This is a genomic window from Pseudoalteromonas sp. L1, from assembly GCF_021728095.1.
Taxonomy (GTDB): domain Bacteria; phylum Pseudomonadota; class Gammaproteobacteria; order Enterobacterales; family Alteromonadaceae; genus Pseudoalteromonas.
The window spans coordinates 173,014-230,684 of the sequence record NZ_JAKKCT010000003.1; the positions used below are offsets into that span (position 1 = coordinate 173,014).

Sequence of the window (57,671 nt, forward strand, 5' to 3'; positions counted from 1 at the left end):
TAAGCTACGTTGTAATCACATCGGTTGATCGCGATGATTTACGCGACGGTGGTGCACAACACTTTGCTGATTGTATCCGCGAGATTCGTAAGCATAACCCTAAGATCACGATTGAAATTCTTGTGCCTGATTTCCGTGGCCGTATGGACCGTGCTCTTGATATCTTAATTGAAACACCACCTGATGTATTCAACCATAACCTCGAGACTGCACCACGTTTATACAAGCTTGCTCGTCCAGGGGCTGACTATAAATGGTCACTTGAGCTATTACGCCGTTTTAAAGAAGCACACCCTAATGTGAAAACAAAGTCTGGCTTGATGGTAGGTTTAGGTGAAGAAATTAGCGAGATTGAAGAAGTGCTACGCGACCTTCGCGAAAATAACGTTGATATGCTAACTGTAGGTCAATACCTACAACCCTCTAAACACCATCTAGCAGTAAAGCGTTACGTCCCACCAGCAGAGTTTGATGCTTTAAAAGACTATGCAGATGAGATTGGCTTTACGCATGCTGCCTGCGGCCCGTTTGTTCGCTCAAGCTATCATGCTGACCAACAAGCAGCTGGTAAAGAAGTAAAATAATACGCCAGTATATAAAACTAAAAAAAGGCCGCGATATTTTATAATTCGCGGCTTTTTAGTTGATTAATATTCTCTTCTTCTCTGAGCATTGCAGACTGCTCATGAGCGTATAGTTTCACAAGTTCAGCTTCAGAGATGGGCGTTATAGCCGACACACTCTGCAAAATCATAGAAGGAAACACGTGCTTAAAAACATACCCAACACGCTCAATGTGAAACTCTGAACTGACTAAAATTAACCTTTGAATGCCCGCTGCTTCTAAAATAGGTTTTGCAAGTGTCGCATCTTCTAACGTAAACCGGCTGGGTGCATTATCTAAAAAAACTTTTTCAGCAACACCTAAGCTCATTAAATATCGTTGCGTTAAATAACCATGTGGGTGAGCACTGAGATTAAAACTACCGTAACCCCCAGTACATAAAATATAGCTACTTGGGTTATTTAAATACACCTCGAATGCTTTATCACAACGACTTTTTGCAATTACCGATAAGCTGCCATCCGCCTCATTAGGTGCACCGAGTACGACAATCCCTGTTTTCATTTGCAGTCCTTAAACTTGGTATCGGGCTAAAAACATTTTAACCGTTTGCCTAATAATCTCTGCGTTGGCTTTACTGTCTTGTTGCTCAAAACCATAAAGTAACGGATAAAAAATTAATGACTTTAATTGGTAGACAAACTGTTTAGCTGCAAACTCTGCATCTTCAACTTGTAATTTCTGAGCGAGCGTAGCTTGTTCTAAAAACGCCACTAAATCTTGCATACACCCCATACTATTATTAGCAAGTGATTTGGCCAAGTCAGGCTGCTGTAACATCTGCATAAAAGCAACTTTTGCTACTTTTAAAAACTCCTTAGACGTTAATAAAGCAACTTCTTGTTCAGCTATTTGTGTAAGCTGCTCATTGACGGGTTTATCGCTATTAAAAAGCACAGCATTATCTTTACGTACCTTTTCAAACATAAAGACTAAAATAGCCTGAAACAACACATCCTTATTCTCAAAGTGGTTGTAAACCGTTCGCTTCGAAACCTCTGCTAAACTCGCTACCTGATCCATACTGGTATGCTCAAATCCTTGCTGAAAGAAAAGAGTTTCTGCAGCATTTAAAATATCTAATCGCTTTCTTTGTGATAATTTCATCGACCCCTCCGATTACCTAGCTAGTGTAACGCAAAAACAAAAATTGCACTATATAGTTTACTTTTAATATAAACCATGAAAAACTACACTGTGTAGTTTACTTGTGGTGACAATATGAAATTTCTTAAATGGCTAGCAAGCGCCGCTCTATGCATCGTGATGGGAGTGTTTATTATGAATAATCAATTAGTTGCTGAAGGTGTGAGTAACAACAGCCACTCAGCACAATTAACAGACGGCAAGTTTCACAATAGCGCTCAAGTTGAAAGACCTAGCTTTAAGAAAACACTAGGTATCTTCAAACGATTCATTACTGAAAAGAAAATTGATGCTGAGCCTAAAGGTGATCTTCCAATGCACTCTGTTTCTAATGCACAACTTGAGCGTTTATCAAATGACACAGTGCATTTTGTAAAGTTAGGTCATTCATCTATTTTAGCGAAAGTGTATGGCGAATACTGGCTATTTGATCCAGTATTTTCAGAGCGCGCTTCGCCTTTTACATTTATGGGTCCAAAACGCTTTCAGCCAACACCGATCAGCATTGAAGAGTTACCAAACATCGCAAAAGTGTTTATTTCACACAACCATTATGACCACTTAGATAAAGCGGCAATTAAACAACTAGTCGATAAAACGGTGTCTTTTTATGTGCCGCTTGGTGTCGAAAACGACCTTAAAAAATGGGGCGTTGATGAACAAAAAGTGCATAGTTTTGATTGGTGGCAAGAGCAAAATACGGCAAATAGCCAAATTGTATTTACACCAACACAGCACTTCTCTGGCCGTGGTTTAACTGATGGCAACAAAACACTATGGGGTTCATGGGCAATTAAGGTCAACAATAAGCGCTTTTACTTCAGTGGAGACTCCGGTTACTTTGCAGGTTTTAAAGAAATTGGCGACCGCTATGGGCCATTTGATATTACTTTTATAGAAACAGGTGCCTATGATAAAGATTGGGCTGATATTCACATGACACCCGAGCAGTCTGTACAAGCACATTTAGACCTCAAAGGCGATGTGATGGTGCCTGTCCACAATGGTACTTTCGACTTAGCCTTTCATGCATGGTATGACCCACTAAGGCGCGTTGCAAAAAAAGCCGCACAAGAGCATGTTTCGCTCAGCACACCGCTAGTTGGTGAGATATTTAAAATTCAAGATTCTGTTATCGATAAAGCATGGTGGTAAAATTAAAGGATGCGAAGTGCATGACTACCCTTTCATCTTGAATAATTAGTTATTGAAAGCGTCTTTCTGGACAGTCCCACTTCCTGCCAATATAGTGAGACTCTGTTCAACAAACCAGAAAAAATGATGATAACCTACTTAAAATACGCAAGCCTAGCCTTTGCAGTTGGTTTAGCGGGCTGCTCAGAGCCTGCATCAAATACTAGTGAAAGCGTAATAAACAATGAAACTGTGAACATTGACAATGTACGCTCACATATTAAAACACTTGCTTCTGATGAATTTTTAGGTCGTGGACCGCTAACGGAAGGCGAAACGCTAACAATTAACTACCTAGCAAATGAATATAAAAAACTTGGCCTAACAGGCAGCTACAAAGGCGAGTTTTTGCAACCTGTTACTATGGCGAAACTCACGCCTGATCAAAACATGACATTGAAAGTCGGTGATCTAAGTTTCAATGCAGGCAGTGACTTTACTGCTCGCACTCAACAAATTAATCCAGAAATTAATATTGATGGTTCTGATGTTGTGTTTGTTGGCTACGGTATTAATGCACCTGAATATAATTGGAATGACTTTGCCGATATTGATGTCAAAGACAAAACAATCATAGTACTTGTTAATGATCCAGGTTTTGCTACTCAAGATGAGACGCTATTCACTGGTAATGCGATGACCTATTATGGTCGTTGGACTTACAAATACGAAGAAGGCGCACATCAGGGTGCAAAAGCTGTTTTCATCGTCCACGAAACAGCCCCTGCTGCTTACCCTTGGGGCGTTGTAGAAAGCTCTAACACGGGCAGTAAATATACCTTAATCGACCAAGCTAACAATGCCTCAGACGTCCCTGTTATGGGTTGGATTGATGAACAAGCTGCCAATGAAATATTCGCGCAAGCAGGTTTTGATTATCAAACTGAAAAAGCCAACGCATTAAAAGCAGACTTTCGACCAGTTGATTTAAAAGCGAAAGCAGCGCTGACACTGAAAAGTGATATCTCTCAAGCGCAATCGCATAACGTTGTTGCAACGCTTAAAGGTAGTGAAACCCCTGATGAGTACATTGTCATTGGTGCACATTGGGATCATTTTGGTACCAAGCAAACTGATGATGGGCTGAAGATTTACAATGGTGCTGTTGATAATGCATCTGGGAGCGCAGCGACAGTTGAAATTGCTCGCATTCTTAGTGAAATGCACAAGAAAAAGCCATTTAAACGCTCTATTATCTTCGCCAACTTCACCGCAGAAGAAACTGGCTTAATTGGCTCTGAGCAATTTGCTACCGGTGAGATTGTGCCTACAAAACACATGGTGGCACTACTAAACATTGATGGCATGAATGTGCTTGATGGCGTTGATTACATTTTACAATATGGAAAAGGCATGTCTGAAATGGAAGACTACCTAGCTGATGCAGCCAAAGCACAAGGCCGCCACGTTAAAATGGACCCTCGTCCTCAAAACGGCCTGTTTTTTCGCTCAGACCACTTCTCTTTAGCTAAACAAGGTGTGCCTAGCTTGTTGTTTATGAGCCTAGGTGATACCGACCCAGACTACATTGCTCATAAATACCATAAAGAAGCAGATGACTATTCGCCACAATGGTCAATGGGTGGCGTTGAGCAAGATATTGAACTCATTGTTGATATTGCTGCCAAGCTTGCCAATAACGGTGATTGGCCAAAGTGGAAAGCTGATTCTGACTTCAAAGCTCGCCGTTTAGAAGATAGGAAATAATTAAGCATTCGCTGAATGACGCTAACTCGAACAATCAGATTCGATGAATGAAATTGAATTTGATTGTTCGAATTTTTGCCTTATTCATCGACAGAGATAATATGAGAGTTATTAGGTATTTCATTCCTCTTCCTTAATACAACTTCCTACTTTTTTTTTCATTCTGCTTACCTGTCGGTATGTGTCATTAAATGAATACCAAGCTTACGTCATAACACTAAGCCAAATTTCCAATTACATAAGACCCAAAAATAGCACTCACTTTTTAATTTTAACAAGTTAGCAGCATTATTTATTAATGATAATTAGATTCTGTACTGTAAGAAGCAAGTGATGAACTAGGCAAGAGTCAATTTTTTCACCATATGAAGCACGGTGATTTTAGGACATAAAAAGACCCCCAGTAATTGGATTATCCAACTAGTGGGGGTCACTTCAAATAGCTCGGTTTTCTAGTCTAAAATGACCTTACCCGTTAAGCTTCGCCTTTAGCGACTTTGCCTCTGCTTGCACTTCATCTGGGCCGTTGTTGATGACATCTTCAATAGCCTGTAAAGCTGAATCAAAATCGTCAATTTCAATATATGCTCTTGCTAAATCAAGCTTGGCAGAATAACCACCGCTCTCTGCATCAACGTCTGTTGGGTTATCACCTGCTAGTAAGTCATCAAAGTCACTTAAGCCGACATCCATATCCACATCGTCATAAGGCTCGTAATCAAGCGCTTCATCATCACTTTGTTCGAGCAATGAATCAATATCCACAAACTCATCACTGGCCGAGGTATCAGGTGAAGTGCTGTTAAGCTCTGTGGTTTCTAACTCGTCACTATTTGAGTCGTCAATTTGTAGGTCTTCATTTAGAAGCGCATTAAAATCAACATCAAATTCGCTGGCATCGGCAACATGGCTATCATCAGGTTCTGCAAGTTCATTTAATAACGCATCAAAGTCTGTTTGCGTAAGATCAGCCATGAAATCATCGTCGATATCATCATCTGAAATATCACTGAAGTCATCCGTTGAAGCTGGCTCTTTATCAGCTAGTGTCTGCTCCTGTTCGTGCTCAGTACCTAAATTAAGTAGGTTATCACCTTCTTGTGTGTTCTCTTCATCAGAGTCAATTAAGTCATCTTCTGTAAACTCATTGTCGATGAGAATCTCATCGTCAAAGTCATCATCTAGCTGATCGACACCCGCCGCAGCAAGAGAGTCTGCGAAGTCTTGCTCCGCTTGACTCGGTGTTAACTCTGTTTCATTGTTTGTTTCGTCAACAACCTCGTCTGCTTCTAACTCATCAAATTCAAGCTCTGGATACTCTTCCAACTCTTGGCTTGGGGTAACCATATCTTGTGATAATGGCTCATCTTCAGCGTCTAAATCAACGTCATCGACACGCTCTTCTTCAGCGAGCGGATCATCGCCAAGATCGATTTCTACTTCTTCAAAATCTTCATTTGGCTCATCTATTGACCAGTCTGGTGCAGCGACATACTCTTCCTCTTCCCCAATTTCGCTAAGAAGCTCATCAACACTCTTTAATGATGGATCATCATATTCATCTAAACTGTCGTCATCATCTAGCAAGTCATCACTGTTTTCACTAAAGTCAGTATTGATAGCTTCATCAATATCAACTTCGTCAATGTCTGCATCATCATTTAACTCCGATGCAAGCTCTTCTACGCGAGTATCATCAATTGCTTGTTCTGCATCAGCAAGATCTTCGAGTGAATCAGTGAGATTTTCATCATGCTCAGATGAGGGCTCTGAATCAGAGAGTTCTGAAATTTGTGCCTGCGTATCTTGCTTTAATTCATTTGCCTCTTGTATTAGCTCATCAATATCATCAAGCGCTAATTCGTCATCACCATTGAGTGAATCATCTAATTCATCCTCATCGGTAAGCGAGTCAATATCATCAACGTCGAGTGTATCTTCAATCTCGTCTTCATCAACAAGTGCGTCCGCATCTGGTTCAACGTGTGCTGGCTCATCCGCTTGCTCTTCTGCGGCTTCGTCGATAAGTGCGTCAATATCATCGACATCGAGTGCATCATCAATGTCGTCTTCATCAACAAGTGCATCCGCGTCTGGTTCAACGTGTGCTGGCTCTTCTGCGGCTTCGTCGATAAGTGAGTCAATGTCATCGACATCAAGTGCATCATCAATCTCGTCTTCATCAACAAGTACATCCGCATCTGGCTCAACCTGTGCTGGCTCATCCGCTTGCTCTTCTGCGGCTTCGTCGATAAGTGCGTCAATATCATCAACATCGAGTGCATCATCAATGTCGTCTTCATCAACAAGTGCATCCGCATCTGGCTCAACCTGTGTTGGCTCATCGTTTTGATCTTCTGCGGCTTCGTCGATAAGTGAGTCAATGTCATCGACATCGAGTGCATCATCAATCTCGTCTTCATCAACAAGTGCATCCGCGTCTAGCTCAACTTGAGCTGGCCCATCCGATTGCTCTTCTGCGGCTTCGTCGATAAGTGAGTCAATGTCATCTAAATCAAAGTCGTCCTCAATGTCACCTTCATCAATAAGTGCATCCGCGTCTGGTTCAACTTGAGCTGGCTCATCCGATTGCTCTTCTGCGGCTTCGTCGATAAGTGAGTCAATGTCATCTAAATCAAAGTCGTCCTCAATGTCACCTTCATCAACAAGTGCATCCGCGTCTGGTTCAACTTCAGCTGGCTCATCGTTTTGATCTTGTGCGGCTTCGTCGATAAGTGAGTCGATGTCATCGATATCGAGTGCATCATCAATCTCATCTTCATCAACAAGTGCATCCGCGTCTGGTTCAACTTGAGCTGGCTCATCGTTTTGATCTTGTGCGGCTTCATCGATAAGTGAGTCGATGTCATCGATATCGAGTGCATCATCAATCTCATCTTCATCGACAAGTGCATCCGCGTCTGGTTCAACTTGATCAGGCTCATTGTTTTGATCTTGTGCGGCTTCATCAATGAGTGAGTCGATATCATCTAGGTCAAAGGCATCATCTGCTTCATCTTCATCAACAAGATCACCTTCTTCAACAGGTGCTAGTTCAGACTCGTCTGTTTGTGCTTCATCGATTAGACTATCTATATCGAAATCGTCTTCATCGATCAGTTCTGCATCAGGCTCATTTGAAGGTTCGTCGAGTAGATCATCAATATCATCGTTATCAATACTTGCATGCGTATCCTCTGCTGCGTCTTGTTGCTCATCAATCAAGCTATCGATATCAAAGTCTTCTTCAGCAAGTTCTTCACTTAAGGCGGCCATTTCATCATTTGAAGAGCTTGACTCAAGCGAATCATCAAGGCTGTCATCGTTTTCAAATAAATTATCAATATCATCGGCACTTAAAATATCACCAGAAGTGTCTGCAGCAGATGGCTCACTATCTAAATCAATTTCATCACCTAAGCCGTCATCATCAGATTGGTCAAAGTCTTGCTGTAAGAATGAATCAAGTTCATCATCTTCAATCGCTTGTTCTGGCGTATCATCATTAAAGACAATATCGTCACTCAAAAGTCCTTCAAGCTCGTCTTGATTCAAAACATTGTCATCGTCTTCATCAAAGCCATCATCAATGCTGTCATCAAAAATAATGTCATCATCAGGCAGCATGTCTTGTTCTAAATCGTCATCGTCTAAACGAACACTAAGATCATCGCTATCTTGTTCAGGCTCAGGCACAAGCGGATCAGAGTCAATTATAGGGTCTAGCTCTTCTTCTGAAGAGAAGCTTGGGCTCTGCGGTAAAAACTCATCGTCATCTGTCGACTCTGGTTCATTACGATTGCGTTTTTTCAAAAACATAATCACGCCGCCAATAACCAGTAATGCAGGTATAAACATTAACGCGCCCAGAACAAATGGGTTGCTCAAAAGTGATGAAAAGTTAACCCCACTGTCCTGTTCAATCTTTTTTGCTCTTTGCTGCTCAATAATTTCGTTTTGTTTATCAATCAGTTCTTTAAGCTGCTTTTGAATTTCGCTATCTTGGCCTAGCTGATTACGAACAGTTTCAAGCTCTTTAGAAATACCCGTAAGTTGGTTTTTTAGCTTATTGTTTTCTTCTAAAATCTCTTCAACATTTTCCACAGACGACTTAAATTGCTTTTGCAACTCAACCAGTTGCGTACCCTGCTCAGCCTTAATGGTGTTAATTTCTTGCTTTAACTCTTGTTTAGCTTCATCAACATCAACTTTACGGGCTTGCGTTACTTTCTTTTGAGATTCATTAATTTGTGCTGTCGTTAACGTGCCGTTTTTCTTTCTTTCCCATAGTTCATCGTCTTGCTCAGAGCGTGCTTTTGCAAGCGTTGCGTTGACAGCTCGCATTTCAGCAATTGTAGGGATTTTAAGATAAGCGCCATCACGCATGTGATTAAGGTTTTGATCAAGAAACGATGATGGATTTTTCTCATACAGAGCCTGCATGACTTGATAGATACTCACTGAGTTATCAGGTCGAACTTTAGCCGCAATACGCCATAAAGTATCGGTCGGCTTAATTGGACCAATTGAGCGCCCCTGCGCACCATAATCGACACCTTTGGGGCCTTTAAGAGTGGTGCCTTCATTAGAGTAAGTTGGTGTTATCACCAATGCAGACGCTAATAAAAAGAGTGTAGCTAAACCGCGCATGCTGATCCTTTCGTGTTTTAAATGTTAACGCAGCAACTGTCGTTGCTTAAACATTGAGTAATTCTTGCAGAATTGAATTCTTAATTGTGTTTTCTTGCAAACTCTATTCCAGCTGCAAACTATAAACCAGTTGGGCTACAATATCTATTGCAACACATTGATAGTAAATAGCTTAAATAATCGCGGCTGAGATATATTTTTATTGTTATGGTTAAGTTTATACGCTTTTACAGCGTATGCGGCAATAATTTGGCAGTGAATTCACAAAAAAAGCGGCAACTCGCCGCTTTCTCCGTTTTTAATTCAGCCTAAATCATCAGATTTAAAGATAGTTTGCAATTAGCTCTTCTGCAATTTGCACACTATTTGTGGCTGCGCCTTTACGAGTGTTATCACTCACAACCCACATGTTTAGTCCGTGTGGATGAGAAATATCTGCACGCAGACGACCTACATAAACAGTATCGTTGCCGCTTGCATCAGATACTGCTGTTGGGTAATCGGCTAAATCATCAATAAGCTCAACCCCTTCGGCATCATTTAGTAACTGTTTTACATGCTCTAAATCAACCGGCATACGTGTTTCAATGTTAATTGCTTCACTGTGGCCAAAAAATACTGGCACACGCACACATGTAGGGTTAACAACAACACTGCTATCACCAAGGATTTTCTGTGTTTCGTTTACCATTTTCATTTCTTCACGTGTGTAGCCATTGTCTTCAAAACTATCGATTTGAGGAATAACGTTAAACGCAATCTGTTTAGGAAAAACAGCATTATCCATAGGACGTGCATTCATTAAGTTTGCTGTTTGTTTTGCAAGCTCATCAACCGCCTCTTTACCTGCACCTGACACGGCTTGGTAGGTAGACACATTAATACGGTCAATACCGTAGGCATCATAAATTGGTTTCAATGCCACTAACATTTGAATGGTCGAGCAATTTGGGTTGGCAATAATATTACGGTTTCTAAAATCAGCTAAGCTTGATGCGTTCACTTCAGGAATAACAAGTGGTACATCAAAATCGTTTCTAAAGTGCGATGTGTTATCGATAACAACACACCCTGCTTCTGCGGCTATTGGTGCGTACTTTTCAGAGACACTGCCACCAGCTGAGAATAAACCAATATGTGCTTGGCTAAAGTCAAATTCTTCTACATCAAGGACTTCAATCGCTTCACCGCGAAATTGAATTTCTTCACCTGCGCTACGGCTGCTTGCAAGTAAAAATAATTGGTCAACTGGGAACTTACGATCTTCTAACGTATCGATAATTTGGCGACCCACTAAACCTGTGGCACCTAAAACTGCAACATTAAATTTTTGCGACATGTGTTTTCCTCATGAGAATAAAGCAAATGCTCTATTCATTAATTCTAAATCCCAGTGCAGCTAATGTAGCTTCACACGCACTGTTTGCGGCAACCGACAAAGTATTAAACTCACGTCGGGGCGGATAATTTTTACGTAAACTATCAAAACCCTCACTACTAAGCTTGCTACGCAAGATCCCATCATCACGACGCACATCATATATTAGATGCACCAGTCGGCCGATATCATCCAAGCTAAATGTTTCGCCTAGTGTGACTGCATGGCAAATAGGTTCTGGTAGAAAATCTTCTAACGATTTAAGCGCTGCAACCCCTTCTAGTTCACAGACTTTTTGGTAAAGCATTTGCGTACCGCGCGCTTTTCCTTCCTGTGTATGCCCTGCAATGTGTACGCTGGCAAAGCGTACGTAATCAAGCAGTGGGGTCAATATAGTGGGTTCGTTTTCCCATACATCAAGCACACAGTCTAATTGTGCACCTTGCTCGAACACGTCAAGTAACGCTTGATTATCAATTACATCGCCACGGCTTGCATTAATAATGATCATACCAGGCTTAAGTGCGCTCAGGCGTGTTTTATCTAGCATATGCAACGTTTTATGCGGGCCGTGTTTCACTAAAGGAACATGAAAAGTAACAATATCAGAATCAGCCAATAGAGTGTCTAAATCAGTATGGTTGGGTAGCTCACCTGCTTCATGCTTTGGCGGATCACATAATAATAGTGTCATTCCTAACTGACTTAGCTTATCGCGTAAACAACTACCAATACTGCCAACACCTACAATACCAAGCGTTTTACCTTGCAAAGAGCTGGCATTTTCTTGGCTTAGAGCATATAGGCTACTAATTACGTACTCTGCAACCGCCACGGCATTACAACCAGGTGCACTGCTAAAGGCAATATTTCGCTCAGCAAGTAAATCGGTATCAATGTGATCAACACCTATCGTTGCTGTACCCACAAATTTTAGTTTATCTGCTTGAGTTAATAAGGCTTTATCTACGTTTGTAACAGAACGCGTTAAAAGTATATCAACCCCTTTAAGTTGCTCAGGCTTTAGGTTACGGCCATCAAATCGCTCAACATCACCAAAATCAGCAAAGTACTGCTCAACCAATGGCATATTTTGATCTGCAAGAATTTTCATCTGTGTGTCCGAGAAGCAGAAAAGTGGCGCTATTGTAACTAAATAATCAGCTTTCGGATAGTTAACAGCTCTGAGGATTTTGCCGTTATCTATAAAAAACTGACGTGCTTAAAAACAAAAAAGCCGAGCAAAGCTCGGCTTTCATACAAACAAGATAAAATTAACCTTTGTATTTGCTCATAACAAGCGTGGCGTTCGTTCCACCAAAACCAAAACTGTTAGACATAACAGTATTTAATTCTACATCTTGACGCTCTGTCACGATGTTTAAGCCTTGTGCTTGTTCATCTAACTCATCAATATTAATTGAAGGTGCTACAAAGTTATTTTCAAGCATAAGTAGTGAGAAAATCGCTTCATGAACACCGGCCGCACCTAATGCGTGACCAGTCATAGCTTTGGTTGCACTGATCATTGGCGAGTTACCACCAAATACTTCTTGGATTGCGCCTAACTCTTTTACATCACCTACAGGTGTTGAAGTACCGTGAGTATTTAAATAATCAATACCACCTTCAATACCTTGCATCGCTTGCTTCATACAACGTACAGCACCTTCACCTGATGGTGCTACCATGTCGTAACCATCAGATGTTGCGCCATAGCCTGTGATCTCTGCATAAATGTGCGCACCACGAGCAAGCGCATGTTCAAGCTCTTCAACAACAACAATACCGCCACCGCCAGAGATAACAAAGCCATCACGGTTTGCATCGTACGTACGCGATGCTTTTTCTGGTGTTTCGTTGTATTTCGTTGACAATGCACCCATTGCATCGAATTCCATTGCCAGTGTCCAGTGAAGCTCTTCACCGCCACCTGCAAAAATAACGTCTTGCTTACCTAGTTGAATTTGCTCAACCGCATGACCAATACAGTGTGCAGATGTCGCACATGCAGAGCTAATTGAATAGTTAACACCTTTAATTTTAAATGGTGTTGCCAGACACGCCGAGGTCGTGCTCGCCATTGTACGTGGAACCATGTACGGGCCTACACGTTTTACACCTTTTTCACGTAGGATGTCTGCGGCTTCTACTTGCCATTTAGATGAACCACCACCTGAACCCACTAATAAACCTGTGCGTTCGTTCGAAACTTGTTCTTCGTTAAGGCCTGCATCTGCAATTGCTTGTGCCATAGAGATATAGGCATATGCAGCCGCATCGCCCATAAAACGCATTGCTTTACGATCAACAAATTCTTTAACATCAATATCGATTTTGCCAGATACGTTACTACGTAGGTTGTAATCAGCAAATTCTTGGTTGAACGCAATACCACTGCGACCCTGTTTTAATGATTCTAATACTTCTTCTTTGTTGTTACCGATGCTTGATACAACACCGATGCCCGTAATAACGGCTCTTCTCATGGGTAATTACCTTAGCTATATACTAAATTATGTTCTATTTTACGCTGAAATTACTCTCGAAGTGGTCAGCTTTCTAGCGTACACATGTACTCTGAATGTGTAGCTTATAAATAACGCCAGACTATTTCAAAGAAAACACGTAAAATAATGAAAAAAAGTTCGTTGTTATTTAGTTAAGTCATGATCAAAAACGCAAATATTCATTTTAATCACCTTGGTACACCCGTCGCCGATGAATTTGGCGATGTTTATTTCTCCAATGACGATGGCTTAGCTGAATCGCATTATGTGTTTTATCAACAAAACAATATCTCGCAACGATTACAAAATCATGACCGCAACCACTTTGTGATTGCCGAAACGGGCTTTGGTACAGGGCTTAACTTTTTAAACACATGGCAGCATTTTGCAGCTCACCTTGATAGGCAGCATGCAGAGCGAGAAGTTCAAAATCAACACGACCATAGTGGTAAAAAAAGTGTTAACCGCCTGCATTTTATCTCGTTTGAAAAATACCCAATAAAACGTGATGATCTTATTCACGCACTCAAGGCATGGCCTACGCTTGCCCTTTATAGTGAACAACTTATTGCAAACTACCCTATCAATTTAGCGGGATGTCACAGGCTCGAGTTTGCTAATGGCCGTATTGTGCTTGATCTCTACTTTGGTGATGTACAAGACAGCATTGATGCTATGAGCTATTCAAGTGAAGGTATCATTGATGCTTGGTATCTCGATGGCTTTGCCCCTAGTAAAAACCCCGATATGTGGCAACAGAGCCTATTTAATAAAATGCGTACTATTTCGCGCAGTAAAGCCACCCTTGCTACCTTCACCGCAGCAGGATTTGTAAGACGTGGTTTAATAGAGGCTGGCTTTATAATAGGCAAAGCGAAGGGCTATGGTAAAAAACGTGAAATGCTCATTGGCGAATTAGCAGAGTCAAATGAGCAACAATCTGCCCCTGCTTATTTTTCTCACCAGACGAGCAAGTTAAACAATGTGGCTGTGATTGGCGGCGGTATAGCCGGTAGCAGCGTACTGTACTCACTGGCTAAAAGAGGGATTACTACCTCATTATTTTGTCAAGATGAAGCACTTGCTATGGGCGCTTCACATAATGTTCAGGGCGCTGTTTACCCGCACCTACAAGCCAAAAACTCACCGCATAGCGAAATGTTTGCCCATAGTTTTTTATATGCTATGCGCCTTTATCAGCAATTACTTGATGCTGGCTTTGACTACCCTCACCAATGGTGTGGTGTGTTACAACATGCAGTAAAACAAGGCCTTGCCGATAAGCATCAAAACCTTGCCAATAAAGAGCTCTGGCCAACAGAACTAATGCGTAATGTTAGCGCCTGCGAAGGTGATGAAATTGCTGGTGTTGACACAGGCTATTCAGGTGTATTTTTTGAAAAAGGCGGCTGGGTCACCCCCCCCGCACTTGTAACGGCACTGTTTAATGCAGCCAACTCACTAAGCACGATTAACAGTCATTTTAATTGCCATATTAAACAGCTCGAAAAAACCGCCGCAGGTTGGCTTTTACATACACAAGAGCAAACATTTGGCCCGTTTAGCGATGTGATTAATTGTGCAGGTGAGCACAGCGACCAATTTAACCAAACTCAAGCATTACCCGTTGTAGGCGTTCGAGGACAAGTTTCGCATGTTCAAGCAAGCGCATCATCAAAGCGCTTAAAAACCGTACTCTGTCACAAAGGTTATTTTACGCCTGAGTATCAAGGCCATCACTGCATGGGAGCGACATTTGAAAAAAATTCGAAAAGCCGCGAAGTAAAACAGCAAGACAACCAAACAAACCGCGAGCAATTACTTAGCTTTTACCCAAACAGCGAGTTTGCCAACACCCTAGGTGAGATAACTTCAGCAAAAGCCGCGGTTAGATGTACCTTTATCGATCATCTGCCCATGGCGGGTGAATGGGCAGAGCAAAGTGATTACAGCAGCGCATTTGCTAATTTAAGGCTAGGTAAACGCTACCAATACCAAACCTTAGAAAAACCTCAACAAGGGCTGCATATACTTACAGGATTTGGGGCGAGAGGACTTTGTAGCGCTCCTTTATGTGCCGAGCATTTAATTGCCTGCTTGAGTGATGAGCCAAGACCATTTAGCGAGCGAGTGAGCCAAGCGATTCACCCTGCCCGCTTTATAGTGCGTGATCTTATTCGCAATAAAATTTAACAGGGGCTTGCAAGCCCCCACAATGTTTAATTAGTTAACCGTTCAACGAGCTCTACTCGCCTATTAAGCTGACGACCTAAGTCGTTTTTGTTGGTTGCGGCAGGTGCATAAGGCCCTACTCCATAGCTTGTTAAGCGCGATTCTTTAATACCGTATTGACCCACAAGTGCTTTAACAACGGCTTTGGCGCGCTTGGATGACAGCGTTAAGTTATACTCAGGACTACCTTTATCATCGGTGTGGCCAACCACGTACAGGTTTAAACGTTTATTTTTATTTAAAACATCAGCAATCACTTTTAATGATTCCGCTGACTCAGGCTTGATATCTGCTTTGTCGTAATCAAAGAAAATACCATAAATAGCCGCTTTCCCTTTTTGCTCTAGCTGCTTTAATACCTGATCGGGGTTTGTTTTAACTAGGCCCTCTTGTAATGGCTCAGTTCGAATAACAACAAGTTGAACACGCGTGTTACCTTGGTAATTACCAACAAAAAAACCGACATACGTTGTTTGGTTCTCTACTGTACTTTTCATCAGCTGATAGCGAGGCTGTCGGTGATAGTTGTACACCTGTTTTATTGCTATATGATCGCCGAGCGCTTGTATTGCTTTTCTGTCCTTGCCACAGGTTTGGTGCTCACAACTAAACACCGTTTCAAAGCCTTCTTTCGTCAATGCTGACACATAGTTGTGATAAATTTTAAGTGTTGATACTTGCCTAATTACATAGGTAATGCGGGTAATATCCCCTGTCACTTTTTCAACAGGTAATTGTTTAGTATTCGTATCGAATGCACCAACTGGCAACGAAAACTCTTCATAGTCAATCTGTTCATATGATTCGATATAACTACCAGGGTAACGGCTTAATAATGGGTGATCTTTAGAGCCTCTTTCATCATCTTTTGCTGCTTTAGCTACGTTGTTATTTTGCTGTTTTGCAAAGCCAGCTGCATCCGCTTTAATTAACCCTGTTTCAATCTCTTTTACTGCCACGGAAGAAACCATAACACGGGTTTTATTCTGATATTGACCAGCAAAAACCGCCACTGCAAAGTCTGGGGCTTCACCTTTCGTTGCATAAACATAATAAGGTTTACGGTGGTAATTATATGGATTGAAATAGCTCACTGTGTCAGCAAAATCGCTGCTTGTACCACATGATTCAAGTTCACATGAGTAAGCTATTTTAAAGCCATCAGCTATGAGCGCTGCTTTATAGTTTTCAATCACTTTAAGAGTAGCCACATTCTTAATTTCATATAAATTATGACTAACATCACCAATATGCTCAGTATAACTAAAGCGATTTGCTGTTTTTTGGGTCATATCAAATTGGCTCACCAATTTAGTTTGCTCGCCAGCTAAATTGATTGAGCTTTCAAGTTCACTGTTTGGGTAAGGTGAAATAAGGGGCTTTGCCGAGATTGAATAGCTAAAAATGGCCGTTAGTAATACTAAGGCTTTTGAGAATGTTTTCACTTAGAGTCCTTTTTAAAATATCCATGTACCTGATTTAGACTATGCCAAAATTTACTTTTTAATTCAAAGTTTGATTTACCCCCTTTAAAAATAAATACATACCCCAAGGTCTTTAGTTAACCACGAAACTTACCCAATAGATAGAAGGAGTTTGAAATGAAAACCTTAATCATAGGTGCAAGTGGGCAAATCGGTAAAATGACCACTCAAAAAATGCTGAGTGAAGGCAATGATGTGGTGGCACTGGTTCGTGATAAAAACAAGCTAGCCGGTATTGAGCACAATAATTTAACCATTGTTGAGCAAGACCTTGAAAACGACTTTAGTCGTGCATTTGAGGGAATAGAGCAGGTGATTTTTAGTGCGGGTTCAGGTGGCGCAACGGGTGCAGACAAAACACTACTCATTGATTTATGGGCCGCAGTTAAAGCTATAAATTATGCCGTGGATGCCAAAGTGAATCATTTTATTATGGTGAGCTCAATTGGCGCAGATGCACCAGAAAACATCGAAAGCAGCATTAAGCCCTATTTAGTAGCTAAACACATGGCTGATCAACACCTCATACAAAGTGGGCTAAATCACACCATTATAAGACCAGGTACGTTGCTAGATGATAAGGCCACAGGAGTGTTTACAACAACCCGACCAGCGACACGTCAAGACGCTGTTATTAATCGTGAAGACGTTGCCGATGCGTTAGTCTATATCGCGACTAAAGAGTCTAAAAGCTCACAGGTTTTTGAGCTATTTAATGGCGATAAATCATTAAGTGAATTACCTGCTTTTAATTAAGTGTGTAGCTTATTCCTTGCCAAGCAAGTTGCAGGGAAAGCACAGTTAACACTAAACGAAAAATCTTTTTAAATTTGTCGGATGAAATGCGGTGCAATAATTTTAGGCCAAGCCATGTGCCTATTGCACCGCTTAAAATCATTAATATCACCAAAGGTAGCCATTGCCAAAATGCAAAGCCTACCGCACCGTATAAAATCGCTTTTAGCGTGTGCTGAACCGTCATACAGCTTGAAAAAGTGGCTGTAAACTTAAGCTTATCGTAATTATTCACGTATAAACAACTACCAACCAGTGGGCCACTTGCTCCCACAAACATTGAAGTAAAGCTTGTCCAAAGCCCTGCAAACACTCGCCATAGTTTTGATGTTTCTCTCAGTTTTGGGGTTACGCCCCAAAGTAAATACAACACAAACACAGCCACAACAATCTTCATTAGCTCTAACGGGATCGATGTCACAATAGACGATGCCACTAATGCGCCCAGTACACCGCCTAATGAAAAGTATATAAACATCGCCGCATCAATATGCTTAAAGGTAAATAAAAAGCGATTCGCATTAGAACCTAGCTGCACTAAACCATGTACAGGGATCACCACCCCCATAGGTAGCATTGACGCCATAATCACTAGCAACATTAACCCACCACCCGCACCAAACGCAGCGGAGATCATCGATGTAAAGCCGGCTACAACAATCAATACAATTGTGCTGATCGGACTTAATAACTCACCACCTAATAATTCCCAACTCATTAATTCCATTACGTCGCTTTATTATGTTATTTGATTCAAAACTAACATGCCCGACTAAGTTAAACGACTGTTTAAACACCTCTTTAGACTAAAAGGTAATCAGTTTAAAAGCATGCAACTGGTCGGACTAGAGGTTTATTTTCATCTGCTGATGGTATATAACTAAGCACAGTCAAAGATAAAATAGAAAGTATCCTGCATGGAATTAATGAACGTAAAAACACAAGGTTCTGTGGCCATACTCACCATGACCGCAGGTGAAAATCGTCACAACCCTGCTTTTGCAGAGGCATTTTTAAACTGCCTAAATGACATTGAAGCCAACCCTGCACACAAAGCACTGGTTATTACTTCAAATGATGAGAAATCATGGAGCCTAGGCATAGACACAGACTGGCTAATGCCCGCTCTAAAAGCACAAAAGCTAGACGAAGTGAGTGGTTTTATGCACGCAATGGACGCAGTATTTAAGCGTTTATTACTATTTCCGATGCCGGTAATTGCCGCCATCAATGGGCATACGTTTGGCAACGGCGCTATTTTAGCCTGCGCGTGTGATTTTAGATTTATGCAAAGCAACCGTGGGTTTTTCTGCTTTCCGGAAGTTGATTTATCAATTCCGTTTTTACCAGGCATGCTCGCCTTTATTGAAAAAGCCATTCCACACTATCGTTTTAACGAAATGATGCTCACAGGCCGCCGAGTAACCGCAGGCGAACTTGCTACGGATCATATAATCGAACAAGCCTGTGCAGACAGCGACAGCTTATTTAACACCGCCCTTGAATTTGCCAGCCAATTCGATAAAAAACGCGCTATTTTTGCCGAGCACAAAAAGCGCCTACACAAACAAATAATCGACACCATTGATATTGAAAATAAACCCATCATAGATGCTGTGCAGTTAGTTGTGTGATGTTTATAAGAGAGCCTCTAAACTATCAAGTTTAGAGGTTTTTATGCAATAAAAAAGGCCGCTCTGAGAGCAGCCTTTTTCATATTTGGTGGAGCTGGGGGGATTTGAACCCCCGTCCGAAAAGCCTCGACCTTTGGTACTACATGCTTAGTATCGTCTTTTAGTTAACCTTTACAGCTCGGACGAACACGATCTGAAAAGGCGAGGCCGCTTAGTTTTAGCGCTTCAACCCCGGCCAGGGTTTCCATCGCGATCTTGTGTAGGGTGACACTTCAGAACCGGGCCCACAAGAATGCACCGGAGAAGTGCTAGCGGGCTATTATGCCGCTAGAGCGTAGTTATCGTCGTTTGCGATTACTTTAGATTGCGGCTTTTTTACGAGGCCAACCGCACCTCGACATGCACCTCGGGCGTCTTGAATTCCGTCGAATCCTAATCAGCCCCTGAATTTGATATCTCATTCAGAGTGTAGGTGCAGTATAACTGAGTAATCTGTTTATACTCAAGGCATTAATCAGGATATTTTTGCTAGGTAACTTTGAATGATGAAAAATCCAGCAGGAAAAGTCAGTTTTTATACAAAATTTCACATTTGACGCATACAAGTTCTTAACATAATACTAAAGTTGTGCTCAAATAGGCCTGTTGTTACCTCATATAAAAAATAATTCCGTAGCAACAAACAATAATAATAACAGGCCTTTTTTCAGGACTCCCCAAATGTCGATGTTTACGTTCGATGAGCAAAGTGGATACGTCTCTTTGCTTGAGCACCCGCGTGATGCTGGTTTTCCGGTGACCAGTTCGCAGCTTTTAGAGCTGTTCGAACAATCCTCTTATGCTGAGTTTGAGCTAATAGAGGCAAATATAGGCAAATTATTCACACCAAGTAGCCAACATAATACTCACTCACTTGTCATTGCCAAAGCGGTAGACGCGTCAATAGCAATAAGTGTTGATGAAAAGAATATGGTTGCAGAAGCCAGTTTAACAACGGCCAAAGGTGGAAAAATAATCAGCATGGATGATGCCCAAGCAGCTTTGGCCGATGCAGGTGTAGAAAAAGGGGTAAGCCTACGTGCTCTTGATACCTTTTTAGGGCAGCAATTTAAGCAACCTGCAGGTGCAGATTACAGTGCAATTGTTGCCCACGGTCGTATGCCTAAAGATGGCAACGATGCAAAATTCGTTCGGCTATGCCCTACTGCACAAGATAGAGTGTTGAGCCCACAAGCTAAGTCTGGCGGAAAGGTCGATATGCGTGATTTAGGCGCCATTATTACAGTAAACCCTGGTACGCCGCTTATGCAGCGTATTCCAGCGACCGCTGGTGAGAATGGTTTCACTGTTTGTGGTGATGTGTTACCAGCCTCTGCGGGTAAAGACTTCCCCCTTGAGCCCTTTGAAGGCACCCGTATTGACCCTATCAACAGTAATATGTTGATTGCTGACTCTAAAGGTGTGCCTGTTGCGCTTCCTCGTGGTATGCGCGTCGATGATGTTTTATGTTTTCATCATGTTGATGTTAGCACAGGTCACGTTGATTTTGATGGCAGCGTCATCATAAGTGGTGACGTTAAAGATGGTATGCGTGTTAAAGCAACGGGCGATATCACCGTATTGGGCTTTGTGGAGTCAGCCACCATTGAGAGTAAAAGCGAAATCACTATTATGTTAGGGGCAATAGGTCGCAAGCGCGAAAATAACGAAGCCTTTACGTGCAATATTGAAGCTGTACGCACAATTTCAATTGGTTACGCGCAATACTGTCATATAAAAAGTTCTCAAGATCTGTTTATCGAACGTCAAGCATTGCATTGCGATTTAAGTGCTCGCAGGCTTATTCGTGTTGGTAAGGCAAATAACCCGCGCGGTAAAATTATTGGTGGTAACATTTTAGATGCAATGCGTATTGAAACAGGTGAACTGGGTGCGCCCTCGGGTACAAAAACCCGTGTTTTCATCGCTCAGTATTGGCATGACTTAAGGCAAAAACAGCAACAAATCAGTGATTTTGAAAAGTTACTGGCAACTAAGGCCAGTGCCCTTCAACAAGCTCGTAAAAAAGCCAACAAAATCCCTGATGCCGCTCAACGCGAACACTACATCAATAAAATAACGGCAAGTGAGCAACAAATTAAAATAAAGACGGCGAATACAAAGAAAAAGAAACAATTGGTAAAGCTTAAAATTGCCCGCTTACTGGCCACGAGTCGTTTAAAGGTCAATGAGCTTATGCACCCAGGTGTCGAGCTAAAAATAGCCCAGGAGAGTAAACAGTTTTCACGTATTTACCCACCTAGTTTGATGCGCTATTTAGAAGGTAAAATTACTCAGACGTTTTAGTCTCTTGTTCGGCCGTATCACCTTGCTCTGGTAACGGCCAACCACCTAGTTGCTGCCAGCGGTTGACGATTAAACAAAATAATTCTGCGGTGCGCTCTGTATCGTAAAGGGCTGAATGAGCTTGTTTATTGTCAAACTCAATACCCGCTGCGCGGCATGCTTTCGCTAACACAGTTTGACCCAGCGCTAACCCCGCCAATGAGGTCGTATCAAAGCTCACAAATGGATGAAATGGGGTGCGCTTAATTTTACATCGTTCAATCGCAGCATTTAAAAAACCATGGTCAAATGCCGCATTATGTGCAACAACAACTGAACGTTGGCAACCCGCGGCCTTTTGCGCCTTGCGAACAGCTTTACAAATTTCTTTTATTGCTTCTTCTTCAGGCACAGCACCACGTAATGCAGAGAATGGCTCAATACCATTAAATTCGATAGCAGCTTGTTCAATGTTTGCTCCTTCAAAAGGCGCAACATGAAAGTGTAAGGTATGGTCAATACTTAATACGCCATCGTCATCCATCTTTAAAATCGAGGCGGCGATTTCTAATAGCGCATCGGTGTCTTTATTAAAACCTGCCGTTTCAACATCGATAACAACGGGAAAAAAGCCACGAAAGCGTTTTGCGAAAAGAGTTTGTTCAGTATTTTCCATAGTCTTCTTGGTTTGCCTGTGTAAGCTGGTTATTATGTCAAAAACCAAGGGGGCTCTGCTAGAGCAAATATGATGAAATAGCAGATTCTCACTGCGTTTTTAGGCACAGTACTTGCTTTATATTTATCAACTCCCCTCATTAACTCAGCTTTTGGGGTGTTAAAGCAATAAAATGCCAAATAGTTGGCATTAATGATCAGTTGGAGAATACCTGTGATGAAGCCTTCATTACTTTCTTTAAATTTAGGCCTTTTAACCTTGCTCGCCAGTGTGCATGCTACTGGTGCCATGCGTGAGTATGCAGCAACTGCCGATACCTCAAACTGGCAAATGGTTAAAACGTCGCGTCTTGAATGCCAACTAAATCATGAAGTTCCCTATTATGGCGAAGCCATTTTCAGTACAGCTGCCAGTAAAAATAAAGATGTAAATTTTAATCTTGATATGGTGGTACGCCCAGATAATTATAGTATTGCAGGTTTAAAAGCGGTTCCGCCTCGTTGGCGAGCAGGATTGCCCGCCCGCGATATTGCAAATATGAAGCTGTTGCGTAAGTTTGATGGCGAGCTCGGAAATAAAACAGCATGGGAAATGCTTACAGAGCTTGAAAAAGGCTACCAACCTACCTTTTACTACCAAGATTGGCAAAATACTGCCGACAAAATTGCCGTTGGCCTATCAAGTGTTAACTTTAAGCAAGCTTATTGGGCGTTTTTACAATGCCGCGATTCTATGTTGCCATACAGCTTTGAAGATATTTCGTTCACGGTTATGAACTACGAACCAAATACCAGTAAGCTAACTAAAGCCTCACAAAAACGATTAGAGAAAATTGCCGAGTACCTAAAACACGATACTGGCATTGCTTCTATTTCAATTTCATCATACACAGACAGTTACGGCGGTCGTTGGAACAACCTTGAGCTGTCTAAAAAGCGTGCCAAAGCGATTAAAGAGTACATTGTTGCTTTGGGTATCGATGAAAGCAAAGTCGATACCGAGGGCTATGGCGAAAAACGGCATGTTGCGAGCAATGACAACATTTTAGACCGTAATAAAAACCGTCGTTTAGTTATTCAAATCGCAAAAATGTGATAGCCATTATTCGGCTATCACTCCCCTACCCCAAGCCTACTGGCTTTACACGCTTAATGCGTTTTAGCCACTTATCTCCAAATTGAAAACAAGCAAGGCTCAACATAATAATGGTTGCACCGACAATAAGTGCGTGATCTATTGTTTCATTATTAAGTATTCCACCAATGGCAATTGCAAAGCTAGGCGTTATAAGGGTGGTTAGTGCCACCGTACTAGCGTTTAACTTTTGCAATACATGAAAATAAGCTAATGCGCCAATGAGCGACCCAAAGACACCCAAATAAATAATTGAATACAACGATTTTGCGCTCCACATATGGCTATTAAACTGCCCATCAACAACTAACCATGTAATAAAAAACAAAGGGGTTACAAAAACTAAAGCACCAAACGTTGTCGCCATCGGATGAATCGCTATTTTAACCCGCTTGATCATTACACCACTCAAGCTAAAAAAGCATACCGCCATAAAAACATATAACAGACCACTTAACTGCTCTACGCCCCCCTGAATATGACGCTGACTGACTAAAAACAGCCCTATTAATGCACACCCTAAGGAGGCGAGTTTTACGCCACTGAATTTAGGTTCGTTAAGGATTTTTTGGGCTAGTAGCCCAGATAAAATAGGCGCCAAACCAAACATCAAAGATATTAACCCAGACGGAACAGTTTTAGCTGCCATGTAACTAAGTAGCATACCGCCAAAAATACCGATACTCGAATAGCCGTACAAAAATAACGCACGACGGTGCCAAGGCACACGAATATTAGCCACGGCAACCACGAAAGCAGCCAGCACTAACCCCACCAGCATACGTAATAGTACTGCTAAGGTAGGAGCAACAGTTTCACTACTCCAAACAATACCTAATGGGGTTGTAGACCAAATAACCACCATGAAAAAATATGAGGCTTTTACAGGCACACGCTTATTCCTTTAAGAGGCGAAAAAGCGGAAGAAAATTAGAGAGAATAACCAACCGCTTTGAACGCGGTTAGTAATATTTACTTTATTAACCGCAGAGCATAACTGACCACACGACTGACGTTAGCAGGCGCGAATTACAATTATTTGGTCGGTTATTTAGCTGCATCATAATTATCAAAAGTAAATTGAAGAACATTAAGAATCCGACTAAATGATGGTTTTGTCAATACGTGTTGATAAACTTTATCGAATAAAATTCAGCCACCAACTCACACTAGGTTTGCACTTGTAAATCATAAGTTACATTTAATTTCTTTGATTTATAACAAAACTATTTAAGTTTTATGAAACAAGTTATATCTTGCTTGCCTCTCACGAAGTTTAAGGGGCAAGAAGTGCTTAAAAATAAAACAATCGGCAGCATGTTAATTGTTGCTGGCACCACCATAGGTGCAGGGATGCTGGCATTGCCCATCGCCTCCGCAGGGCTTGGTTTCACAACAGCGTTATCACTCATACTCATTACATGGGCTTTAATGACCTACACCGCACTACTTATGCTGGAGTTGCATCAGTATGCCGACAGAGACGCCACACTCAACACACTCGCAAAGTCTTGGCTGGGCAAGCGAGGACAGTGGGTGGCTAATTTTTCAGTTATGTTTTTATTCTATGCGTTATGTGCCGCGTATATCGCAGGAGGCGGTGCGCAACTACAAGAGAAACTCAACAATGGTCTATCAATGTCTTTAGCACCACAAGTTGGCTCGGTAGTATTAGCAATTGTGATTGGCACGGTTGTCACGCTTGGCACCAGTAAGGTCGATAAGCTTAATCGCGTGCTGTTTACCATCAAAGTATGTGTGTTAGCGAGCTTGTTTTATATGCTTACGCCTTATGTTCATGGTCAGCATTTACTCGAAATGCCGCTTGAGCAAGGCCTGATTCTATCTGCTATTCCTGTGGTGTTTACCTCATTTGGTTTTCATGGCTCTATTCCGTCTATTGTGAAATACGTGGGCTTAGATATTAAAACACTGCGTAAAGTAATGATTGCAGGTGCTGCTCTGCCCCTTGTTATTTATATTTTCTGGCAACTTTTAAGCCAAGGAATGATGAGTCAAAGTGATTTACTGCAAAGCCAGGGATTGCCTGGGTTTGTAAGTAGTGTTGCAAGCATTGCACACAGCCCTCACGTAGCGACGGCTGTTAACATTTTTGCAGACTTAGCACTGGCGACCTCTTTTCTTGGGGTAAGCTTAGGCCTATTTGATTTTTTTGCAGACACCTTCAAAAAAGGTGACGGCAGTAAAGATAGAATTAAAACCGCATTAATTACCTTTTTACCGCCTTTGGGGTTTGCCTTATTTTATCCTCAAGGTTTTATTATGGCGCTAGGCTATGCCGCCATTGCATTGGTGATCTTAGCCGTATTTTTACCTGTTGCTATGGTTTATAAACAACGCCGCAGTCACTCTAATACGGGTTATCAAGTTAAGGGCGGAAATATAGGTTTAGTATTAGCTGCATTATTTGGTGTATTGATTATCAGTGCTCAAGGCGCGCAAATGGCGGGACTTATTCCAGCTATTGGTTAAACAAGCCAATTTCAACTAAAAGCACCCGAGGGTGCTTTTTTACTGTATGTTGTAAACCATGAAACGAGCTAAAACACCATGGCCTTACCACGACCAGATGCTTCAGAGGCAGCATCTAGCTTACCTTCTGTGTTAATAATGACATGCATATCACCAAAGCGACGTTCATTGAGTGTATAGCCCATTTTCTCAAGCGCTTTTACTACACTTGGCTCAAAACCGCTATGATGCCTAATCACATTCTTTGGCCATAATTGATGATGGAATCGTGGGCTATTTACGACTTGCTCTGCAGACATATTAAACTCAACAGCATTTAAAATAGACTCGTAAACTGAACTAATAATAGTTGTACCACCAGGAGAGCCCGTCACCATTTTTACTTTATTATCTTTTAATAGCATTGTTGGTGTCATTGAGCTTAGCATGCGTTTATGAGGCTGGATCTCGTTTGCTTCTCCGCCTAGAGCACCAAACACATTCATCACTCCAGGCTTGGCGCTAAAGTCGTCCATTTCGTCATTCAAGATAAACCCAGCCCCAGAGACAACGACTCCGCTACCAAAACTTAAATTTATTGTCGTAGTATTCGCAACCGCATTTCCCCACTTGTCCATAATAGAAAAATGCGTGGTTTGCTCACTTTCATGAAGCCCAGGTTTAATATTCTCGGTCGTGGAAATTGCATCAGGGCGAATGGTACTTGCACGTTTTGCAAGGTAACCATCGGCTAATAAAGCTGTTTTTGGTACATCATAAAAGTCTGGATCACCTAAGTACTCTGCACGGTCAGCAAACACACGTTTACCTACCTCAGAAAGTATGTGTACATAAGTGGTTGAGTTATGCGCAAGCGGCTCTTTAGGTTTGGCAAGGTCATACATTTTCAACCATTGCAAAATAGCAATACCACCAGAGCTTGGTGGCGGCGACGTTAATACTTCAAAGTCACGCCATTTGCCCTTTATAGGTGTGCGAGACTTTGCTTGATACGCTTTTAAATCTTGCTCGGTAATGATCCCGCCATGTTGCTTCATAAAGCTTGCAATAATTTTAGCCGTTTCCCCCTCATAAAAGCCGGCTTTACCTTGGTCACGAATGCGCTTTAAGGTTGCCGCTAATTCTGGTTGTTTAAAAAGCTTATCGGCTTTTGCATCAGCAAAATAATCAGCAAAATTAACCTTAACCGATTTTTTCGCCATGCGTGCAATATAGCGCTCGATACTCCCTGCAAGCTTTGGATGAACAATAAATCCGTCTTCAGCGAGCTTTAGTGCAGGCTCAACTAAAGCCCTCCATTCTAGCGTGCCATGCTTCTGGTGTGCTAACCACATACCCGCCACACTACCAGGAACGCCACTTGCGTGAATACCATACACAGACATGTTATCAATCACATTACCTTTTTCATCAAGATACATATCGCGATGAGCCCCTGCCGGTGCTGTTTCACGGTAGTCGATAAAGTCCCCTTTGCCTTCTTTTTGGATCAGCATAAAGCCGCCGCCGCCAATATTTCCTGCCTCTGGTAGAGTAACAGCTAGTACAAACTGAGCAGCAATGGCGGCATCTACGGCATTTCCCCCTTGCTCTAAAATGGTTCGTGCAGTTTCACTGCTGTAGCTGTCAGGCATGGCAACCGCTGCTTGTTTAGCAAACAACGATGTGTGAAAAAACAACACGGTAGCTACACATAACCCAGCCGCATACTTAGTTAAATTTGGCATGACACTTCCTTTTTGATTTTATTTTAAGCATTAATACATGCCAGAGCATGCAAATCAATGAGTTGCGCTCAAAGGCGCTAATTGCTCTTTTGAGCACGAATAAAGCACTGCGGGTAACTCGCCATGCTCATCACTATGTTGGTATTCTTTTACAAAACTAAGGCCCAGTTTTTTCATTACGTTTATTGAACCTACGTTATCTTTTAATGCTGTTGCAGACAGGGATTTGACCTCTTTAAACTGGCTTACTGAGTGTGCAACAGCAAGTGCAGCTTCTGATGCGTAACCTTTGCCCCAGCTTATTTGTTTAAATCGCCAACCAATCTCTAGGTCACTATAATCAGGCTGTTCAAAAAAGCCCATGGGTCTCACTAGCACCCACCCTATAAACGTATTACTTTGAGTGATATTCACTTGCCACAACCCCCATCCTTTTTGTTCATTACGATAGGCATTCAAACGCGGAATAAATATGTCTTTAATTGATTGCAACGAAGAGGTCTTGCCTCGTGTTAAATACTTCATAACATCAGGGTCGTTATCAAGCTCATAAAGTAGCTGCGCATCATTTTCATCCATTAACCTAAAACTCAGACGCTCTGTTCTAGCTATGTTCATTTTTAATTGCTTATACTTATTTGAATGTTCATGAACCATTAGAGGAAAATATGAATAAATTAGCAAGCTTAGTTTTATTAGGTTGTGTAGCCTTAACAGGTTGCGAAGATGCCAACGAAGCTAAAAAGGATGCTGCCGAAGCAAAAGAAGAAGTAAAACAAGCACTAAACGATGCGTGGGATGAAGTAAAAGATACCACCAATGAGTTTAATGATGAATCTTTACAAGAGCTTTTGGAAGAAAGTAAAAAGATGGGCTTAAACATGTATGATGACGGTAAAGAAATTGCCATTGATGCATGGATTGAGAGCAAAGAAGCTGCTGGCGAGCTATCAGAAAAAACGAAGCAAAAAGCAAGAGAACTTGCTGAAGAGCTTAGAGAAGCACGTGAAAAACGTGAACAAGAAAGCAATAATTAATAGAAAAGGGTAAGCAACTGCTTACCCTTTTACTTTACTGGTTAGACTATAGTTCAAAGTCTTTTTTGAATTTAAGACCAAACTCACTACGGTCATTGCTACGCATCACACCGACAAAGCCCGATTGCTGCAATCGACCCACATCATAAACTTCATTCAATACGTTTTCGCCATACAAGGTTACTTCAAAGTCACCGTATGGGTTTAAGTAAGAAATATTGAAACCTACAAGTTCACGTGACTCAATGTGTTCGCTTTGATTAAACACAGATTGACCCTGCATATCGCTGCGATATGAGTAGTTCGCGTTAATAGCCAATGTGCCACCATTACTTAAATCCATGAAATAAGAAGGTGCAAGCATCACGGTCCATCGAGGAGTCAAAGCTGGAGAATCACCTTTACCGATCCCCATTACACCATCATCCACTTCTGTGATCTCTGAATCAAGGTAACCTATGGCACTGCGCAGAGTAAAATCGTCAGTGATGGCTATAGTTGTTTCTAGTTCTATACCCTGTGCTTTAGACTCACCAGCATTCTCAACAATCGTGACAAATCCGCCACCAGCTGTTGGATCTGAAAATGGTAGCGCTAAATCAGTGTAATCAGTTACAAATACAGCTAGCATCATTGAGATATTTTCGTGTACTTGTCCTTTTAGACCCACTTCATAGTTAATTGCTTTAGTTTCATCAAATGATACAAATTGATCTGGGCCGCCAAATGGACGAGGAGGAAAGCCGCCTGTTTGATAGCCTTTTTGAATTTGACCATACAAGTTCATGTCATTTGACAGTTGGTACGAGGCGTTGATATCCCATGTTACAGCATCAAAATCTGCGCTCACGAACTTACGTGATGGGAATGAAGGGAAAAGTGCATCAGCCTCTTTTTTATCTTTTGAATAACGAAGACCACCCCCTACTGTCAGCTCATTAGTCAGATCATAGCTTGCATTGATGTACGCTGCATACGAGTTTGTTTCTTGGTTAATATCAAAAAAGCCATAGTCGCCAAATGATGGAGTAACACCGTCATTTAATAACCCATTAGGCGTGTTAAATGGACTAAATACAAATGGACCAGAGCTGGTGAAGCCGTCTTCATTAAAGAAATATAAACCTGAAACGAAGTCCATATTGTCGAAACTACCATTCAACTGAATTTCAAATGAGTACTGATCTGCACCACCTTCTTCAGGAAACTCTGATAAGTTGAGTGCGACAGCGTCATCATCAAGGCCCCCTTCGTACTCTGACGTACGATAACTTGTAATAAACTTAGCGGTATAAGTATTGTTGATATCCCAATCAGCAATAAGTGACGTACCCCAACCGGAATAAGCCGTTGACTCGATACCTGCTACAGTCGTTGCCAAATCATCTGGATCGCTTGGTAGCATGTCTGCTGTCAATAACGGGAAATCGCCGTTAAATGGATCGCTTGCATCAAGCGGACTTGTAAGCTCAATAGTGTAAGGTGATTGGCCTGACTCGTTATCAACACCATCTAAAGAGAAAGTTAACGATAAGTCATTGCTAGCCTGCCACTTAAGTGCCATACGGCCACTTAACTCTTGCTCTTCGCCGATCTCTTTTTCTGGATTGGCAAGATTAATAGCTTCACCAACACCATCACGCTGTTTATATGACACACTTGCCGACATACTAAGCGTATCAGTTAAGCTGTTATTGAAATAAACATCACCTGCTAAACGACCGCGGCTACCTACTTTAGCTGTTGTTGTAACGATACCTTCATCACCTGGTTGCTTAGTAATAATGTTTACTGCGCCACCAAGTGTGTTGCGCCCATATAACGTACCTTGTGGGCCACGTAACACTTCAACACGATCAACATTAGGTAGTGATAGGTTTGAGCCCATTTGACGACCTAAATAAACACCATCGAGGTAAACACCGACACCAGGATCTGTGGTGATCACATGATCTTGCAAACCTATGCCACGGATAAATACAGATGCATGTGCAGCATTACCAACGCCATAACGCGTAATATTCAAATTTGGTACATACTTACCAATGTCTTCCAAATTACTCATATTCGCTTTATCAATTAGGTTTTCACCTATTGACGTAACCGCTGTTGGTGATTCAAAAATACTTTCGGTACGCTTGCGCGCTGTTACTTCTATTTTTTCAAAAGCATCTTGTTTAGCAGTGGTTTTTTCTTGCTCAGCAAACGCTGATGTAGATAAGGCTGCAAGTATCGCAACACTTATTTGTGAGAGATGACGTAATTTCATTAAAACTCCAAAGGATACCGTGTGTGTGTTTTTTGCCTGTGAAATTTAGGCATAAAAAAAGATGCTTAGCATTAAGCATCTTTCCTCTGGAAGGATATTATATGTCAGTTTTGTGAAAACATGTATAATTTTTTTAAATTTAATGAAAAAGTGTATAAAAAAACCTCTTTTTGTTTCATGTTCAGATGAAGCAACTAAACATAACGCATTAGAAAACTAAACTAAAATAAACGCTTATATGAATATCCCTCATGAATACTAATAAAACAAAACATCACCAAAATTAATAATAGAGTAATTGCTTAACAGTACAAGGTTTTAAGAGATCATTTGCAGGAATAAAAGGAATATTTTACCTCTTGATCCAGAAAAAAATTTATATTTTTATTACAAAAATAGTCAAAACAGCTAAACACCAGTACTTTTTAACTATCATAATGTCTCAATCTAATAGTTGAAAACCATTCATTAAAACTATATTTTTACGATAATTAATAATACTGGTGTGGATATGGATAATCTCGTTAATAGAAAAAACAACAAGCCTTACTCTGTGTGTTCTCTATCTTATTGTGTTGCTGATGAAAGTGAAACATTACTTATAAATTTTGATTCCCTTAATATACTTACAACACAAGAAATGATAGCTCAATTTATGAACGCACGGGGTTACACTAATCTTGTGATTTTTAATATTCCTTACGATGCAGATGTGACCTCTCTTAAAGAATGGCCAAAATTAAAAGGCTTATTTTACCAAGGTACTGAGGAGCATATTTTCAAGCAAGGCCTAGAAGCGATTGGAAAAGGAGATTTATGGTTTCCACGAACAGTGTCTGACACATGGATGAGGGAATTACTTGCCTCTGAAGAAAAAACAACTTTGCAATCTAATAACCTCACCTTTAAGGAGATTAAAGTTCTTAATTTACTTTGGAGTGGCGCAAGCTCCCCACAAATTGCAGATTCGCTGTTCATCAGTGAAGCAACTGTGCGTGTTCATTTACATAAAATCTATCAAAAGATAAATGTTAAAAATAAGCAAAAAGCTCTGCAATGGTGCGAAAAAAACTTAAGTAAATTCAGTAGTTCAGCGGACTAATTTGAAACCTAATTGTATCGGAATAATGCCCTGCAGCTTGGTTCTGAAACTGAGCCAATTTTATTTTTAGAGGTAATAAGAAAACAGTTTGATCCGAAAACGAAAATGTTTTTACTGAGCGCTGTTTAAGATCGATATTTCTTTCATTCATTATCAATGAATAGTCAATCTTAAAGCGACTTTGATAGAGAGTGTGTATTAACTTCCCCTTATTCTCGGAATCAACTTTTATAGCGACATCTGCGTTTGTAACCACTTTCAGTGTGGGTAACATCGTATATTCTTTATTCGCAATTAGCTCTCCAAGATTAACAACGTTGTGTGAACTACTGAAACCTAACAATGACAAGGACACATTGGCAGGTATGTTCACATCAACGTTAAGTTCATAATCATCCAACACCTCATAATTTTCATTCATTAACTGTAATGTTAGCCGGTCACGATACTGACCTGCCTTGACGGGTGTACCAGCCGCTATACTAAGCGCAAAGCTACTTTGACCGTCTTCTACGGCTAATCTGCTTACTTGACCACTCAATAGCGAACTTGAAGAGGCAATATGATAAGGAATATGTTGATACTGCCCGATAAATTGGAAGTTATTTTCACTACTTAAAGCTACATAAAGTGTGCAATCATCAGTGGCTGCCGTATAAAGTGTGAGCTGTTTTTCAGCGTCCGTTCGTTGTAAGGAATGATACCCAGAGAGGTTATCAACACCTTGCTGAATACTTTCTATTGTCGCATCACATGTTGCCCAACTGCATAAGGGCATAACATAGAAAATTAGTATCACTTTTTTAGCTAAACGCATTTTACTGAACATAAATAACTCCTTTTCTTTGTAATTGTTGACCCTTTATAACGTCGATTAAAAGCGCTTTGTGAGTGACGCTTTTCAAAGAAATCTGGTACTGACAAGGTTTAAGACCTGTTAAAGCAAAACGTCCGCTTTTACTGGTAAAGAATGTAAGAGGCTCCGCCGCTTCTTCATCAATACATTTTGCAGTACCCACTTGTAATGCCAAAGGCTCGTTTTCAGTTGTTTTCAGCGTTGCAATGATAGAAATATTTGCATCGGTGCCAACGGTCACAACATGGCCGCTCTTGTATGAAGGGTAAAATGTGATTGCACCCGCCCCAATATCATAACCAGGCGCTAAATCATCGACATCAAGTGTCACTGTGGAATTATCGTAAGCGTTGATATCACTGAGTAATATTGTATTAAAGTCAGCATTACTTGCTCTGTATTGCGATTCTGTTCTACCTAAACTGATCTTTTTGCCGGATAAACTACTATGAGCAGATACTAAGGCAAAACTATCTTCAATTGGCTTTCCAACAGTCCAACTTGTATTTGCAAATGCAAGACTTGCAGCACCACTTAAGCGGCTTTGATGATAGGCTGTACGCGAGTTTAACTGTTTGTAATAAGTTCCGTGATCAAAACTTGCTAGAAAACGGTTAGCATTATATTGGGTATTTAGATCAAAAATAGCTTCGTTTAGCTCATTCCTTTCAAGTCCAGATCGAACGCTCAATGCTCCTACATATCGTTGATTACCATCTTGATTAAACTCAAAGCGGGTCTTATCACGTTTAGATTGATGACTAAGCTTCACCCGTCGCGTATTTGAAAACTTATAAGTAATAGAGGCACTAAACCCCCATTGCGACTGTGCATTTATATCTTCCCACTGCCCTCCAAGTGAATAACGCCATTGATGGTTAAATAGCTCTGAAGAGAGCACAAGACCTGCTGATTTATCAAACTGTGCTTGATCATGGCGTCGTGAAAACGTGGAGTACAAGGATGTTTGCATTCTCGTTTCGGACACAATATTGAGGTTAGCTTGAATAAAATGTTCTCTTTGGCTTAACCCGTCACTTTGTAATCCAGAAAAACTTTGCCTACGATAATCTCGATTTGTGTATTCATAGCCCAATGTAAAGTCTATGCCATTATATGATGGGTCATTAAACGTGCTATAAACTAGGCGATAGGCATAACCATTGCTATCATTTAAACTCAATGTATTTTCAAAAGCTAATTGACCTAGTGGTGTGGCATAGATTTGTTTTAAACCAACTTGCTGAGCATCTTCATTTCCTTGTGCCGACATACCTATAGTCCAACTTGGTGTTACACCATAATCTAAATACGAAGACAGTAGTGGTTTTTCCCAAGCATAAGTTAATTTATCTCGTAATGAGCTTGGAAAACCTAAATGGATCTCATATTCCAGCTGCCCTTGTGCAAACAAATCTAGACCTGTGGTCACTGTAAAATTAACCAATCGAACCACACCTGCGCTATCCGTTATTCGCAGCACAATATTGTTATTACCTTCGTCAAGCGGGATATCGTTCAATGAGTAAATACCTGCTGCTAAATTCAAACGTTGTACTAAACGATCATCAACAAGCACCTCAACTGATGAGGGAGACTCAAGCGTAAAGCTTTGTGATGCACTTGGACGAATCGGCCGGTCAGAAACAAGAGAGAAATCATGAGCAAGCGATAGCCCTAGCATTCTAGTAGTTGATTGAAAATAACTTCCAGAACTATAGTTATCACCAACAGAAACGCGCATCCCTTGCTCAGGTAAATCATGTATCAAACGTGTCCCAAGACGTTTAAAGGTACTTTTTTTATCATTTGACTCATATTCGGCTTCGTTCTCTAATACCCAACTGTGGAAGTTTATAACTCCTTCGGGTCTTACAGTCAGTTGCCTTTGCGTTAAATCTCGTTCTTTATCTAGTTGATACAAATAGCTAGAGCGTAGATTTAAATAGCCGCTCACGGAGGCTGGTTTTGTGGGTTTTAAGCCTTGACGGTACGATATAACACTTAGACTTTTAGGCTTTGTCATTGAAAGTGGCACAGTTATATCTAAACTAAAATCGAGCATAGAGAACGTTACTTCAATGCCTATCTTTTCTAACTTATCAACATCAATAAGCTGTTGTGAGTTAGCTTGCTTGGCAATATTTTCTAGGCTTTGCGCGAATAAAATTGGCGCAAAATGCGGCTCAATCTCAGGCCACTTCAGCACTAATTTATCCTTTGGTGTAACAATCAAAGTAATGCTGCCAATCGTGTTTTTATTAATCCGTGTATCAACCGTTAATTCAATAGGCTCTGATGTAGGATTGATCTGCCCATATATAGGTGCAGCCAAAACGAAGAAAACAAAGCAAATATAGGCACGCATGTTACTTTTTCAAAATGACTGTAGGAGAAGTTAAATCAACATGTCCTTCTTTTAATATTGGAATAGAAACATGAGAGATGGCAGAAGGCGCAAAGAAAACATCGTAGCCCAATGCTTTTAGTTGCTGTTTATCAAAAGTTAGTTGCGGCTTATCCTTGGAGCTAATAATTATTTCATACTCACTTAGACGTGAAGCCCCATCACCAAAATTACGAACATCAAAACTACATTGTTTTTCAAGACAGTTGATATTCTCAACAACTAAATTAGCCTCAAACGCTTGTTGATGTACGTGCACAATCATATTCACGTTTAATAACATTGTTAGCTGCGATACCTCGCTTGTTTGCCCAGACACAACTTGTTCAACCAAAGTAACTTGATATGTTTTATCTGTTTTAGGGGTATTACCGTTCCAGCGAAACTGAATGCGTTGCTGTTCATTTTTTGTAAGGTAAATCGTGGGTGGAAACACCCAGATCGGTGGCTCGTCAAGGTAATGGAATTGAGGCTGCTTCTTTGAAAAGTCAACCTCGTACACTTCTATTTCAAACGCTAAATCACGGTTTAACGTATTTCTTACCCTGCTATATGCTGGTTGCGAGCTCATCGTTGGATCTAAAGTAAGCACCATGGGGGTGACTTCTATAGCAAAACAAGATAGCGACATAAATAAATAAGCAACCAAACACCAGCGCATTAAAATAGCACCTCTAACTGACTATTTTGCGGTGAAAACTTAGCCGGTACTTCTATAGTTACCTCACGCTCAGAGTGTGGTAATAATAGCTTGCCGCTTAAGGCTTTACTGAGCTCTTCACCTTCTAATAAAAGCTGCTCTTCTTGATTTTTAAAAAGCCACTTTGCTTGGGAAAGGCGTATAAATTTGTCACCTTCATTTTCAAGTAATATTTTCCAAACACCCGCTTGTTCTAACTGCTTTTCTTTTACTAATAACTTAGCAGTTGCTTGTTCTGGTACGACATTAAACAGCGTTCTAAAACTTACCGACATACCAACACCAGATTGTTTAATTTCATTAATATCGACAGGAACTTGATCAACAGCTATACGATACGACTTTGATACTGATATAGCGGGATCACCAATATAGCGGACCAATACAGATTGTGTTTTTCCAGGCTGAACGATTGTCGTCATAGGAATAATCAAAAAATCTTCCTCGTTAAGCTTCAGCTCTTCATCGCCCGCCTTGTTGATTTCTAAATCAAACGCTGTGAGTTCAATAGTTAATGGTTCATTTGAATTATTCATAACCCTAATTCTTTGCTGTGAATTTGAACCTGAAGGCTTTAACTCAGCAACCATGGGCTGAACTTGGAATGCATAACTATGTAATGACCAAAAACAAGTCAAAAATATGATTAAAAAGCGCATATGATCTCCCATAAAAAAGAGCAGCATTAGCTGCTCTTTTTTTCATCAAGTTTAGTTAGCTGTAATAGCTAACATTAACGTATCAGCATAAGTACCAGAGAAAACTGGGTTTTGCGTAATAGTTAACTCGATTGTACCTGCAACACCGCCTGCAGCTAGAGCAAAAGAACCTGGCTGGCTTTGCTCAACGCTTTGGTCGTTGTGACCATTTTCAGCAACAAGTGTAAAAGAGAATGGGTTCGCATTTAATTCAGCTGTGTACCCTACCCCTTGGTCTTCGCGGTCTGCGTTTTGTAAGTGACCTTCGGCTGTCGTTAAAGACATTGTTGCGCCGTCAGCATCGTTACACTGCAAATCAAAGCCAATTGTTTTTGTTTGATCTTTTGCTAATGCAGGAAAATATGTTGTTGTGTTTACATTGCTAACTTCACAAATTGACTCAACTGCACCACCAACGTTTAGGTTTTCCGCTAAAGCAGTACCAGAAGTAAGAACAGCTATTGCTGAAAGTGTGATTAATTTTTTCATTAGTTTATTCCTTATCCATGTTATTTAAGCATTGTTTCTTAATGACTTACCAAATCCCACCTGAACTGGCGGCTGGTGTCATCTCTATACGCAAGATATCCTTATACTCACCTGCATATATTAGTGGCTCTGTTAACTCTAACTGTAAATTCATCGTTTTTTTAAACAAGATTTGGTCAATATTCAGAGTATGTGAATCAATAAGATTTCGCGCTAAGAATGATTCACTTAGCGATAGCCCTGCTACTGATAAGCTTACCCTGTACCCGTTGACTTTCCTGCCCTGTAAATGAAGTAATCCGCCATGCTCAGAATGCAATGACATCCTCATTGGTGAGTTACAGTTAATAACTAACTCAGTGCTAATCAAACCATTATGTGGAAATTGCAAATCATTTTCTTGCATTGTAAAACCGCACTTTGCTTTTATGTATCCTTCCAATGTTAAACTCACATCATCAGAGGCTACACTGTAAGAAGTGCTAAAAATGAAAAGAAATAACATGCATTTTTTCATCATTCACCCATATCCTTTGAGCAGGTTTGTTAACACGGAAGAAGTGTAAAGGAGTTTTTCTAGAAAGGTTGTTGCTATTTGCTTAGCTTATTTATGAGCTCCAAAAAAATAGACAGAGGCTGTTTATCAATACAGGCTAAACAAACGCTAATTTCATACTCACAGAGGCTAAGCCCAACACCTTATTCAGTTAACATTCAGCTTAAAATTCAGGTAATATTCAGCTTCTTCTATTAGAAATAAGGCTATAAATAGGCTTTAAACAAATACCACGACAAATCAGTTAGTTTGTATAAACAAAAATAAACTTCATAACAATTAATGACTGTATCTAAGCCTGTTTACAAGCAAAAATTTCACTCTTATTGCTTTGTTTTGAGGCGTTGAACTTGCATTAATACATCTTCTGCCTTTGCGCCTAAGTAGACATAGACCGCCAATGCTAATAATAAACCGACAACTGCGAACATCATTAGAACCGCAGGTATTACGTACTCAACTTGTCCTAGAGCAGCCTTAAACATAGTAAGTAATGCCTCTATTGAGACTGCAATCAAAATCGTTGAGATAAACCGTGTGATTGTTCGTCTGGTTGAGCTGTGGCGAAAAATATCTTTATGCATGAGGATCTCTTCCTCCAAAATAGTTTTCCCCAAATCAAAAATAGCTAAAGCCAAGGTGACAAAGATAATGATAGTGAAAGGCTGAATTGGATCTGATTGACCTTGTTTTCCTAGCAAAAGAGAAAACATTCCATCAAACACCTTAAAGAGTAAGTAAATTACCAGGCAGAATAGACAACTAACAATTAACCCATAACCGGCTTTAAAATAAGGCGTCATATTTGCGCGCTGTATATCCCCTAAGATGAACTCAATCAATTCAGTTAGGCACACATCTACAACTAGATAGTGGTTATCTTGATTATCTGTTTGTATTAACTTCACGGCCGATATGCACAAATGTTTCGTAGCAGTTGAAATATATGGCGAGGTAAAATGTGCATCTTCGTTGCTACTTGCAAGCAAAAAATAAGGGCGTGTACTCAAGTCTTGCCCCGCACCTTTATGTGCTAATTCCCTATAATACTGCCGCTTGAAACAGACATTATGACCTTGTTGTATCCCTTGCTCATTTAAGCAATATTGTAATTCTAAAAATGGATATTGCTCTACTAGCTGCTGATAATTTTGTTGATTTTTAAGTGATGTTTGAATACTCGCTAAAATAGACAGCAACAAATCATGAATCAGATGTTGATGTTCTTCATATCGCTCTATCGCACTTAAATAACTCATTCTCGCCATGCTCTAAACTCACCTATAAAGTAATAACAGGTAATACAAGCAAGGAAAGCTCCAAGATTAATTTTATTTATTTTTCAGAATATTAGAAATATGAGAAAGGCTTTTTCTAAAGTAAAAGCACCAGACTAGTGCAAAGAGGAGAGAAAATGAAAAAAGCCGTTACTGTTAAGTAACGGCTTTTCAAATTTGGTGCGGATGGGGGGACTTGAACCCCCACGGCCTAAGCCACCACCCCCTCAAGATGGCGTGTCTACCAATTCCACCACATCCGCATACAATTTTTGTATGTTGTTAAGCGTTATTATTACTTGAGGAAAGTAACTGCTTAACCTAATTTAGCAACGCTAATTAGTTTGGTACGTCAGAGCTTTTCTCTTCAGTAACAGGCACATCATCTTCTGCTGGCGTTACTGTTTCAACAGCTGGCGCAGCTTCTAGATTTTCCCATTCGTCAGTCTTTTTAATTTGACCAGCTGTAAGGTTACCTAGAACAATACTTAACACAAAGAATACTGTGGCAAGAATTGTCGTTGTTTTAGTCATAAAGTTACCAGCACCAGATGAACCAAACACAGTGGCAGAAGCACCTGCACCAAATGATGAGCCCATGTCTGCGCCTTTACCTTGCTGGATTAAAACCATACCAACAAGTGCTAAAGCAACGATTAAATAAACTACTAATAAAATTTCGTACATCTTATACGGTCCCTTTTGCACTCTCACAGATTGCAGTGAATGAGTCTGCTTTTAGACTTGCGCCGCCAATTAGGCCGCCATCTATATCTGGTTGTGCAAATAATAATTCGCTATTTTTTTCATTCACGCTACCACCATATAAGATGGTTAGCTGCGCGGCTAAATCGCTATCCAGTGAAGCGACTTTTTCGCGGATAAATTTGTGCACAGCTTGAGCTTGCTCAGGTGAAGCAGTTTTACCTGTGCCAATGGCCCAAACGGGCTCGTATGCTACCACAGAATTCTTTAGTGCTGCTACACCTAATTTATCAATTACAGCATCAATTTGTGCTGCAACCACTAATTCGGTTTCATTTGCTTCGCGTTGTTGCTCACTTTCGCCAACACATAAGATAGGTGTTAAGCCTACTTCTTGCGCACGGGCGAATTTTTCTGCAACTGTTTGGTCTGACTCACCGTAAATACTTCGACGTTCTGAGTGACCAACTAATGTGTATGTGGCGCCTAAATCTTTTATAAGCTGCGCATCGACTTCACCCGTAAATGCACCTGCTTGATTCTCAGATACAGTCTGTGAGCCAACAAGCACATCACGTTGTAGCAAACTACTCATCAATGGGAATGGTGGAAAAACCACAATATCCAGTTCATCCGATTGAACGTTTTTAATTGCCTGAGATAACTGTTCAACGAGCTCTAATGAGCCGTTCATTTTCCAATTACCTGCAACCATTGGCTTACGTGTTGCCATAATTCCACTCCACATTAGAAAGCGGGCAAGATACTAACTCGACTTGCCCAAAGTTACAAGAGGTTATTGTTATGCCTCGGTTTGTTTGCTCACAGATTCGACAACTTGAGCAATTTTCTGAGCATTATCGAGTACAATTTTCTCTTGCTCAGCTTCGACCATTACACGCACAACGGGTTCAGTGCCTGATTTACGAAGTAATACACGCCCAGTGTTACCAAGTTTTTCTTCAACCTCAGCCACACAGTCAATCACCGCCTGAGCTTGTGTAGGGTCGGTTCCTTGAGGATAACGAACATTAATCATTTTCATTGGGTATTTTGTGAAACCCGCGCCTAGATCTTGTAATGTTTTATTTTGTGCAACCATTGCTGCAAGCACTTGTAAGCTCGAAATAATGCCATCGCCTGTACTAATTAGATCAAGGTTTAATACATGGCCTGAGCTTTCACCACCAATTTTCCACCCTTTCTCTTGTAGTAGCTCCATTACATAGCGGTCACCGACTTTGCTTCTGGCAAAATCAATACCGCGTGATTTAAGCGCATTTTCAAGTCCCATATTAGACATTACGGTACCTACAACACCACCACCAAGCATGTCATCGTTTGCAGCTTGGCAAGCAATAATGTAAACAATGTCATCACCATCAAATACACGACCATTGTGATCAACCATCATGACACGGTCGCCATCACCATCATAGGCAATACCTACATCAGCATTGTGTTCAAGCACTTTGCGTTTAAGTGTTTCAACATGAGTGGCACCACACTCAAGGTTAATATTTACTCCATTCGGCTCGCATGCATGACAAATTACTTCTGCGCCTAGTTCTCGCATCACGGATGGTGCAATGTGGTAGGTAGCACCGTTGGCACAATCGAGCACTATTTTTAACCCTTCAAGTGATAACCCTTGCGGGAATTGGCTCTTACAGAACTCAATATAGCGACCATCGGCCGTTTCTAAGCGGCGTGCTTTTCCGAGTTTATCGGATGCAACACACGTCATTGGCTCATCCATCATAGCTTCAATTTCTAGCTCCACATTATCAGGGAGTTTTAAACCCCGACTAGAAAAGAATTTAATACCATTATCATGATAAGGGTTATGAGAAGCGCTAATAACAATACCCGCTTCAGCACGGAATGTTTGTGTGAGGTATGCAACAGCTGGAGTCGGCATCGGCCCGAGTAAAACCACATCAATACCTGCGGCAATTAAGCCTGCCTCAAGAGACGTTTCTAACATATAGCCTGAGATGCGCGTATCTTTACCAATGATCACTTTTTTAGTGCCAATCTTTGATAAAACTCGTCCTGCAGCCCAGCCTAGTTTTAAAGCAAACTCAGGGGTGATTGGATATTCCCCAACCATACCGCGAACACCATCCGTGCCAAAATATTTTCTTGTTTTACTCATTTAAAAATCCTTTATTACACGCCTGCCAAACGGTTAAGGCATCAACAGTTTCTAATACATCATGAACACGAATGATCTTTGCGCCATTTTGTGCAGCAATAAGTGCGCCGGCTAGGCTACCAGCTAAGCGCTCACTCGTGTCTCTATTTAGTAAATTACCTATCATAGACTTTCGAGATAAGCCCGCCAAAACAGGTAGTTTGAATTGATTAAAATCATCGAATTTGTCGAGGATTTGATAGTTATGTGCCAACGATTTTCCAAATCCAAAACCTGGGTCTAGTATAATTCGCTCTCGCTGAATACCCGCTTGCTCACACGCTTCGATACGCGCAGCAAAAAAGCTATTGATATCAGCAAACAAATCATCGTATTGCGGGGCCATTTGCATTGTGCGAGGCTGACCTTGCATATGCATTAAGCACACTGCCACATCTGGGTACTGAGCAAGCACCTCAATGGCACCAGGCTCTTGAAGAGCTCGCACATCATTTATAATATCTGCACCTGCTTCAATAGCTTGGCGCATTACTTCACTTTTGCTGGTATCAATTGAAATAACACAATCACTGTGTTCACGAAGCGCTTTTACAAGAGGAATAACTCTTGCTAATTCATCTTCTAACGAAACATCTGGTGCGCCAGGACGGGTTGACTCACCACCAATATCAATAATTAAGGCGCCTTGTTCTAATAGTGTATTGGCCTGATTGACAGCGCTGTCTAATTGGCAATAGCTGCCGCCGTCTGAAAATGAATCGGGTGTGACATTTAAAATCCCCATCACAACTGGGGAATCGAGGTGTAAAGTGCGACCTCGTGGTAAGTTAAGAACGGTCATTTATCACCTTTACGGCATGTATAGCAATGGCTAAGATGCATTTGAGTAAACAGTTATACCTATTTCGCTAATAAATATTATTGCAAAGACGGTATCTTAAAATTTGTCTACAAAAAAGCCCCGGCATTCGGGGCTTTTGCTTGTACTATTTTAACGATTATTCCGCTTTATCATCAAGGCTTGTTTCATCCTTTTTGGCTGAATCATCATTTTTCGGCTCTTGTGAGGCTGGCTCAGCCGGCTTTTCTGTACTTTTCTTCTCGTCCGGTCTGCGATCATGCATATCACGAGGTTCGCGAACTGGCTTACGTTCCATAAGATCGTCTATTTGACCTGCATCGATGGTTTCATATTTCATCAATGCATCTTTCATTGCATGTAAGATATCAATATTATCTTTTAAGATTTGTTCAGCACGTTCATAGTTACGGTCAGAGAACAAGCGCACTTCACTATCAATAACTTTTGCCGTTTCATCCGACATGCTCATCGAGCGGCTTCCACCACCACCCATGTACATTTCGTTTTGGTCTTCAGCATAAAGTAATGGACCGAGCTTTTCACTCAAGCCCCACTGAGTCACCATTTTGCGAGCAATGTCAGTAGCACGTTCGATATCGTTACTTGCACCTGTCGTCACTTTATCTTCACCGTATATAAGTGCCTCAGCAATACGACCACCATACAAGCTCGAAATCATTGACTCTAAAAGCTCTTTAGAGTGGCTAACACGGTCTTGCTCAGGTAGGTACATTGTTACACCCAATGCACGACCGCGAGGGATAATAGACACTTTATAAACTGGATCGTGTTCAGGCACCATACGACCAACAATCGCGTGACCCGCTTCATGGTAAGCAGTCATTTCTTTCTCTTGCTCACTCATCACCATGGTCTTGCGTTCAGCGCCCATCATGATTTTGTCTTTGGCGGCATCAAATTCAGCCATACTGACAACACGCTTGTTACCACGCGCTGCATATAATGCTGCTTCGTTTACTAAGTTAGCAAGGTCAGCCCCCGAGAAACCAGGTGTACCGCGTGCAATAACTGCTGCTTCTACGTTGTCACCTAATGGTACTTTGCGCATGTGAACTTTAAGAATTTGCTCACGACCACGAATATCCGGTAAACCAACCACAACTTGACGGTCAAAACGACCAGGACGTAATAATGCAGGGTCGAGTACATCAGGGCGGTTAGTTGCGGCAATAACGATAATACCTTCATTACCTTCAAAGCCGTCCATTTCTACAAGCATTTGGTTAAGTGTTTGCTCACGCTCATCGTGACCACCACCCATGCCAGCGCCACGTTTACGACCTACTGCATCGATTTCATCAATAAAGATGATACAAGGTGCTGCTTTTTTAGCTTGCTCGAACATGTCACGTACACGTGATGCACCCACACCAACGAACATTTCTACGAAATCAGAACCTGAGATTGTGAAAAACGGCACTTTTGCTTCACCTGCAACGGCTTTGGCTAGTAACGTTTTACCTGTACCTGGAGGACCTACCATGAGCACTCCTTTCGGAATGCTACCACCTAATTTTTGGAATTTAGATGGATCACGTAAGAAATCAACAAGCTCAGTAACGTCCTCCTTTGCTTCATCACAGCCAGCAACATCAGCAAAGGTTGTTTTAACTTGGTCTTCGCTCATTAGGCGCGCTTTACTCTTACCGAAAGACATCGCACCTTTACCGCCACCACCTTGCATTTGACGCATGAAGAATATCCACACACCAATTAGCAGCAGCATTGGGAACCAAGAGATTAAAATGCTGGCGAGGAAAGATTGCTCTTCAGGTTTTACACCCTTTACATTCACATTGCTTTTCAAAAGATCATTTAAAATATCTTTATCGTACATCGGCATGATAGTTTGAAAGCGCTCACCATTAGTTTTGGTGCCGGTAATCGTACCTGAACTACTTTCAATAGAAACCTCTTGAATAGCGCCACTACGTGCATCGCTAACAAACTGGGTATAACTTGTTTGGCGATCAGCCTGATCGCCACCATTAAAGCTCTGAAAGACTGACATTAGCACAACTGCAATGACCAGCCAGAGTATTAGATTTTTCGCCATATCGCTCAAGGGGTTAACCTCTTGTATCCAATTAATATAAATTCAACTTAACGCAGCACAACTGTACTACAGTTTGTATCCCGTCGCCACTATATAAACTTCCCGAGAACGGGCACGCGATGCATCAGGCTTTCTGATCTTGACCGCTTTAAAGCTATTACGTACGTCCTGTAAGTATTGATCAAACCCCTCACCTTGGAAAACTTTCACACAAAAAGCACCATTTTTCTTCAAAACTTGGTGACACATATCTAATGCAAGCTCAACTAGATACATGCTTCCTGCCTGATCAACCGATGTATTACCACTCATATTGGGAGCCATGTCAGAAAATACAACATCCACATTTTTCCCATCAATGCGCGTTAATAGCGCATCTAATACCGCTTCTTCTCGAAAGTCACCTTGCAAAAAGTCTACGCCTGCTAACGAATCCATTGGCAAGATATCACAGGCAACAACTTGGCCTTTATCACCCACCTTTTCAGCAAGATACTGTGACCAACTTCCTGGAGCAGCACCTAAATCAACCACGGTCATGGCTGGTTTAATTAATTTATCTTTATTTTGAATTTCATCTAATTTGAATACCGCACGAGAGCGCCAACCTTTCTTCTGCGCTTCGTGAACATAAGGATCGTCAAAATGTTCCTTCAGCCATCGCTTAGAACTAGCTGAATGTTTTTTATTTGCCATAAAATTAATACGTAACTAATTAGTAATATTCTCTAGATGGCGTTAGAATACCCTTAATTCAAGCCATATTCAGCAAAATTTGTAACATCATGAAATTATCGAACAAACAAAAGCAGTTTTTAAAAGGTCAAGCACACAGTTTAAAGCCTGTGGTATTACTTGGCGCAAACGGTTTAACCGAAGGCGTTTTAGTTGAAATTGAAAGCGCTCTAGATATCCACGAGCTTATTAAAGTAAAAGTACCAACGGATGAACGTGAAACAAAAGTATTAATTTTCGATGCAATTGTTCGCGAAACCGGTGCTGTGAAACTTCAAACGATTGGCCATACCATTGTTCTTTACCGTCAAAGTGAAGAGAAAAAGATTCAATTACCTCGCGGTTAAGATTGAAAGCCAATTCTATAAAAAGCCAGCTTGCTGGCTTTTTTAATGCCTAGACGAAATATATAACTAGTTCGATTCACTTTCTCGCGCATATTTCAGTGCGCGATTTATAAATTCTGTTGTTAGCTCATTAATCAGCCCGGTTTCCGCATTAAGCACTAAACTAAAACCAATATTTAAATGTGGAAAAACAACTAAGTCACTGCGGTAGCCTTGTACCCAACCACTATGGTAATAGAGTACTTCACCATCGTAATCATATACTCGCCAACCAAGGCCGTAGTAGGCATCTTTTACATGCCCTCGCCATACGCGACGCCGTGTTTCTTTTTTTGTATGGGTGTATGGTCGCGTTTGTTTTATAAGTGCATCCAGCGGCAATACATCAGGGTACTGGCCTAGCTGCGCATTTAACCAAATAGCCATATCACTAGCGCTGGCATTAACCCCCGCAGCGGCCGCTACCTTGTAGTAATTCTTTTTTAAGCGAGAGGTGTACCAACGCTTTCTTCCTCTTACATGAGGGTGAGCATAATTATTGTCACGCACCATGCCTTCGTAGCCTACGCTCGCATCCGTCATTTTTAATGGTGCAAAAATATATTCAGCTATCCAATGGGCATAGTCCATTTGAGTTGTTTTATAAATAATTGAATCAATGAGACTGAACATAACATTCTGATAACCATAGCACTCACCCGGTTTGCAAATAGGTTCGACAGTTAAAAGCTGTTTAACAATGTCTGGGTAACTCATTCTTGATTCTATTAAATTGTCGTAGGCATTTGGCACTAAACCGCTTGAATGGCTCAGTATATGATAAATTTTTAAATCATCTTTATAGACAGTATTATTGAATTCAGGAATGAACTTACTGATCGGATCATCAATATTGAACTCTCCCTGAGCCGCAAGCTTTGATGTCAATGACCCTGCAAATGTTTTAGAAACTGAAGCCAAGCGAAATCGTGTATGTTTATCTACTTTTCGCCCTTTTGATATTTTAGTTCGACCAATACCTTGGATAAAGTCTTCCTCACCCACTTTAACAATAGCCAAAGAACCACCCGGAATTCCTTTAGCTCTTAATTTTCCTCTTAAATATTTATTGTACTCGCTAACGAAGGGCTGCCAATTTGAGTCACTGCCTGCAGCATGCCCACTGAAAAGAAGGAGAAAAAAAGAAGAAAAAAGAAAGATAATAAAAGTGAGCGTGTACTTCATTCGTTATTGTTTTAGTCTGTTTCGGAAGTTTCTCATTACATAATATCATGAACTTTTGCTTCGACTAACGTACAATACGCACAATATTAACTTTTTTATGGGTAGACTTTTCTTTATGCGCTTACTTGTAGTACTGCTTTTTACAATTATATCAGCTGGTTGCGCCCTAAAACCAGAGCCGGCGCCTTTATTAGCGATGCCAGAAAAACCGTCGCTTAAAAGCCAACGTTTCCAAATTGAGTATAAAACTGAACATGCAGCCCCAAAAGTTAAATCGGTACAACTACCTGCGCATACAGTAAATACAAACCAAACCGTTTCAATTGTTGCTGATAAAACGAGTGTTACAGATACTTTATATGCGCAAATAACAGAAGCATTAAATGAAAAACAATTAAAAGTTGTACAAAATGGACAAGCAGATTACACATTGTCAATCCACCAGCTAGATTTAGAACTTGTTGACGATACCGAATACCAATTAGTGACACCTGAAAAACCATTGCCACTTTTTGATCAAGTAGCAGAGCAATTCCCAACTCAACAATGTGCCACTATTCAAGCACAGGTGAGTATGCGACTAACCCATAAAAAAACAGGCGATGTTGTATGGTTTGCGAAGTCATCTATAGACAGTGCAAGCTTTCACCGTGAGCCACTCATCTATAGCTTTGAGCAACAGCAATTGATCAAGAACGAACTAGAAGTTGCCAGCTTCGTCAATGAGCAAAATACGGAACAAGCGCGTATGTCGCGTATAAACAATACCGATATTGTGATACCTCAATATCAAACAATTTCTCGCATGAGTGCTTTAACAAAAGAACAAGGCCCATGTAATCGTACTGAAATCAGTGCTCTTACGCCTATGATGCAGTATTACCTTACAAGTATCTTAATCGATAAAATTAAAGTTCAATAAAAAGTTGGTGTTTGCACTTAGCAAAAGTGCAAACACCTATCTCTTACTTCTAAGCTACACTTCCCTAACACCTTTACGACTCGACTACACTTTTTTACAGATTTTGGGAACTCCTTAACAATATACTAATTGCGTATATAATGATGACTTCACTTATTTGTAACAAGGACAACACACTTGCAAACCAGCCGCGCCATACTATTTTTTTGCTTATCTTTATTGGCAACATCGACCCATGCAAGCAACCGTTACTACGCTGATAATACGTTAGAACCCAGCCAAGGTTTTGCATGGGATTGGGGAATTGGGGCTGGTTACTATATCGAAGACTCTTATTTAGTCGGTATGGACTCTTACAATGACGGCTTTGAGCCAGACATTCATCTTGCCCTTTCCTACGACCACTTTTACCTTGATTATGATCAAAGCCAATTAAGTGGTGGATTAACTATTGGCTACAGCATAGTTGATAAGTTTGAATGGGGACTGGACCTAGTTGGTACAAATATTCAATCTGGGTTTGATGAAACAGGCTTAGCCTTTTACGAAGAAGATGTAATTGAAGAGCTTGCTGGTATTAAAAGCAGAGATTATGACTTTGATGTTGGACTGCGCCTATCAAGACGTTTTGATAATTCACAGATCTCTTTTGAGTATTTGCATGATATTTCAGGCGCGCACAACGGCTGGGTGATGAACAGTTTCTTTAGTCAAATAATTCCTTGGCGTAATTGGGAGTTTCGTTCGGGTATCGGTTTAAGTGCTTATTCTGAAGACTTTACTAACTATTATTTTGGTATTACTCCCTCTGAAGCCAATTCAAATAGACCTGTATACACCCCAAGCACATCATACAGTCTTATCTTTGAGTTTCATGCTGAGTACCCAATAAACCAAAACTGGGTATTTTTAACTGGCTGGCTATCAACATGGTTTTCTGATGATATTCATCAAAGCCCAATTGTCTCCCAAGAATATCAGCACAAAGCCAAGGTAGGCCTGCGCTATGTTTTTTAAATACTATTTCTTATTAGCGCTCCCTATCGTCAGTGTCAAAGCGCAAGAGCAGCCCAATGAAGAGGCAAGCCTTGTGTCACTGCCTGACACATGTGTTGCCCTGCGTGAAGGACGTAATTGCTATGCCGATGTAGAAGTATCATGGCATCAACCAAAGGGTAATTACTGCTTACGCGACGGTCACACAAAACATATTATGCAGTGTTGGCTTATGCAACAAACTGGCCTTTTTCGCTATCAGTTTGACTCTGCTGAAACGGTCAATTTTGAATTGGTCAATAGTAACAATGGCAAGGTCGTTGATACCACTGAAATACAGGTGCAGTGGGTGTATCAAAATCGTCAAAAGAAACGCCGTTGGCGTCTGTTTTAATTGTTTGGAGTAAAAGATGGAACATTATGGCACTATTCTGCTCGTAGAAGATGATATTTCACTGGCTAAGTGGGTCGCAGAGTACTTAACTGAGCAAGGCTATAAAACGACAATTTGTCAACGTGGCGACCAAGTAATTGAGCAAGTCAGAGCGACACCACCGGACTTAGTTCTATTAGATATCATGCTGCCTGGTCAAGATGGTATTAGTGTGTGCCGAGAGTTGAGGCAGTTTTACCAAGCGCCTATTATTATGCTCACAGCCAGAGACGATGAAATGGACGAAGTAATTGGCCTTGAAGTCGGCGCAAGTGATTACATGATGAAACCTGTACGACCACGAGCACTCTTAGCCCGTATAAAAACGGCCTTACGTGCAAATATTGATAACAAAGAGCCGCGCTTAGAAAATCCAAACATAACTGTTGGCAAACTTACTGTAGATACCGAATCACGCACTGTGTTTCTTGCTGATCAAGAAGTGCATATTTCAAGTGCGGAATACCTATTGCTGCATTATTTGGCAAGCAATGCAGGTCAGGTTGTGTCGCGCGATGCAGTTTTTAAAGCAACAAAAGGCAGAGAATATGATGGCTTAGACAGAAGTGTCGATGTGCTTATTTCGTCACTGCGCAAAAAATTTAATGATGACCCCCAACACCCTGAAAAAATTAAAACCATCTGGGGGCGTGGCTACTTGCTCGTCGCGACAGCGTGGCAATAGATGATATAACGCGTGAAAAAGTTTTATATTTCATTACTGGGCAGTGCACTGCTATCAATAATCATATTGGGCTGGCTAATTGACGCATTTAGCCAGCAAACCCATCAACCGCAAGATACTTTTCATAGCCAAACCCAAATGATTAAAGGGTTTACTAAACAGTTGTCGGTACTGCCTGCGGATAAACGCGCGAATGCAATCAAGCAACTAGAGCAAGATTTCAACGTGCAACTAGAGTATCGCTCAACTCAAGCGTTAGCACTTCCTCACTCTTTGCTCTCACAAATTACAATGCCTACAGGCTTAATACTTGAAGATCAACAAGGATACTACTTACTCTATAGCGAGCAAGCACTTGGCTCATATCATCTTAAAATGCGTTTAGAGAAAGCGCATTTACATGATCAAGGGAATGATGTTCTCCTTACCCTACTCTTCTATGCTGGGTTATGTGTCTTTATGGGCTTTATTATCACTCCACTTGCAAAACGTCTCAGCATCCTTAATGATGCCGCGCAACGCTTCGCCAAAGGTGATTTAACAACCCGCATTAAACCATCTCATTTTACCTATATTAAAGACGTCGAGCTCACCTTCAATCGCATGGCGAATCAAATAGAGAAACTACTTGATGAAAATAAGCTAATGGCTTCGAGTTTATCGCACGACATTAGAACGCCTGTTGCTTGCCTACGCTTCGGTTTAGAAGCCGCACAAGACTGTACTAATGAAGAAAAGCGTCTTGAGTACTTATCACGAATGGAGCAAGATTTAGATCAAATGGAGTCAATGCTAAAAAGTTATCTCGCTTTTGCTACCTTAGAACAAAAAGCAAATAAACTAACCTTTAGCGAATCTGACCTAGAAAATTACTTACTTAGCTTGATTCAACAAGTTCACCCTAAGCTTGAGCAACGTTCATTACGCATCAGTCACGACATAAGACAAGGACATATATGTGCTGACTTAGATTGGTTAGCACGTGCGATTGTAAACCTATTAAGTAATGCCTGTGACTTTGCACGTTCCGAAATAGTTTTATCTGCCTCCTACAACCAAGACTTGGTTACTATTAAAGTAGAAGACGATGGCCCAGGTGTGCATAAAAAAAACTGGGGGAAAATATTCAGTCCGTTCTTTCAAGAACAGAGTCACCGAAATCGTGACGGTGAAAGCTATGGCTTAGGCCTGGCGATTGTTGCAAAAGTGGCTGATTGGCATCATGGCACTGTCAGTGTATCAAAAAGCCAGTCTCTTGGTGGCGCATGCTTTACCCTCAGTATTCAAAATAAAAGCCTTTGAATATGTTTCAATTGTGTTAATTGTTACGTATTGTATTAGCTAATTGAACGAAATATATGCTGGCAGCAGATTCGAGGCGATTACAAGTAAAAATGCCCACTATTAACCCTTTTTATTTAGTGTTAATTCAAGTAGATTGTCAGCGCCGTCACAAATAGAGAAGTAACAACAATATGAGCGCATCACGTGGGGAGTTCAGCTCCCGCTTTGGATTTATTATGGCCGCAGCCGGCTCCGCTGTTGGCTTAGGAAATATTTGGGGTTTCCCTACACAAACAGCAAGTAATGGCGGCGCAGCATTTTTAGTTGCTTACTTAGTCCTTGCATTTTGCCTAGCTTACCCAGCATTAATGGCTGAGCTTGTTATAGGCCGTCATGGCCAAGCCAATGCTGTCAGCTCCCTTAGAAAAGTGACAAACCAGCCATGGCAGAAAAAATTTGCTTTTGTAGTTGGCTTTGGCGGTATTATTTGTGCTGGTTTAATTTTAAGCTTTTATGCCATCGTAGCTGGCTGGATGCTCAGTGCAACATTAGAGCCGGTAGCACAATTAACGGGTCAAGAACCTGCTATCACTTGGTTAAGTGAGCAGTCACTATCAAGAAACCTAATTTTTACAGCTGCGTTTATTATTTTGACCGTTGCTATTATTTCTAAAGGTGTTGAAAACGGCATTGAAAAATGGTCAAAGCGCCTAATGCCTGCCCTATTAGGCATTTTGTTTATGCTTATCATTTACGTGATGACCCAAGATGGCGCAGTTGAAGGTTTAAAAGCCTACTTAGTGCCTGACTTTTCTTCTATTTTAAACCCAGAGTTGTTAGTTAATGCCCTTGGACAAGCATTTTTCTCGTTATCTTTGGGCACCAGTGTGATGATCATCTATGGCTCATACATTAGCAAAAAAGAGAATCTCGTGTCCCTAGGTGCTTATGTTACTTTGATCGATGTGTTTATTGCCTTTGTAGCCGGTTTATTGATTATTCCTGCGATGTATGTTGCACAGGCACAAGGCGTACAGATTTTCTCTGCTGAAGGCGTACTACTGTCTGAAGATACGTTAGTGTTTCAAGTGCTGCCTGCACTTTTCACCAGTATGGGTGATGTGGGTATTTTCGTTGGCTTTGCCTTCTTTGCTTTAATGAGTATTGCAGCGTTAACTTCATCTATTTCAATGCTGGAAGCACCCGTCTCTTATGCAGTTGAGCGCTTTGCTCTAAAACGTGTGCAAGCGACATGGTTAATTGGCGGTATTATTGCCCTTGTCAGCTTTACGATCGTTTTCAACTTAGGCACATTGTTTGGCTTTGTGATCACACTAACCACTAAGATTGGCCAACCAATTTTAGGATTAATGTGTTGTATATTTGTAGGTTGGATTTGGCACCGTGCATCTTTATTAAAAGAAATTCAACAAGGCTGCCCAGAAGCTGAAAATAGCTTCTTCTGGAAAGTGTGGCCATGGTATATCAAATTCATTTGTCCATTGGCCATTGCACTGGTATTTGCAAACTCGCTGTTAAGCTAAGAGGTTACTTGAAGTAGCCCTTTCCTTTGGGCTACTTCAAACACATATCCTGATGTGGAATACCGTCTTCTAAGTAATCATCACCGACATTTTTAAAGCCAAACTGTTGATAAAAGCCCGTTAAATAACATTGAGCACCTATCAAAATAGCTTTCTCTGGCCAGTGTTGCTGACATGTCTCTATAGCGATTTTCACAAGTTTACTTGCCAGTCCTTCTCCCCTAAATTGCTCAGCAACAAGCACACGACCAAACGCACTGAACTGCTCATTTTTGTCATAACACCGAGCGTAGGCAGCCAGTTGCTGCTCTTTAAACACAAAGACATGCTGAGTCAGGTCATGGTTATCAACCTCGTCAATCTCTGGGTAAGCACAGGTTTGCTCTACAACAAACACCTCAACCCGTGCTCGTAAAATTGCGAATAATTCATCTTTACTGAGTTCAGTGTAACTTTTAACAGAAAACATAAGATTCCTTTTGCAAGACAAAAAACCCAGCCGTAGCTGGGTTTAAAGTGTATTAACTCAATTGAGCCCTAAGCGAATAACCGCTCTAATTGGTCACATAATTGCGACAGGTTTACGTGATCGTGCTCTATCGTTAAATCAACATAACCATCCCCTCTAAAAGCACGGTCTAATTCAATTAACACATGCGTTTTATGAGCTTCTGGCACAAATGACAACTCAACTTCTTGTAAACCAAAAAGGCTACGACTATCTGGACGATACTCAAGTTCTTGATAACACCCTGAGTGAGATTGAAACGTAGGTGCACGTAAGTAACCCTTTTCAACATCTGCCTTGACTAGGTTAAAACCTAATTTATCCATTGCGTGCATAAACGTGCTAACAGCATCATTCGGATAAATATGCAATGAGTCACGATCTGTTGGATCAAGCGCCATATCAATATCAAGGCCCGTTTCTAACCAAACATGCGATTGATTATAGCCAGCGTTAATTTCCGTGATTGGGGTCTCTGAATGCAAGCGTGCTTCAAATGGAATATGCTTTTCCTCGCCCGCTGCAATCGTGCCGACATCCGTGATACGCCATTTTTCGATCACATGATTTGTAAAATACTCACCATCTTCACCTTCAACTTTCACACGCGTCATTAATGCTAAGTCTAAGCCAGTAATATCTTGCTCTACATCACCGCCTTTAATAACGATAACTGCATTAAATTTTTGGCCTGGCTGTAAATGCTCTGTTTCCAGTACAGTGTCTACCTTTGCTGCACCAATACCTACTGATGCAAGGATTTTCTTAAACATCTTTTCTCCTTAAGCCGTCTCTTTTCTAATTGGCTTAAATTCCTTTGTTGTTGCATCTTAACCACAATTAAAAGCTAATGTCAGCGAAAAAATGATGCTTTTAGCGCATTAATCAATAAATAGTGCGTAAGTGTTCATTTTTTAGACTCTTTATATTCGATATTGTTTTCCATTAGTGAATATTTCGCTACACTCCTAACAAATGAAGTCAAAAGAAGAATTATGGAACTAATATACTTTGCTACTGCGTTCGTATGCGGCTTTGCTGTCTATCAGTTAAAGCTCCCCCCTTTAATTGGTTTTTTATTAGCAGGATTTGCGCTTAATTTATATGGCTATAAAACCACTGAATTACTCAACACATTAGCGAACTTAGGCGTAACCTTACTGCTATTTAGTATTGGCTTAAAATTAAAAGTTTCTAACCTTATAAAACCACAAGTATGGGCACCTGCATCAATGCATATTGTGTTGAGTAGCACGCTTTTTAGTGGCTTTATGCTGTTACTTGGTGCATTCGCACTTCCTCTTTTTAGCGAACTGACTTGGCAAAGTGCACTCTTGGTTGGTTTTGCGTTTAGCTTTTCAAGTACTGTGTTTGCCGTTAAGGTCCTTGAAGAACGGGGAGAAATGTCTAGTCTACATGGCAAAATTGCAATAGGTATCTTGGTAATGCAGGATATATTCGCAGTTATTTTCTTAGCGATTAGTACAGGTAAAGCACCTAATATTTGGGCATTAGCATTATTGATAGGGCTTCCGGTTCTGCGCCCTATTATGTTTTGGATTTTAAACCGCTCTAAGCATGGTGAACTACTGCCTTTATTTGGCTTTTTCTTTGCGCTGGTTTTAGGGTATCAAGCCTTTGAATTTGCGGGGCTCAAAGGTGATTTAGGTGCACTTATCATCGGGATGATGTTTGCCCCTCACAAAAAAGCAGGTGAGCTATCAAAATCACTACTAAATCTGAAAGATATCTTGCTTGTTGGCTTCTTCCTAAACATAGGTTTGAACGCAGAGCTTACCGCGCATGCTGTATTGGTGGCGATGGTGATTATTTTAGTGTTACCAATTAAAGTTGCGCTCTATTATGTTTTAACTAACGCCTTCAAATTACGTGCACGTACTTCACTGCTTAGCGCATTTAGCCTTGCTAACTATAGTGAGTTTGGTTTAATCGTTTGTGCCGTTGCTGCCAGCAGTAATATGATCACCTCCGAATGGCTCGCGGTTATGGCGATTGCCGTATCAATTACTTTTATTTTGGCATCTCCTTTAAATAAACGCTCTAACGAAATTTATGTAAAGATTGAGCACTGGCTACTTAAATTTGAAAGTAATAGCCGCTTAACCGAAGAGTTACCAGTGAACTTAAACGACACCAAAATTGTTATTTTTGGTATGGGCCGTATTGGTACAGGGGCATACGAAACTATTAGCCAAACACATCCAAATCTCGTTGCTGGCATTGATATTAAACCTGATGTAGTAGATAAGCACATTAAACGAGGGCGCCGCGTTCTTTTAGCTGACGCCACAGACCCTGACTTTTGGCAACGGGTAAACCACTCTCATGTTGGCATGGTTATGCTTGCGATGCCAAAGCACATGCAGAATATTTTTGCCCTAGAGCAGCTAAAAGCATCTGGATACCAAGGCCAAGTAACAGCTATTGCAAATTACCCTGACCAGCAAAAAGAGTTAGAAGATATGGGTGTAGATTCTACCTATAACTTTTATCTAGAAGCGGGTAGCGGCTTTGCCGAGCACGTAAAACAAAAACTTTTCTCATAATGTAAAAAAATAATTCTCAGGGCCTATATTTGGTACTGAGAATTATTTTCATTATATTCAGCGACTTGCTATTGCTATTTTTAGTACGCTCTAATAGCCGTACCTAAAGCAGGTCAAGCTTATTTACAAAGCTTTACATCCAGATTAGCCATCCAATCTAAAAAAAGAGTAAACTCGCTATATGATACTTTGCTAAGTATCTATTTTTAGCACAAAAAAGTTTATTAATTCTGTTTACGATTTCATTTGTGCGACTACTGTTAAGCTAATTGAGGTTGTTTAAGATGAAAGATAAGTTTACCAGTGCGTTAAAAGTAAACGCAGATGATGCTTGTTCGGGGAAACTTATTGACATACAACGTCGACTGGATGAGTTACAGCACGATGGCATGAGCGCAACAGACATTAGAACTGTATTGTTTAATAAAATGCTCGATGTTTATCAAGTGCCAAATGATCACTTTCTTCGAGAGGGTAAAACCCCCGCTCGAATTGATGACCCAAGTATTGTTACTAAATTAAAAGAACTTGGCTTTTCTAAAAAAAGTCGTCACCAATTACATTAAGTTTTTTCGTCATCAACGAAATAAACGCTACGCTATTGTGGGGGCCTACCTCCCTCACTAAATAGGCTGTTTCTTGCCCGTCACAGCCTATTTTCTCTCCCCTTTTTACCGTATCATTTAGCTTTACAATTCTTTGAGATAAAGATGGATACAGCTCAACTTAAACAAGCCATTAATACGAAAATGCCATTTGGCAAGTACGCTGGACGCCCTCTTTTGCTATTGCCTGAACCTTATTTGGTGTGGTTTAAGCAACAGGGCTTTCCAGCAGGTCAGCTTGGTGCTCAGCTCGCAATGATGTATGAAGTAAAACTAAACGGATTAGAGCAAATGTTGATGCCTCTTTTAGACAATAAATAATTTTATTTTTGAGAACTTTTTTGCTAACTGACGGTCTATTAATTTGCTACTTGTTTATTTTTGGTTTTAACCTCAAAAAAAGCGCCTCAAGGCGCTTTTTTTATATCTACATAAGTCATGTAAATTAATAATAGTTAATCACTTTAAACGATTTAACTTATTACTATCAGCGTTAAAGCTTTATTATCCAACAGGATGCTTTATCAAAACTCAATAATGTTCTGTATTAAATAAGCGGATGGTAAACTTTGCACCGCCTAACTCAGAGTCATTCACTTCATACGTACCACGATGCCAACTGATAATTTTAGCAACAATCGCCAACCCTAAGCCAAAACCACCTGTTTTCTTATCTCTACTTTTATCTAAACGCGTGAATGGTTTAAACACACTCTCCCACTCACTTTTAGCGATTCCAGGTCCATCGTCTTCAACGGTAATGACAAGCTCTTTATTATGCTCTTCAAGGGAAACAATGATTGTATGTGCAGCATACTTTTGCGCATTACCCAATAAGTTTTGAATACAGCGAGCCATAAAGTGCTCATCACACTTATAAACTAAGCTAAGCGGTGCCTTTATTTGCACGTCTATATC

At 40.8% G+C, this 57,671-nt stretch carries 51 protein-coding genes, 1 tRNA gene and 1 other RNA gene (2 of these 53 only partly in view); 21 read left to right on the forward strand and 32 right to left on the reverse strand.

Annotated elements, in window-relative coordinates; all coding sequences use genetic code 11:
• Positions 1-584 carry the 3' portion of a lipoyl synthase gene (lipA, locus tag L3V38_RS10900; RefSeq protein WP_130151335.1) on the forward strand. 382 nt of this gene lie to the left of the window's left edge, so the window shows 584 of its 966 coding nt (coding positions 383-966); its start codon lies off the left edge, out of view; its stop codon occupies positions 582-584.
• Positions 585-622: 38 nt separating this feature from the next.
• Here the strand turns inward: lipA and L3V38_RS10905 are convergent, their stop codons facing one another.
• Together L3V38_RS10905 and L3V38_RS10910 are read right to left on the reverse strand one after the other, a co-directional pair.
• On the reverse strand, positions 623-1,129 hold the full coding sequence (locus L3V38_RS10905; protein WP_237119410.1) for a YdcF family protein: 507 nt from the start codon (positions 1,127-1,129) through the stop codon (positions 623-625).
• Positions 1,130-1,138: 9 nt separating this feature from the next.
• On the reverse strand, positions 1,139-1,732 hold the full coding sequence (locus tag L3V38_RS10910; protein ID WP_237119411.1) for a TetR/AcrR family transcriptional regulator: 594 nt from the start codon (positions 1,730-1,732) through the stop codon (positions 1,139-1,141).
• 114 nt (positions 1,733-1,846) lie between these two features.
• On the opposite strand from L3V38_RS10910, the gene L3V38_RS10915 reads away from it, so the two are divergent.
• Both L3V38_RS10915 and L3V38_RS10920 read left to right on the forward strand, forming a co-directional pair.
• Positions 1,847-2,926 (forward strand): MBL fold metallo-hydrolase, encoded by a 1,080-nt coding sequence (locus tag L3V38_RS10915; protein ID WP_237119412.1) that lies wholly within the window; start codon positions 1,847-1,849, stop codon positions 2,924-2,926.
• A 123-nt stretch (positions 2,927-3,049) separates the two neighbouring features.
• A complete protein-coding gene (locus tag L3V38_RS10920; RefSeq protein WP_237119413.1) occupies positions 3,050-4,672 on the forward strand; it encodes a M28 family metallopeptidase in 1,623 nt (540 codons plus the stop codon).
• A 468-nt stretch (positions 4,673-5,140) separates the two neighbouring features.
• Here the strand turns inward: L3V38_RS10920 and L3V38_RS10925 are convergent, their stop codons facing one another.
• From L3V38_RS10925 to fabB, 4 genes are all read right to left on the reverse strand, one after another.
• Positions 5,141-9,322: a FimV/HubP family polar landmark protein gene (locus L3V38_RS10925; protein WP_237119414.1), complete on the reverse strand. Its 4,182-nt coding sequence runs from the start codon at positions 9,320-9,322 to the stop codon at positions 5,141-5,143.
• Between the two features lie 322 nt (positions 9,323-9,644).
• Positions 9,645-10,661: an aspartate-semialdehyde dehydrogenase gene (locus L3V38_RS10930; RefSeq protein ID WP_130151314.1), complete on the reverse strand. Its 1,017-nt coding sequence runs from the start codon at positions 10,659-10,661 to the stop codon at positions 9,645-9,647.
• A 31-nt stretch (positions 10,662-10,692) separates the two neighbouring features.
• Complete coding sequence (locus L3V38_RS10935; RefSeq protein WP_237119415.1) at positions 10,693-11,814, reverse strand: 4-phosphoerythronate dehydrogenase; 1,122 nt, start codon at positions 11,812-11,814, stop codon at positions 10,693-10,695.
• Between the two features lie 160 nt (positions 11,815-11,974).
• Positions 11,975-13,189 (reverse strand): beta-ketoacyl-ACP synthase I, encoded by a 1,215-nt coding sequence (gene fabB / locus L3V38_RS10940; RefSeq protein ID WP_062570633.1) that lies wholly within the window; start codon positions 13,187-13,189, stop codon positions 11,975-11,977.
• Positions 13,190-13,369: 180 nt separating this feature from the next.
• Here fabB and mnmC point away from each other — a divergent pair, with 180 nt between their 5' ends.
• Positions 13,370-15,403, forward strand: a complete 2,034-nt coding sequence (gene mnmC, locus L3V38_RS10945) for a bifunctional tRNA (5-methylaminomethyl-2-thiouridine)(34)-methyltransferase MnmD/FAD-dependent 5-carboxymethylaminomethyl-2-thiouridine(34) oxidoreductase MnmC (RefSeq protein WP_237119416.1) — start codon at positions 13,370-13,372, stop codon at positions 15,401-15,403.
• A 26-nt stretch (positions 15,404-15,429) separates the two neighbouring features.
• Here the strand turns inward: mnmC and L3V38_RS10950 are convergent, their stop codons facing one another.
• On the reverse strand, positions 15,430-16,887 hold the full coding sequence (locus L3V38_RS10950) for an OmpA family protein (protein ID WP_237119417.1): 1,458 nt from the start codon (positions 16,885-16,887) through the stop codon (positions 15,430-15,432).
• A 156-nt stretch (positions 16,888-17,043) separates the two neighbouring features.
• Here L3V38_RS10950 and L3V38_RS10955 point away from each other — a divergent pair, with 156 nt between their 5' ends.
• The gene (locus L3V38_RS10955; protein ID WP_237119418.1) at positions 17,044-17,682 is read left to right on the forward strand and encodes an SDR family oxidoreductase; all 639 of its coding nucleotides are present in this window, start codon (positions 17,044-17,046) and stop codon (positions 17,680-17,682) included.
• On the opposite strand, the gene L3V38_RS10960 is transcribed toward L3V38_RS10955, so the two are convergent.
• Entirely contained in the window at positions 17,675-18,448 is a 774-nt protein-coding gene (locus tag L3V38_RS10960; protein WP_237119419.1) for a sulfite exporter TauE/SafE family protein, read from the reverse strand. The two genes, L3V38_RS10955 and L3V38_RS10960, sit on opposite strands and share 8 nt — an antisense overlap.
• Positions 18,449-18,638: 190 nt before the next feature.
• Here L3V38_RS10960 and L3V38_RS10965 point away from each other — a divergent pair, with 190 nt between their 5' ends.
• Positions 18,639-19,355, forward strand: coding sequence for an enoyl-CoA hydratase/isomerase family protein (locus tag L3V38_RS10965; RefSeq protein WP_237119420.1), 717 nt, complete (start codon positions 18,639-18,641; stop codon positions 19,353-19,355).
• An 86-nt stretch (positions 19,356-19,441) separates the two neighbouring features.
• Here L3V38_RS10965 and ssrA read toward each other — a convergent pair.
• Positions 19,442-19,799, reverse strand: a transfer-messenger RNA (tmRNA) gene (gene ssrA, locus L3V38_RS10970).
• Positions 19,800-20,075: 276 nt separating this feature from the next.
• Here ssrA and L3V38_RS10975 point away from each other — a divergent pair.
• Positions 20,076-21,701, forward strand: coding sequence for a FapA family protein (locus tag L3V38_RS10975; RefSeq protein WP_237119421.1), 1,626 nt, complete (start codon positions 20,076-20,078; stop codon positions 21,699-21,701).
• Here the strand turns inward: L3V38_RS10975 and rnt are convergent.
• Complete coding sequence (gene rnt / locus L3V38_RS10980; protein WP_237119422.1) at positions 21,685-22,356, reverse strand: ribonuclease T; 672 nt, start codon at positions 22,354-22,356, stop codon at positions 21,685-21,687. The genes L3V38_RS10975 and rnt overlap by 17 nt on opposite strands.
• 216 nt (positions 22,357-22,572) lie before the next feature.
• Between rnt and L3V38_RS10985 the strand changes: the two genes are divergently transcribed.
• Entirely contained in the window at positions 22,573-23,451 is an 879-nt protein-coding gene (locus L3V38_RS10985) for an OmpA family protein (RefSeq protein WP_237115243.1), read from the forward strand.
• Between the two features lie 25 nt (positions 23,452-23,476).
• On the opposite strand, the gene L3V38_RS10990 is transcribed toward L3V38_RS10985, so the two are convergent.
• Complete coding sequence (locus tag L3V38_RS10990; RefSeq protein WP_237119423.1) at positions 23,477-24,382, reverse strand: DMT family transporter; 906 nt, start codon at positions 24,380-24,382, stop codon at positions 23,477-23,479.
• A gap of 398 nt (positions 24,383-24,780) precedes the next feature.
• Between L3V38_RS10990 and tyrP the strand changes: the two genes are divergently transcribed.
• The gene (tyrP, locus tag L3V38_RS10995) at positions 24,781-25,983 is read left to right on the forward strand and encodes a tyrosine transporter TyrP (RefSeq protein WP_205989555.1); all 1,203 of its coding nucleotides are present in this window, start codon (positions 24,781-24,783) and stop codon (positions 25,981-25,983) included.
• Positions 25,984-26,051: 68 nt separating this feature from the next.
• On the opposite strand, the gene ggt is transcribed toward tyrP, so the two are convergent.
• Entirely contained in the window at positions 26,052-27,710 is a 1,659-nt protein-coding gene (gene ggt / locus L3V38_RS11000) for a gamma-glutamyltransferase (RefSeq protein WP_237119424.1), read from the reverse strand.
• A gap of 54 nt (positions 27,711-27,764) precedes the next feature.
• Positions 27,765-28,328, reverse strand: a complete 564-nt coding sequence (locus L3V38_RS11005) for a GNAT family N-acetyltransferase (protein ID WP_237119425.1) — start codon at positions 28,326-28,328, stop codon at positions 27,765-27,767.
• 50 nt (positions 28,329-28,378) lie between these two features.
• Between L3V38_RS11005 and L3V38_RS11010 the strand changes: the two genes are divergently transcribed.
• The gene (locus tag L3V38_RS11010; protein ID WP_062570582.1) at positions 28,379-28,747 is read left to right on the forward strand and encodes a hypothetical protein; all 369 of its coding nucleotides are present in this window, start codon (positions 28,379-28,381) and stop codon (positions 28,745-28,747) included.
• Positions 28,748-28,793: 46 nt separating this feature from the next.
• Here the strand turns inward: L3V38_RS11010 and L3V38_RS11015 are convergent, their stop codons facing one another.
• Positions 28,794-31,016 carry a TonB-dependent receptor gene (locus L3V38_RS11015; protein WP_237119426.1) on the reverse strand — a complete coding sequence of 741 codons (2,223 nt, stop codon included), beginning with the start codon at positions 31,014-31,016 and terminating at the stop codon, positions 28,794-28,796.
• A 511-nt stretch (positions 31,017-31,527) separates the two neighbouring features.
• Between L3V38_RS11015 and L3V38_RS11020 the strand changes: the two genes are divergently transcribed.
• Positions 31,528-32,118: a LuxR C-terminal-related transcriptional regulator gene (locus L3V38_RS11020; RefSeq protein ID WP_130151296.1), complete on the forward strand. Its 591-nt coding sequence runs from the start codon at positions 31,528-31,530 to the stop codon at positions 32,116-32,118.
• Here the strand turns inward: L3V38_RS11020 and L3V38_RS11025 are convergent.
• The 14 genes from L3V38_RS11025 to rlmE all read right to left on the reverse strand — a co-directional run bounded on the left by L3V38_RS11025 (position 32,099) and on the right by rlmE (position 45,599).
• Positions 32,099-32,947 carry a hypothetical protein gene (locus L3V38_RS11025; protein ID WP_237119427.1) on the reverse strand — a complete coding sequence of 283 codons (849 nt, stop codon included), beginning with the start codon at positions 32,945-32,947 and terminating at the stop codon, positions 32,099-32,101. The genes L3V38_RS11020 and L3V38_RS11025 overlap by 20 nt on opposite strands.
• Positions 32,937-35,342 carry a fimbria/pilus outer membrane usher protein gene (locus L3V38_RS11030; RefSeq protein WP_237119428.1) on the reverse strand — a complete coding sequence of 802 codons (2,406 nt, stop codon included), beginning with the start codon at positions 35,340-35,342 and terminating at the stop codon, positions 32,937-32,939. The genes L3V38_RS11025 and L3V38_RS11030 overlap by 11 nt, the downstream gene beginning before the upstream one ends.
• A gap of 1 nt (position 35,343) precedes the next feature.
• Positions 35,344-36,042: a hypothetical protein gene (locus L3V38_RS11035; RefSeq protein ID WP_237119429.1), complete on the reverse strand. Its 699-nt coding sequence runs from the start codon at positions 36,040-36,042 to the stop codon at positions 35,344-35,346.
• A complete protein-coding gene (locus L3V38_RS11040; RefSeq protein ID WP_237119430.1) occupies positions 36,042-36,740 on the reverse strand; it encodes a fimbria/pilus periplasmic chaperone in 699 nt (232 codons plus the stop codon). The genes L3V38_RS11035 and L3V38_RS11040 overlap by 1 nt, the downstream gene beginning before the upstream one ends.
• Before the next feature lie 51 nt (positions 36,741-36,791).
• On the reverse strand, positions 36,792-37,268 hold the full coding sequence (locus tag L3V38_RS11045; RefSeq protein WP_237119431.1) for a hypothetical protein: 477 nt from the start codon (positions 37,266-37,268) through the stop codon (positions 36,792-36,794).
• Between the two features lie 46 nt (positions 37,269-37,314).
• Entirely contained in the window at positions 37,315-37,788 is a 474-nt protein-coding gene (locus tag L3V38_RS11050; protein ID WP_237119432.1) for a hypothetical protein, read from the reverse strand.
• A 359-nt stretch (positions 37,789-38,147) separates the two neighbouring features.
• Complete coding sequence (locus L3V38_RS11055) at positions 38,148-39,092, reverse strand: general glycosylation pathway protein (RefSeq protein ID WP_237119433.1); 945 nt, start codon at positions 39,090-39,092, stop codon at positions 38,148-38,150.
• A 187-nt stretch (positions 39,093-39,279) separates the two neighbouring features.
• A tRNA-Leu gene (locus L3V38_RS11060) sits at positions 39,280-39,364 on the reverse strand.
• 76 nt (positions 39,365-39,440) lie between these two features.
• Complete coding sequence (secG, locus tag L3V38_RS11065; RefSeq protein ID WP_237119434.1) at positions 39,441-39,788, reverse strand: preprotein translocase subunit SecG; 348 nt, start codon at positions 39,786-39,788, stop codon at positions 39,441-39,443.
• Between the two features lies 1 nt (position 39,789).
• Positions 39,790-40,539: a triose-phosphate isomerase gene (gene tpiA / locus L3V38_RS11070; protein ID WP_237119435.1), complete on the reverse strand. Its 750-nt coding sequence runs from the start codon at positions 40,537-40,539 to the stop codon at positions 39,790-39,792.
• Between the two features lie 69 nt (positions 40,540-40,608).
• A complete protein-coding gene (gene glmM / locus L3V38_RS11075; protein ID WP_237119436.1) occupies positions 40,609-41,964 on the reverse strand; it encodes a phosphoglucosamine mutase in 1,356 nt (451 codons plus the stop codon).
• Positions 41,957-42,805: a dihydropteroate synthase gene (gene folP, locus L3V38_RS11080; RefSeq protein WP_237119437.1), complete on the reverse strand. Its 849-nt coding sequence runs from the start codon at positions 42,803-42,805 to the stop codon at positions 41,957-41,959. The genes glmM and folP overlap by 8 nt, the downstream gene beginning before the upstream one ends.
• Before the next feature lie 157 nt (positions 42,806-42,962).
• Entirely contained in the window at positions 42,963-44,912 is a 1,950-nt protein-coding gene (gene ftsH / locus L3V38_RS11085; protein WP_205989553.1) for an ATP-dependent zinc metalloprotease FtsH, read from the reverse strand.
• Between the two features lie 57 nt (positions 44,913-44,969).
• Positions 44,970-45,599 (reverse strand): 23S rRNA (uridine(2552)-2'-O)-methyltransferase RlmE, encoded by a 630-nt coding sequence (rlmE, locus tag L3V38_RS11090; RefSeq protein ID WP_062570569.1) that lies wholly within the window; start codon positions 45,597-45,599, stop codon positions 44,970-44,972.
• Positions 45,600-45,688: 89 nt separating this feature from the next.
• Here rlmE and yhbY point away from each other — a divergent pair, with 89 nt between their 5' ends.
• Positions 45,689-45,985 (forward strand): ribosome assembly RNA-binding protein YhbY, encoded by a 297-nt coding sequence (gene yhbY / locus L3V38_RS11095; protein WP_062570568.1) that lies wholly within the window; start codon positions 45,689-45,691, stop codon positions 45,983-45,985.
• Positions 45,986-46,051: 66 nt separating this feature from the next.
• Here the strand turns inward: yhbY and L3V38_RS11100 are convergent, their stop codons facing one another.
• On the reverse strand, positions 46,052-47,209 hold the full coding sequence (locus tag L3V38_RS11100) for a serine hydrolase domain-containing protein (protein ID WP_237119438.1): 1,158 nt from the start codon (positions 47,207-47,209) through the stop codon (positions 46,052-46,054).
• A 115-nt stretch (positions 47,210-47,324) separates the two neighbouring features.
• On the opposite strand from L3V38_RS11100, the gene L3V38_RS11105 reads away from it, so the two are divergent.
• The 6 genes from L3V38_RS11105 (at position 47,325) to L3V38_RS11130 (ending at position 53,073) form a co-directional block, all read left to right on the forward strand.
• Complete coding sequence (locus L3V38_RS11105; protein ID WP_130151284.1) at positions 47,325-48,131, forward strand: hypothetical protein; 807 nt, start codon at positions 47,325-47,327, stop codon at positions 48,129-48,131.
• Between the two features lie 177 nt (positions 48,132-48,308).
• A complete protein-coding gene (locus L3V38_RS11110; RefSeq protein WP_237119439.1) occupies positions 48,309-49,148 on the forward strand; it encodes a MipA/OmpV family protein in 840 nt (279 codons plus the stop codon).
• Positions 49,138-49,521 carry a DUF3019 domain-containing protein gene (locus L3V38_RS11115; protein ID WP_130151282.1) on the forward strand — a complete coding sequence of 128 codons (384 nt, stop codon included), beginning with the start codon at positions 49,138-49,140 and terminating at the stop codon, positions 49,519-49,521. The genes L3V38_RS11110 and L3V38_RS11115 overlap by 11 nt, the downstream gene beginning before the upstream one ends.
• Before the next feature lie 16 nt (positions 49,522-49,537).
• A complete protein-coding gene (locus L3V38_RS11120) occupies positions 49,538-50,245 on the forward strand; it encodes a response regulator transcription factor (protein ID WP_237119440.1) in 708 nt (235 codons plus the stop codon).
• Between the two features lie 12 nt (positions 50,246-50,257).
• Positions 50,258-51,547 carry an ATP-binding protein gene (locus tag L3V38_RS11125; protein ID WP_237119441.1) on the forward strand — a complete coding sequence of 430 codons (1,290 nt, stop codon included), beginning with the start codon at positions 50,258-50,260 and terminating at the stop codon, positions 51,545-51,547.
• Positions 51,548-51,720: 173 nt separating this feature from the next.
• Complete coding sequence (locus tag L3V38_RS11130) at positions 51,721-53,073, forward strand: sodium-dependent transporter (protein WP_237119442.1); 1,353 nt, start codon at positions 51,721-51,723, stop codon at positions 53,071-53,073.
• 31 nt (positions 53,074-53,104) lie between these two features.
• On the opposite strand, the gene L3V38_RS11135 is transcribed toward L3V38_RS11130, so the two are convergent.
• Together L3V38_RS11135 and L3V38_RS11140 are read right to left on the reverse strand one after the other, a co-directional pair.
• On the reverse strand, positions 53,105-53,542 hold the full coding sequence (locus L3V38_RS11135) for a GNAT family N-acetyltransferase (RefSeq protein WP_237119443.1): 438 nt from the start codon (positions 53,540-53,542) through the stop codon (positions 53,105-53,107).
• Positions 53,543-53,610: 68 nt separating this feature from the next.
• Positions 53,611-54,354, reverse strand: a complete 744-nt coding sequence (locus L3V38_RS11140; protein WP_130151277.1) for a sporulation protein — start codon at positions 54,352-54,354, stop codon at positions 53,611-53,613.
• A 222-nt stretch (positions 54,355-54,576) separates the two neighbouring features.
• Between L3V38_RS11140 and L3V38_RS11145 the strand changes: the two genes are divergently transcribed.
• The 3 genes from L3V38_RS11145 to L3V38_RS11155 all read left to right on the forward strand — a co-directional run bounded on the left by L3V38_RS11145 (position 54,577) and on the right by L3V38_RS11155 (position 57,074).
• Positions 54,577-56,148: a cation:proton antiporter family protein gene (locus L3V38_RS11145; RefSeq protein WP_237119444.1), complete on the forward strand. Its 1,572-nt coding sequence runs from the start codon at positions 54,577-54,579 to the stop codon at positions 56,146-56,148.
• A gap of 284 nt (positions 56,149-56,432) precedes the next feature.
• The gene (locus L3V38_RS11150) at positions 56,433-56,714 is read left to right on the forward strand and encodes a hypothetical protein (protein WP_130151275.1); all 282 of its coding nucleotides are present in this window, start codon (positions 56,433-56,435) and stop codon (positions 56,712-56,714) included.
• A 144-nt stretch (positions 56,715-56,858) separates the two neighbouring features.
• Positions 56,859-57,074, forward strand: a complete 216-nt coding sequence (locus L3V38_RS11155) for a DUF3820 family protein (RefSeq protein ID WP_062570556.1) — start codon at positions 56,859-56,861, stop codon at positions 57,072-57,074.
• Positions 57,075-57,284: 210 nt separating this feature from the next.
• On the opposite strand, the gene L3V38_RS11160 is transcribed toward L3V38_RS11155, so the two are convergent.
• Positions 57,285-57,671, reverse strand: partial view of an ATP-binding protein gene (locus tag L3V38_RS11160; RefSeq protein WP_237119445.1) — the 3' end only. It continues 861 nt past the right edge of the window; 387 of the gene's 1,248 nt are visible here — the last part of the coding sequence; its start codon lies off the right edge, out of view — the gene reads right to left on this strand; the stop codon is at positions 57,285-57,287.

Bases quoted from the DNA above. Each gene is read 5' to 3' on its own strand.
- L3V38_RS10985 (WP_237115243.1), top strand. From the start codon at position 22,573: ATGAAGCCTTCATTACTTTCTTTAAATTTAGGCCTTTTAACCTTGCTC.
- L3V38_RS11035 (WP_237119429.1), bottom strand. From the start codon at position 36,042: ATGCGCTGGTGTTTGGTTGCTTATTTATTTATGTCGCTATCTTGTTTT.
- folP (WP_237119437.1), bottom strand. From the start codon at position 42,805: ATGACCGTTCTTAACTTACCACGAGGTCGCACTTTACACCTCGATTCC.
- L3V38_RS11040 (WP_237119430.1), bottom strand. From the start codon at position 36,740: ATGCGCTTTTTAATCATATTTTTGACTTGTTTTTGGTCATTACATAGT.
- L3V38_RS10905 (WP_237119410.1), bottom strand. From the start codon at position 1,129: ATGAAAACAGGGATTGTCGTACTCGGTGCACCTAATGAGGCGGATGGC.
- L3V38_RS11005 (WP_237119425.1), bottom strand. From the start codon at position 28,328: ATGAACATAGCTAGAACAGAGCGTCTGAGTTTTAGGTTAATGGATGAA.
- L3V38_RS11050 (WP_237119432.1), bottom strand. From the start codon at position 37,788: ATGATGAAAAAATGCATGTTATTTCTTTTCATTTTTAGCACTTCTTAC.
- L3V38_RS10910 (WP_237119411.1), bottom strand. From the start codon at position 1,732: ATGAAATTATCACAAAGAAAGCGATTAGATATTTTAAATGCTGCAGAA.
- L3V38_RS11055 (WP_237119433.1), bottom strand. From the start codon at position 39,092: ATGGCGAGAATGAGTTATTTAAGTGCGATAGAGCGATATGAAGAACAT.
- L3V38_RS10965 (WP_237119420.1), top strand. From the start codon at position 18,639: ATGGAATTAATGAACGTAAAAACACAAGGTTCTGTGGCCATACTCACC.
- L3V38_RS11135 (WP_237119443.1), bottom strand. From the start codon at position 53,542: ATGTTTTCTGTTAAAAGTTACACTGAACTCAGTAAAGATGAATTATTC.
- secG (WP_237119434.1), bottom strand. From the start codon at position 39,788: ATGTACGAAATTTTATTAGTAGTTTATTTAATCGTTGCTTTAGCACTT.
- fabB (WP_062570633.1), bottom strand. From the start codon at position 13,189: ATGAGAAGAGCCGTTATTACGGGCATCGGTGTTGTATCAAGCATCGGT.
- L3V38_RS11030 (WP_237119428.1), bottom strand. From the start codon at position 35,342: ATGCGTGCCTATATTTGCTTTGTTTTCTTCGTTTTGGCTGCACCTATA.
- L3V38_RS10915 (WP_237119412.1), top strand. From the start codon at position 1,847: ATGAAATTTCTTAAATGGCTAGCAAGCGCCGCTCTATGCATCGTGATG.
- L3V38_RS10930 (WP_130151314.1), bottom strand. From the start codon at position 10,661: ATGTCGCAAAAATTTAATGTTGCAGTTTTAGGTGCCACAGGTTTAGTG.
- L3V38_RS11045 (WP_237119431.1), bottom strand. From the start codon at position 37,268: ATGAAAAAATTAATCACACTTTCAGCAATAGCTGTTCTTACTTCTGGT.
- L3V38_RS10975 (WP_237119421.1), top strand. From the start codon at position 20,076: ATGTCGATGTTTACGTTCGATGAGCAAAGTGGATACGTCTCTTTGCTT.
- L3V38_RS10920 (WP_237119413.1), top strand. From the start codon at position 3,050: ATGATGATAACCTACTTAAAATACGCAAGCCTAGCCTTTGCAGTTGGT.
- L3V38_RS10960 (WP_237119419.1), bottom strand. From the start codon at position 18,448: ATGGAATTAATGAGTTGGGAATTATTAGGTGGTGAGTTATTAAGTCCG.
- L3V38_RS10955 (WP_237119418.1), top strand. From the start codon at position 17,044: ATGAAAACCTTAATCATAGGTGCAAGTGGGCAAATCGGTAAAATGACC.
- L3V38_RS11025 (WP_237119427.1), bottom strand. From the start codon at position 32,947: ATGTTCAGTAAAATGCGTTTAGCTAAAAAAGTGATACTAATTTTCTAT.
- L3V38_RS10935 (WP_237119415.1), bottom strand. From the start codon at position 11,814: ATGAAAATTCTTGCAGATCAAAATATGCCATTGGTTGAGCAGTACTTT.
- L3V38_RS10925 (WP_237119414.1), bottom strand. From the start codon at position 9,322: ATGCGCGGTTTAGCTACACTCTTTTTATTAGCGTCTGCATTGGTGATA.
- rnt (WP_237119422.1), bottom strand. From the start codon at position 22,356: ATGGAAAATACTGAACAAACTCTTTTCGCAAAACGCTTTCGTGGCTTT.
- rlmE (WP_062570569.1), bottom strand. From the start codon at position 45,599: ATGGCAAATAAAAAACATTCAGCTAGTTCTAAGCGATGGCTGAAGGAA.
- L3V38_RS11100 (WP_237119438.1), bottom strand. From the start codon at position 47,209: ATGAAGTACACGCTCACTTTTATTATCTTTCTTTTTTCTTCTTTTTTT.
- L3V38_RS11130 (WP_237119442.1), top strand. From the start codon at position 51,721: ATGAGCGCATCACGTGGGGAGTTCAGCTCCCGCTTTGGATTTATTATG.
- glmM (WP_237119436.1), bottom strand. From the start codon at position 41,964: ATGAGTAAAACAAGAAAATATTTTGGCACGGATGGTGTTCGCGGTATG.
- ggt (WP_237119424.1), bottom strand. From the start codon at position 27,710: ATGCCAAATTTAACTAAGTATGCGGCTGGGTTATGTGTAGCTACCGTG.
- L3V38_RS11140 (WP_130151277.1), bottom strand. From the start codon at position 54,354: ATGTTTAAGAAAATCCTTGCATCAGTAGGTATTGGTGCAGCAAAGGTA.
- L3V38_RS11150 (WP_130151275.1), top strand. From the start codon at position 56,433: ATGAAAGATAAGTTTACCAGTGCGTTAAAAGTAAACGCAGATGATGCT.
- L3V38_RS11155 (WP_062570556.1), top strand. From the start codon at position 56,859: ATGGATACAGCTCAACTTAAACAAGCCATTAATACGAAAATGCCATTT.
- L3V38_RS11020 (WP_130151296.1), top strand. From the start codon at position 31,528: ATGGATAATCTCGTTAATAGAAAAAACAACAAGCCTTACTCTGTGTGT.
- L3V38_RS11105 (WP_130151284.1), top strand. From the start codon at position 47,325: ATGCGCTTACTTGTAGTACTGCTTTTTACAATTATATCAGCTGGTTGC.
- yhbY (WP_062570568.1), top strand. From the start codon at position 45,689: ATGAAATTATCGAACAAACAAAAGCAGTTTTTAAAAGGTCAAGCACAC.
- mnmC (WP_237119416.1), top strand. From the start codon at position 13,370: ATGATCAAAAACGCAAATATTCATTTTAATCACCTTGGTACACCCGTC.
- L3V38_RS11010 (WP_062570582.1), top strand. From the start codon at position 28,379: ATGAATAAATTAGCAAGCTTAGTTTTATTAGGTTGTGTAGCCTTAACA.
- L3V38_RS11115 (WP_130151282.1), top strand. From the start codon at position 49,138: ATGTTTTTTAAATACTATTTCTTATTAGCGCTCCCTATCGTCAGTGTC.
- L3V38_RS11015 (WP_237119426.1), bottom strand. From the start codon at position 31,016: ATGAAATTACGTCATCTCTCACAAATAAGTGTTGCGATACTTGCAGCC.
- tpiA (WP_237119435.1), bottom strand. From the start codon at position 40,539: ATGGCAACACGTAAGCCAATGGTTGCAGGTAATTGGAAAATGAACGGC.
- L3V38_RS11120 (WP_237119440.1), top strand. From the start codon at position 49,538: ATGGAACATTATGGCACTATTCTGCTCGTAGAAGATGATATTTCACTG.
- L3V38_RS11145 (WP_237119444.1), top strand. From the start codon at position 54,577: ATGGAACTAATATACTTTGCTACTGCGTTCGTATGCGGCTTTGCTGTC.